Source organism: Variovorax dokdonensis (assembly GCF_030316895.1).
GTDB classification, from domain to species: Bacteria; Pseudomonadota; Gammaproteobacteria; order Burkholderiales; family Burkholderiaceae_C; genus Variovorax; species Variovorax dokdonensis.
This window is the reverse complement of record NZ_JASZYV010000001.1, coordinates 1363116-1419308: the sequence shown is the minus strand read 5'-3', so window position 1 is coordinate 1419308 and position 56193 is coordinate 1363116. Positions and strand designations below refer to the sequence as shown.

Annotated in this window: 53 protein-coding genes (2 of these 53 running past the window's edge); 5 read left to right on the top strand and 48 right to left on the bottom strand. The window is 66.7% G+C overall.

The features are described 5' to 3' along the window. The 19 genes from QTH91_RS06580 to QTH91_RS06490 all read right to left on the bottom strand — a co-directional run. Nucleotides 1-1554 carry the 5' portion of an ATP-dependent acyl-CoA ligase gene (locus tag QTH91_RS06580; RefSeq protein WP_286659201.1) on the bottom strand. Its footprint begins 63 nt before the window's first position, so the window shows 1554 of its 1617 coding nt (coding positions 1-1554); the start codon lies at nucleotides 1552-1554; the stop codon falls past the left edge of the window. Further along, nucleotides 1547-2278: an ABC transporter ATP-binding protein gene (locus QTH91_RS06575; RefSeq protein WP_286659200.1), complete on the bottom strand. Its 732-nt coding sequence runs from the start codon at nucleotides 2276-2278 to the stop codon at nucleotides 1547-1549. The genes QTH91_RS06580 and QTH91_RS06575 overlap by 8 nt, the downstream gene beginning before the upstream one ends. Continuing rightward, complete coding sequence (locus QTH91_RS06570; protein ID WP_390368217.1) at nucleotides 2275-4062, bottom strand: branched-chain amino acid ABC transporter ATP-binding protein/permease; 1788 nt, start codon at nucleotides 4060-4062, stop codon at nucleotides 2275-2277. Before QTH91_RS06570 ends, QTH91_RS06575 begins: the two co-directional genes overlap by 4 nt. Then, nucleotides 4059-5114, bottom strand: coding sequence for a branched-chain amino acid ABC transporter permease (locus tag QTH91_RS06565; protein ID WP_286659199.1), 1056 nt, complete (start codon nucleotides 5112-5114; stop codon nucleotides 4059-4061). Before QTH91_RS06565 ends, QTH91_RS06570 begins: the two co-directional genes overlap by 4 nt. A gap of 48 nt (nucleotides 5115-5162) precedes the next feature. Further along, nucleotides 5163-6320 (bottom strand): ABC transporter substrate-binding protein, encoded by a 1158-nt coding sequence (locus QTH91_RS06560; RefSeq protein WP_286659198.1) that lies wholly within the window; start codon nucleotides 6318-6320, stop codon nucleotides 5163-5165. Nucleotides 6321-6372: 52 nt separating this feature from the next. Then, nucleotides 6373-6858, bottom strand: a complete 486-nt coding sequence (locus tag QTH91_RS06555) for an aromatic-ring-hydroxylating dioxygenase subunit beta (RefSeq protein ID WP_286659197.1) — start codon at nucleotides 6856-6858, stop codon at nucleotides 6373-6375. Continuing rightward, nucleotides 6855-8177: an aromatic ring-hydroxylating dioxygenase subunit alpha gene (locus QTH91_RS06550; protein WP_286659196.1), complete on the bottom strand. Its 1323-nt coding sequence runs from the start codon at nucleotides 8175-8177 to the stop codon at nucleotides 6855-6857. The genes QTH91_RS06555 and QTH91_RS06550 overlap by 4 nt, the downstream gene beginning before the upstream one ends. A 46-nt stretch (nucleotides 8178-8223) precedes the next feature. Further along, complete coding sequence (locus QTH91_RS06545) at nucleotides 8224-9372, bottom strand: ABC transporter substrate-binding protein (protein WP_286659195.1); 1149 nt, start codon at nucleotides 9370-9372, stop codon at nucleotides 8224-8226. A gap of 11 nt (nucleotides 9373-9383) precedes the next feature. After that, a complete protein-coding gene (locus tag QTH91_RS06540) occupies nucleotides 9384-10544 on the bottom strand; it encodes an ABC transporter substrate-binding protein (RefSeq protein ID WP_286659194.1) in 1161 nt (386 codons plus the stop codon). A 124-nt stretch (nucleotides 10545-10668) separates the two neighbouring features. After that, nucleotides 10669-11409, bottom strand: coding sequence for an SDR family NAD(P)-dependent oxidoreductase (locus tag QTH91_RS06535; protein WP_286659193.1), 741 nt, complete (start codon nucleotides 11407-11409; stop codon nucleotides 10669-10671). A gap of 4 nt (nucleotides 11410-11413) precedes the next feature. Continuing rightward, complete coding sequence (locus QTH91_RS06530) at nucleotides 11414-12217, bottom strand: cyclase family protein (RefSeq protein WP_286659192.1); 804 nt, start codon at nucleotides 12215-12217, stop codon at nucleotides 11414-11416. 25 nt (nucleotides 12218-12242) lie between these two features. Next, on the bottom strand, nucleotides 12243-13496 hold the full coding sequence (locus QTH91_RS06525; protein WP_286659191.1) for an SDR family NAD(P)-dependent oxidoreductase: 1254 nt from the start codon (nucleotides 13494-13496) through the stop codon (nucleotides 12243-12245). Next, nucleotides 13493-14662 (bottom strand): thiolase family protein, encoded by a 1170-nt coding sequence (locus tag QTH91_RS06520; protein ID WP_286659190.1) that lies wholly within the window; start codon nucleotides 14660-14662, stop codon nucleotides 13493-13495. The genes QTH91_RS06525 and QTH91_RS06520 overlap by 4 nt, the downstream gene beginning before the upstream one ends. Next, entirely contained in the window at nucleotides 14659-16284 is a 1626-nt protein-coding gene (locus tag QTH91_RS06515) for an AMP-binding protein (protein ID WP_286659189.1), read from the bottom strand. Before QTH91_RS06515 ends, QTH91_RS06520 begins: the two co-directional genes overlap by 4 nt. A 7-nt stretch (nucleotides 16285-16291) precedes the next feature. Beyond that, nucleotides 16292-16774, bottom strand: a complete 483-nt coding sequence (locus QTH91_RS06510; protein ID WP_286659188.1) for an aromatic-ring-hydroxylating dioxygenase subunit beta — start codon at nucleotides 16772-16774, stop codon at nucleotides 16292-16294. Next, entirely contained in the window at nucleotides 16771-18096 is a 1326-nt protein-coding gene (locus tag QTH91_RS06505; RefSeq protein WP_286659187.1) for an aromatic ring-hydroxylating dioxygenase subunit alpha, read from the bottom strand. Before QTH91_RS06505 ends, QTH91_RS06510 begins: the two co-directional genes overlap by 4 nt. Before the next feature lie 21 nt (nucleotides 18097-18117). Continuing rightward, nucleotides 18118-19116 (bottom strand): PDR/VanB family oxidoreductase, encoded by a 999-nt coding sequence (locus QTH91_RS06500; RefSeq protein WP_390368225.1) that lies wholly within the window; start codon nucleotides 19114-19116, stop codon nucleotides 18118-18120. Between the two features lie 21 nt (nucleotides 19117-19137). Further along, complete coding sequence (locus tag QTH91_RS06495; RefSeq protein WP_286659186.1) at nucleotides 19138-20640, bottom strand: indolepyruvate oxidoreductase subunit beta family protein; 1503 nt, start codon at nucleotides 20638-20640, stop codon at nucleotides 19138-19140. A 16-nt stretch (nucleotides 20641-20656) separates the two neighbouring features. Continuing rightward, nucleotides 20657-22852, bottom strand: a complete 2196-nt coding sequence (locus tag QTH91_RS06490) for a thiamine pyrophosphate-dependent enzyme (protein ID WP_286659185.1) — start codon at nucleotides 22850-22852, stop codon at nucleotides 20657-20659. A 74-nt stretch (nucleotides 22853-22926) separates the two neighbouring features. Here QTH91_RS06490 and QTH91_RS06485 point away from each other — a divergent pair, with 74 nt between their 5' ends. Beyond that, entirely contained in the window at nucleotides 22927-23472 is a 546-nt protein-coding gene (locus QTH91_RS06485) for a MarR family winged helix-turn-helix transcriptional regulator (RefSeq protein WP_286659184.1), read from the top strand. Nucleotides 23473-23484: 12 nt separating this feature from the next. Here QTH91_RS06485 and QTH91_RS06480 read toward each other — a convergent pair whose 3' ends face one another. From QTH91_RS06480 to QTH91_RS06465, 4 genes are all read right to left on the bottom strand, one after another. Further along, on the bottom strand, nucleotides 23485-24294 hold the full coding sequence (locus QTH91_RS06480; RefSeq protein WP_286659183.1) for an alpha/beta fold hydrolase: 810 nt from the start codon (nucleotides 24292-24294) through the stop codon (nucleotides 23485-23487). A 2-nt stretch (nucleotides 24295-24296) separates the two neighbouring features. Then, a complete protein-coding gene (locus QTH91_RS06475; RefSeq protein WP_286659182.1) occupies nucleotides 24297-25307 on the bottom strand; it encodes a 3-hydroxybutyryl-CoA dehydrogenase in 1011 nt (336 codons plus the stop codon). Further along, nucleotides 25294-26370 carry an NAD/NADP-dependent octopine/nopaline dehydrogenase family protein gene (locus QTH91_RS06470; protein ID WP_286659181.1) on the bottom strand — a complete coding sequence of 359 codons (1077 nt, stop codon included), beginning with the start codon at nucleotides 26368-26370 and terminating at the stop codon, nucleotides 25294-25296. Before QTH91_RS06470 ends, QTH91_RS06475 begins: the two co-directional genes overlap by 14 nt. Before the next feature lie 141 nt (nucleotides 26371-26511). Further along, the gene (locus tag QTH91_RS06465) at nucleotides 26512-27705 is read right to left on the bottom strand and encodes a PLP-dependent transferase (protein WP_286659180.1); all 1194 of its coding nucleotides are present in this window, start codon (nucleotides 27703-27705) and stop codon (nucleotides 26512-26514) included. A 47-nt stretch (nucleotides 27706-27752) separates the two neighbouring features. Between QTH91_RS06465 and QTH91_RS06460 the strand changes: the two genes are divergently transcribed. Both QTH91_RS06460 and QTH91_RS06455 read left to right on the top strand, forming a co-directional pair. Next, the gene (locus QTH91_RS06460) at nucleotides 27753-28577 is read left to right on the top strand and encodes a helix-turn-helix domain-containing protein (RefSeq protein ID WP_286659179.1); all 825 of its coding nucleotides are present in this window, start codon (nucleotides 27753-27755) and stop codon (nucleotides 28575-28577) included. A gap of 97 nt (nucleotides 28578-28674) precedes the next feature. Continuing rightward, the gene (locus QTH91_RS06455; RefSeq protein WP_286659178.1) at nucleotides 28675-29112 is read left to right on the top strand and encodes a VOC family protein; all 438 of its coding nucleotides are present in this window, start codon (nucleotides 28675-28677) and stop codon (nucleotides 29110-29112) included. Between the two features lie 22 nt (nucleotides 29113-29134). Here the strand turns inward: QTH91_RS06455 and QTH91_RS06450 are convergent, their stop codons facing one another. The 20 genes from QTH91_RS06450 to QTH91_RS06355 all read right to left on the bottom strand — a co-directional run bounded on the left by QTH91_RS06450 (nucleotide 29135) and on the right by QTH91_RS06355 (nucleotide 49963). Beyond that, on the bottom strand, nucleotides 29135-29659 hold the full coding sequence (locus QTH91_RS06450; RefSeq protein ID WP_286659177.1) for a phosphoribosyltransferase: 525 nt from the start codon (nucleotides 29657-29659) through the stop codon (nucleotides 29135-29137). A 58-nt stretch (nucleotides 29660-29717) separates the two neighbouring features. Next, entirely contained in the window at nucleotides 29718-31049 is a 1332-nt protein-coding gene (locus tag QTH91_RS06445; protein WP_286659176.1) for an adenylosuccinate synthase, read from the bottom strand. A gap of 25 nt (nucleotides 31050-31074) precedes the next feature. After that, nucleotides 31075-32229, bottom strand: a complete 1155-nt coding sequence (locus QTH91_RS06440; protein WP_286659175.1) for an ATP phosphoribosyltransferase regulatory subunit — start codon at nucleotides 32227-32229, stop codon at nucleotides 31075-31077. A 78-nt stretch (nucleotides 32230-32307) separates the two neighbouring features. Then, on the bottom strand, nucleotides 32308-32496 hold the full coding sequence (locus QTH91_RS06435) for a DUF2065 domain-containing protein (RefSeq protein ID WP_286659174.1): 189 nt from the start codon (nucleotides 32494-32496) through the stop codon (nucleotides 32308-32310). 45 nt (nucleotides 32497-32541) lie between these two features. Further along, the gene (gene hflC, locus QTH91_RS06430) at nucleotides 32542-33453 is read right to left on the bottom strand and encodes a protease modulator HflC (RefSeq protein ID WP_286659173.1); all 912 of its coding nucleotides are present in this window, start codon (nucleotides 33451-33453) and stop codon (nucleotides 32542-32544) included. A 26-nt stretch (nucleotides 33454-33479) separates the two neighbouring features. Beyond that, a complete protein-coding gene (gene hflK, locus QTH91_RS06425) occupies nucleotides 33480-34811 on the bottom strand; it encodes an FtsH protease activity modulator HflK (RefSeq protein WP_286659172.1) in 1332 nt (443 codons plus the stop codon). Nucleotides 34812-34897: 86 nt separating this feature from the next. Further along, nucleotides 34898-36067, bottom strand: coding sequence for a GTPase HflX (gene hflX, locus QTH91_RS06420; protein ID WP_286659171.1), 1170 nt, complete (start codon nucleotides 36065-36067; stop codon nucleotides 34898-34900). A gap of 55 nt (nucleotides 36068-36122) precedes the next feature. Next, nucleotides 36123-36365, bottom strand: a complete 243-nt coding sequence (gene hfq, locus QTH91_RS06415) for an RNA chaperone Hfq (RefSeq protein WP_286659170.1) — start codon at nucleotides 36363-36365, stop codon at nucleotides 36123-36125. Between the two features lie 139 nt (nucleotides 36366-36504). Continuing rightward, complete coding sequence (der, locus tag QTH91_RS06410; RefSeq protein WP_286659169.1) at nucleotides 36505-37851, bottom strand: ribosome biogenesis GTPase Der; 1347 nt, start codon at nucleotides 37849-37851, stop codon at nucleotides 36505-36507. A 58-nt stretch (nucleotides 37852-37909) separates the two neighbouring features. Further along, complete coding sequence (bamB, locus tag QTH91_RS06405) at nucleotides 37910-39055, bottom strand: outer membrane protein assembly factor BamB (RefSeq protein WP_286659168.1); 1146 nt, start codon at nucleotides 39053-39055, stop codon at nucleotides 37910-37912. 59 nt (nucleotides 39056-39114) lie between these two features. Continuing rightward, entirely contained in the window at nucleotides 39115-39777 is a 663-nt protein-coding gene (locus QTH91_RS06400) for a YfgM family protein (RefSeq protein WP_286659167.1), read from the bottom strand. 6 nt (nucleotides 39778-39783) lie between these two features. Continuing rightward, nucleotides 39784-41064: a histidine--tRNA ligase gene (hisS, locus tag QTH91_RS06395; protein WP_286659635.1), complete on the bottom strand. Its 1281-nt coding sequence runs from the start codon at nucleotides 41062-41064 to the stop codon at nucleotides 39784-39786. A gap of 106 nt (nucleotides 41065-41170) precedes the next feature. Beyond that, entirely contained in the window at nucleotides 41171-42466 is a 1296-nt protein-coding gene (gene ispG, locus QTH91_RS06390; protein WP_286659166.1) for a flavodoxin-dependent (E)-4-hydroxy-3-methylbut-2-enyl-diphosphate synthase, read from the bottom strand. Continuing rightward, nucleotides 42463-43524 (bottom strand): helix-turn-helix domain-containing protein, encoded by a 1062-nt coding sequence (locus QTH91_RS06385; RefSeq protein ID WP_286659165.1) that lies wholly within the window; start codon nucleotides 43522-43524, stop codon nucleotides 42463-42465. Before QTH91_RS06385 ends, ispG begins: the two co-directional genes overlap by 4 nt. After that, the gene (pilW, locus tag QTH91_RS06380) at nucleotides 43517-44356 is read right to left on the bottom strand and encodes a type IV pilus biogenesis/stability protein PilW (RefSeq protein ID WP_286659164.1); all 840 of its coding nucleotides are present in this window, start codon (nucleotides 44354-44356) and stop codon (nucleotides 43517-43519) included. Before pilW ends, QTH91_RS06385 begins: the two co-directional genes overlap by 8 nt. After that, nucleotides 44353-45540, bottom strand: a complete 1188-nt coding sequence (gene rlmN / locus QTH91_RS06375) for a dual-specificity RNA methyltransferase RlmN (protein ID WP_286659163.1) — start codon at nucleotides 45538-45540, stop codon at nucleotides 44353-44355. Before rlmN ends, pilW begins: the two co-directional genes overlap by 4 nt. A 22-nt stretch (nucleotides 45541-45562) precedes the next feature. Further along, the gene (ndk, locus tag QTH91_RS06370) at nucleotides 45563-45988 is read right to left on the bottom strand and encodes a nucleoside-diphosphate kinase (protein ID WP_286659162.1); all 426 of its coding nucleotides are present in this window, start codon (nucleotides 45986-45988) and stop codon (nucleotides 45563-45565) included. A 192-nt stretch (nucleotides 45989-46180) separates the two neighbouring features. Continuing rightward, complete coding sequence (locus QTH91_RS06365; protein WP_286659161.1) at nucleotides 46181-48001, bottom strand: pseudouridine synthase; 1821 nt, start codon at nucleotides 47999-48001, stop codon at nucleotides 46181-46183. Then, nucleotides 47998-48825, bottom strand: coding sequence for an SMC-Scp complex subunit ScpB (scpB, locus tag QTH91_RS06360; RefSeq protein WP_286659160.1), 828 nt, complete (start codon nucleotides 48823-48825; stop codon nucleotides 47998-48000). Before scpB ends, QTH91_RS06365 begins: the two co-directional genes overlap by 4 nt. A 133-nt stretch (nucleotides 48826-48958) precedes the next feature. Further along, nucleotides 48959-49963, bottom strand: a complete 1005-nt coding sequence (locus QTH91_RS06355) for an RluA family pseudouridine synthase (protein ID WP_390368716.1) — start codon at nucleotides 49961-49963, stop codon at nucleotides 48959-48961. A 33-nt stretch (nucleotides 49964-49996) separates the two neighbouring features. On the opposite strand from QTH91_RS06355, the gene QTH91_RS06350 reads away from it, so the two are divergent. Further along, nucleotides 49997-50812: an outer membrane protein assembly factor BamD gene (locus QTH91_RS06350; RefSeq protein WP_286659159.1), complete on the top strand. Its 816-nt coding sequence runs from the start codon at nucleotides 49997-49999 to the stop codon at nucleotides 50810-50812. A gap of 16 nt (nucleotides 50813-50828) precedes the next feature. Here the strand turns inward: QTH91_RS06350 and yoaA are convergent, their stop codons facing one another. Continuing rightward, nucleotides 50829-52883: a DNA repair helicase YoaA gene (yoaA, locus tag QTH91_RS06345; protein ID WP_286659158.1), complete on the bottom strand. Its 2055-nt coding sequence runs from the start codon at nucleotides 52881-52883 to the stop codon at nucleotides 50829-50831. A 66-nt stretch (nucleotides 52884-52949) separates the two neighbouring features. Further along, on the bottom strand, nucleotides 52950-53153 hold the full coding sequence (locus QTH91_RS06340; protein WP_286659157.1) for a DUF465 domain-containing protein: 204 nt from the start codon (nucleotides 53151-53153) through the stop codon (nucleotides 52950-52952). A 140-nt stretch (nucleotides 53154-53293) separates the two neighbouring features. Between QTH91_RS06340 and QTH91_RS06335 the strand changes: the two genes are divergently transcribed. Next, complete coding sequence (locus tag QTH91_RS06335; RefSeq protein ID WP_286659156.1) at nucleotides 53294-54070, top strand: PP2C family protein-serine/threonine phosphatase; 777 nt, start codon at nucleotides 53294-53296, stop codon at nucleotides 54068-54070. Nucleotides 54071-54103: 33 nt separating this feature from the next. On the opposite strand, the gene QTH91_RS06330 is transcribed toward QTH91_RS06335, so the two are convergent. The 3 genes in view from QTH91_RS06330 to lpdA are tightly spaced (at most 7 nt apart) and all read right to left on the bottom strand, a layout consistent with a single transcriptional unit that may run on beyond the window. Continuing rightward, on the bottom strand, nucleotides 54104-54796 hold the full coding sequence (locus QTH91_RS06330; protein WP_286659155.1) for a hypothetical protein: 693 nt from the start codon (nucleotides 54794-54796) through the stop codon (nucleotides 54104-54106). Continuing rightward, entirely contained in the window at nucleotides 54793-55908 is a 1116-nt protein-coding gene (gene zapE / locus QTH91_RS06325) for a cell division protein ZapE (protein WP_286659154.1), read from the bottom strand. Before zapE ends, QTH91_RS06330 begins: the two co-directional genes overlap by 4 nt. Before the next feature lie 7 nt (nucleotides 55909-55915). Next, nucleotides 55916-56193, bottom strand: partial view of a dihydrolipoyl dehydrogenase gene (gene lpdA / locus QTH91_RS06320; protein WP_286659153.1) — the 3' portion only. It continues 1153 nt past the right edge of the window; 278 of the gene's 1431 nt are visible here — the last part of the coding sequence; its start codon lies beyond the right edge, outside the window; its stop codon occupies nucleotides 55916-55918.

The following is a 56193-nucleotide window of genomic DNA, read 5'->3' as shown; positions in this document are numbered from 1 at the left end:
CTTGAATTTCTGCACCTTGCCATTCTCGGTGCGCGGCAGGTCGTCGACGATGTCGATGAAGCGCGGAATGGCGAAATACGGCAGGCGCGATTCGCACCAGGCCGCCAGCTCGCTCGCCAGCGCCTGCGCATCCGCCGCCGCGCCGCCGGGCTGGACGATGACGGCCGCCATCACCTCGTCCTCGGCCAGTTCGGACTGCACCGGATAGACCGCCACCGTTGCCACGCGCGCGTGCGACAGCAGCACCTGTTCCACCTCGAACGAAGAGATGTTCTCGCCGCGACGGCGGATCGCATCTTTCATGCGGTCGATGAAGCGGAACGCACCGTCGGCCTCGCGCACCACCCGATCGCCGGTGTGGAACCACAGGTTGCGCCAGGCCTCCACCGTCTTGTCGGGCATGTTGAAGTAGCCCGCGGCGAAGGCAAAGGGTTCGCTGGCCCGAAGCAGCAGCTCGCCGGCCTGGCCGTCGGGCAGTTCGGCGTCGTGGGCGTCGGCTACGCGGGCCTCGAAGCCCGGCTGCAGCCAGCCCATCACGCCGCCGCGCGGCGCATCCGGGCGCGAGGCGATGACGAAGTTGGTCTCGGTCGATCCGTAGCCTTCGAGCAGCCGCACGCCGGTGCGCTCTTGAAACTCCGCGGCCGCGGCGGCCGGCACGCCCGGGCCGAGCCCCAGGCGGACGCGGTGGCCGCGTTCGCCCTCGCCCGCCGGCTGCGCGAGCAGGATCGGCACCATCGCGCCGAGCAGGTAGACCACCGTCGCGCCGGTCGCGCGCATGGCCGGCCAGAAGCCGGAGGCCGAGAACCGAGGCAGGAAAACCACCTCCGCCCCGCTCAGCGCCGCCTGCGCGAAAGTGTTGAGCGCATTGATGTGGAAAAGCGGCAAGGTGGTGGCCAACACGTCGTCCTGCCCGACACCCAGGATGCCCAGCGAATGCACGCCCCACCAGTAGTACTGCGCATGCGGGCACAGCACGCCCTTCGACGGTCCGGTGGTGCCCGAGGTGTAGAGGATCGCCAGCGTGTCGCCCGGACCCACGTCGGCCGCTTCGGCGGCCTCCTGCGGCGCGGCCGGCCACGGCAGGCAGGGCACGCCGGCGGCCGGCACTGCCTGCCCTTCGCCGACGAGCCAGATGGCCTTGAGCGCGCACCGCGTCAAGTCTGCCGTCTGCAGGCGCGCGGCGAAGTCGGCTTCGATCACCAGCAGCGACGCGCCGCTGTTGGCCAGGAAATACTCGATCTGCGGCCCCATCGCGGCGGTGTTGATCGGCACCGCCACGGCGCCGATCCATCCGCAGGCGAGGAAGGCCTCGAGGCATTCGATGCGGTTGCCGCACATCAGCGCGACGCGGTCGCCACGCCCGATGCCCGCCTGCTGCAAGGCCGCGGCGCGACGCGCGACGTTCTCCGGCACATCGCCATGCGTCCAGCGGGTCTGGCCGATGGTGAGCGCCGGCCGAGGCCCGAAAGTCTGCGCCTGGTGGCGCAGCATGGCCGGCAAGGTGCGCTGCGCCGCCGGCAGCGGGCCAGCGCCGGGCTCGGTGCGCTCAGTCATCGTGCGTTGCGCCGCCCAGGTACGTCGCGCGCACACGGGGGTCGTCGGCCAGCTGGGCGGAATCGCCGTGCAATGCGATCTCGCCGGTTTCGAGCACGTAGCCTTCGTCGGAGCTTTCGAGGGCGGCCCGTGCGTTCTGCTCCACCAGCAGGATCGAGACGCCGTCGTCGCGCAGCTTGCGCACGATGGTGAGGATGTCGCGCACGATCAGCGGCGCCAGGCCCAGGCTGGGCTCGTCGAGCATCAGCAGGCGCGGCTGCGCCATCAAGGCCCGTCCCACGGCCAGCATCTGCCGCTCGCCGCCCGACAGCGTGTTGGCGCGCTGGGCCTTGCGTTCGGCCAGGCGGGGAAAGCGGTCGTACACGAACTGCAGCTGCTTCTTGAGCCCCTCGGCGCGGAGGCGCTTGGCATAGGCGCCGAGCATGAGGTTGTCCAGCACCGAGAGTTCGCCGAAGAGCTCGCGCTTTTCGGGCACGAGGCAAAGGCCGCGCTCCACGCGCGATTCCACGTCCAGCCCGTGCAGGTCCTGCCCCTCGAAGCGCAGCACGCCCCGGGATGGCAGCAGGCCCATGGCCGCCGCGAGCAGCGTGGTCTTGCCCGCACCATTGGGGCCGATGACCGAGATGATCTGGCCCTTGCTCAGCGACAGGGACACGCCGCGCACCGCCTCCACCTGGCCGTAGCCCACGTGCAGGTCCGAAATCTCCAGCATTGCGCCGCTCATGCCACGCTCCCCAGGTAGGCCGCCTGCACGCGCTCGTCGGCACGCACCGCGGCAGGAACGCCCTCGACCAACTTGGAGCCGAAGTTCATCACCACCAGCCTGTCCACCAGTTTCATCACGAAGTCCATGTCGTGCTCGACGATGAGGATGGTCACGCCCTCGTCGCGCAGCTTGCGCAGCAGATCGCCCAGCTCTTCCTTTTCCTTGCGGCGAAGACCGGCGGCCGGTTCGTCGAGCACCAGCAGCACCGGGTCGGCCGCCAGCGCACGCGCGATCTCCAGGATGCGCTGCGTGCCCAGCGGCAGGCTGCCGGCGAGTTCGTGCGCCCGGTCGCCCAGACCGATGCGCGCCAGCTGGCGCTGCGCCTCGTGCAGGATCTGTTGCTCCTCGGCGCGGTCAAGCCGCAGGCCCGCTCGCACCACACCGGCGCGGGTGCGCGAATGCGCGCCCAGCGCGACGTTATCCAGCAGGCTCATGTGGGGCCGCAGCTTGACGTGCTGGAAGGTGCGCGCCAGGCCCAGGCGGGCCACGTCGCGCTGCGCCATGCCCGAGATGTCGCGATCGAGGAATCGAACGCGCCCGGACGTCATCGGCATGGTGCAGGTCAGCAGGTTGAACATGGTCGACTTGCCAGCGCCATTGGGCCCGATCAGGCCGACGATCTCGCCGGCATTGACGCCGAAGCTCACCTCGTTGACCGCCACCAGCCCACCGAAGCGCTTGACCGCAGCCTCCACCGCCAGGATGGGCGTGCCGCGTGCCGGCAACTGGCGGTGCGCCAGCGGCGGCGCGTCGCCCTTCATGCGCTCGTCCGACTGGGGCGCCTTGAAGCGACCCTGCGTCAGCTTGCGCAAGAAGCCCATCAGTCCGCCGCGCGCAAAGTGCAGCAGCGCGATGAACAGCGCCGCGAAGGCGATGGCTTCGAGCTGGCCGGCGCGCTGCGTGAGCAGCGGCAGCACATCCTGCAACGCGTTCTTCATCACCAGCACGATGGCCGCGCCGACCAGCGCCCCGGCCAGGTTGCCCAGGCCGCCGGCGACGGCCATCAGCAGGTATTCGATGCTGGCCCGCACGTCGAACGGCGCGGGGCTGACGAAGCGGTTGGTGTGCGCGTAGAGCCAGCCTGCAAGACCAGCGAACAGCGCGGCCAGAACGAACAGCGAGAGGCGCACCCGGTAGGCGTCGGCACCGACGCTGGCGAGCAACACCGCGCCGCCGCGCAGCCCGCGGATGGCACGTCCGGGGCGCGAAGCCATCAGGTTGTAGCTGAACAGGAAGGCCAGGCCGACCACGAACCAGATCAGGTAGTACATGGCCCGCGCATCCACCAGCGACCAGGGGCCGACATGGATGGGCGGAATGTTCGACAGGCCGGTGTGCCGGCCCAGCGCATCGACGTTGCCGAAGAGCATCGCGATCGACAGCCCCCAGGCAATGGTCGACAGCGGCAGGAAGTGCCCGCCCAGGCGCAGCGTGAGCATGCCGATGGCCAGTGCGGACAGGCCGGTGAGCAGCAGCGCGAACGCCAGTCCCAGCCACGGCGACAGCCCTTGCGTGGTGGTCAGCCAGGCCGTGGCGTACGCGGCAATGCCGACGAAGGCGGCCTGCCCGAACGACGTGGCGCCACCCACGCCGGTGAGCATCACCAGACCCAGCGCCACCAGGGCGCCGATGCCGATGTCGTTCATCAGCGAGACGGCGAAGGAGCCCAGCAGCATGGGCGCCAATGCGATGGCAACGATGACCAGCGCCACCAGCAGACGGAATCGATGGGCGCGCATCATTGGTCCAGCTCCTCTTCGTCTTCATCCGAATGCGTGCTCATGAACGAACGCAGCAGCAGGACCGGAATCAGCAGGGAGAAGACGATGGCGTCTTTCATGGCGCCGCTCCAGAACGATGCGAAGCTTTCCACCAGGCCGACGGCAATGGCGCCCAGCGCCGTCAGCGGATAGCTCACCAGGCCGCCGATGATGGCGGCGACGAAGGCCTTCAAGCCGATGATGAAGCCCGAGTCGTAGTACATCGTGGTGACCGGTGCGATCAGCACGCCGATCAGCCCGGCCAGCAGCGAGGCGCAGGCATAGGCCAGGATGGCCGTGCGCGTCGGGCGGATGCCCACCAGTCGCGCGCCGACGCGGTTGACCGCCGTGGCGCGCAGCGCCTTTCCGGCCACCGTGCGTTCGAAGACCAGGAAAAACAGGGCCGACAGGACGATGGCCGAAGCGACCATCAGCACCACCTGGCCGCTGACCGAAAAGCCATCGCCCAGCGGCAGCGTGCCGCTGGCCAGCGCGCTGGTGCGCGAGCCCTCCGGCCCGAAGAACAGCAGCCCCAAGCCCGACAGCAGGAAGTGCAGCGCCAGCGAGACGATCAGCAGCACCAGCACCGAGGCATCGGCGATGGGCTGGAACACCACGCGCGCCAGCAGCGGCGATACGGGCACCACCAGCAGCACGCTGGCCGCCACCTGCACGGCCTGCGGCGCCGCGAACTGGGCCGTGGCCCAGGCGATCGCGCAAGGCACTGCCGGCAGCAGCAGCCACAGCCCGATGGCCTTGGGAATGCGCGACGTTTCGCCGCGCCGGATCAGGGAGCCGACTTCGACCAGCGTTGCAAGCACCGCCAGCGTCAGGACGAGGCCGATGGTGGCCGGCGTGCGTCCGGTCTCGAAAGCCGCCAGCGACAAGGCTGCGAAGGCCGCCACGTCGCCGAAGGGCACGAACACCACCCGGGTCACCGAGAAGATGAGCACCAGCCCGAGGCCGGCGAGCAAGTAAACGGCCCCATTCGCCAGGCCATCGATGCCCAGGATGAGTGCCACGTCCCATGTCATTGAAGGATTCTCCCTACGTCCTGATTGTTGGAAGGCTCGATGCCGCGCTCAGGGCGCGAGCACCCACTTGCCGTTGTCGAGCTTGACGATGACGCGGGCGCGCTCGTCCACGCCCGACAGGTTGCCCGGCTTGAAGTTGTAGACGCCGTGCGTGCCCACGACTTCCTTGGTCGAGAAGATCGCGTCGCGCAGCGAGGCGCGGAATTCCGGCGTGCCCGGCTCGCCCTTGGCGCGGGCGGCCGCATCGGCGAACACCATCCAGCCGTCGAACGAATAGGCGGAGAAGGCGTCGACCGTGGGAGCGCCATTGACCTTCTGGAACACCGAGCGGAAGTCAAGGCTCAGCTTCTTGGTCGGGCTGCCGTCGGGCAGTTGCTCGGCGACGATGATCGGGCCGGTGGGCATCAGCGCCCCCTGGGCGGCGCTGCCCGCCACACGCACGAAGTCGGGGTTGATCAGGCCGTGCTGGCCATAGATGCCGCCCTTGAAGCCGCGCTCCTGCAAGGCCAGGAAAGGCAAGGCACCAGGCGTGCCGGCACCGCCGGTCATCACGGCGTCGGGCTTGAGCGCGATGATCTTCAGCACCTGGCCCGTCACCGATGCGTCGGCACGCGCATAGCGCTCGTTGCTCACGACCTTGATGCCTTGCTTGTCGGCGGCCTTGTTCAGCGCATTCCAGACCAGGTCGCCCCAGGCGTCGGAAAAGCCGATGTAGCCCACCGTCTTCACGCCGTTGCGCTTCATGCGGTCGACCACCGCATCCACCATGAGCTGCGTGGGCTGCGCGACCGTCACCACCCAGGGGTTGTCGGCCGGGTCGATGGAGATGGGCGTCAGGCCGATCATCGGCGTCTTGGTTTCCTTGGCCACCTGCGCCATGGCGATGGCCGCCGGTACGCCGGACGTGCCCATGATCACGTCGACCTTGTCTTCCTCGATCAGCTTGCGCGCATTGCGGCCGGCCGTCGTGGGATCGCTGCCGTCGTCGAGGACGACCAGTTGCACCTTGCGGCCGTTGATCTCGCCCTTGTAGCTCTGCGCCGCGGCCATGCCCTTCGAATACGGCACGCCGAGCGAGGAGTTCGGACCCGACAGCGACACGCTGAGCCCGACCTTGAGGTCGGCCGCCAAGGCACCAGTGGCGAGCGCAGCGGTGGCCGCGGCAGCGAGCGCGCAGCGGGTCAGGGTCTTCATCAAGCGCTTCATGCGGGAACTCCTCGAAGTGATGGTGGGGACGGAAAACAAAGGGAAGCAGTGATCAGATGAACAGCTGCACGGCGGGCAAGGCGCGCTCGGCGCCCAACAGGTCGACCCGCTTGAGCTGGATGCGCGTGCCTTGCGGCGTGCGCACCAGGACGTGGTGGTAGCTGCCGGCCAGCATCAACTGCTGCTCGCCGCGCGCCTCGATGTAGAGAAAGGGCGTGCGCAAGGTAGCGCTGCCGGCATCGACGTCCAACTGCTCGACGCGGGAGTTCTGCAGCACATGCTGGCAACGGCTGGCCGGATGCTGCGAATGCGCGCGGGGGTCCTTGAGACGATCGACGCGCAGTTGCAGCAGCAGCCGGTCCTCGAAGGCGATGGAGTTGTGCGACTGCGCGTCGTGCTGGGCCCGGCCCAGCAGCGGCACCCAGTAGCGGCCGTCCTCGGCGAACAGCGCCAGCCATTCGTCGAAGCGTCCGTCGTCGAGCAACGAAGCCTCGCGCGCAACGAAGTCGCACAGCCCCATTTCATTGAACTCGTTCATGCCGGTTCCCCCATGCGCAAGGTCATGAACTCGGCCCAGGCCCGGAACTGGTTGCGCATCAGCAGTTCGTTGGTGCCATTGGTGTCTTGTGCGGCGGCGTCATCGAACTCGCCGCTGCGATGCCCGCGATGCAGGCTCACCCATTCATTGCCGGGCGCGTGCAGGCCTTGCTGGATGCTCTCGAACAGGTGTACGTCGTCATGCGCCACCACCGACATCGGCGAGAACACCAGCCGGTTGTAGCTCATGGAACGTTCGAAAAGCAGTTCCGGCGCGCCCTCGGCACGGAAGGCCCAGGCCTCCACCAGCGTTCGGTCGGCGGCCAGCGGGCGGATCACGCGGATGGCCTGCGGCGAGCCCTTGACCGCCAGGCTGGGAAACAGCACCGCGTTCTGCGGCGAGCGCTGCAGCACCTCGGTGGCGCGCTGGTCGCCGTGCGCGGCACGCATGGCGGCCTCGTACTCGGGCACCTGCGCGTAGTTCGAATGGATGGAAAAGCGCGTGCCCAGCACGCTGTGACCATGCGGCAGCACGCGAGCGCCCATCTGGTCGAAGAAGTCGTAGCCGGCGCCGAAAGGCAGGATCTGCTCCATCGCCATCGGCTTGGGCTCGTCGGGCGAATGGCCGGCCCACAGCGCCTGCGCCGCCTTGGTGGCCGACTCGTGCGTCGACAGCGGATGCACCGTGTCGTTGATGTTCTCCAGGTACATCTTCCAGTTGCAATGCACCACGTTGCGCAGCACGCCGCCCGCGAAGGTCAGGCGGCCCTGCGGAGAACGGTCGACCATGTTGTCGATGGCGCCCAGCACTTCGCCGAAGTAATCGTCGAAACCAGGCCCTTCATCGGACAGGCGCACGAACACGAAGTCACGGTAGACCGCCACATTCGCCAGCGCCGACATGCCCTGTCCCGATTCGCATTGCGTCAGCCGCGTGCCTTCGTAGCCCGCCTTGATCGGAATCGCCAACGGACTGCCGTCGAGCCGATAGGTCCAGGCGTGATAGGGGCAACGGAAGAACTTGCCCGTGTTGCCGCAGGCATCGCTCACCAGCCGCGTGCCCTTGTGCGCGCAGCGGTTGGCCAGCACACGGATGCCGCCATCGGCCTGGCGCACCATGACGAGCGGCCTGCCGGCGATGTCCTGCGCCACGTAGTCGCCAGCATGGGGCACCTGGCTCGCATGACCCAGGAACTGCCACGTGCGCGCGAAGAAATGCTCCTGCTCCAGGGCGAACAGTTCCTCGCTCAGGTAGAGGTCGCGATGGACGCGGTCTTCCTCGACCAGGGCGCGGATGCGTTCAGGTTGGTCGCGGTACATGTGTCTTTGCGGGTGCGTGGGGAAATGCCGTGCGAGGTGCCGAGGATCAGGGCGCCAGCTTCCACTGGCCCTTTTCCATGCGCACGATCACCACCGCGCGCTCGTCGGAGCCGTAGCGGTCGCCCGCCTTGAAGTTGTAGACGCCGTGAGTGCCCACCAGCTCCTTCGTGCCGACGATGGCGTCGCGCAGCGAGGCGCGGAACTCCGGCGTGCCGGGCTCGCCCTTGGCGCGCTTGACCGCATCCATCAGCACCAGGTAGGCGTCGTAGGTGTAGGCCGAGAAGGCGTCCACCGCCGGAGCGCCGTTGGCCTTCTGATAGGCGTCGCGGAATGCCAGCGAGACCTTCTTGATCGGATTGCTGTCGGGCAGTTGCTCGGCCACCAGAACGGGGCCGCTGGGCACTTCCAGCCCGTCGATGGCGCTGCCGCCCACGCGCACGAAGTCGGCATTGATCAGGCCGTGCGTGCCGTAGATGCGGCCCTTGTAGCCACGCTCGGCCAGGCCCAGGTAAGGCAGCGCGCCGGGCGTGCCGGAGTTGCCGGCAAACACCGCGTCGGGCCGCTTGGCGACAATCTTCAGCACCTGTCCAGCCACCGACGAATCGCTGCGCGCATAACGCTCGTTGGCCACCACCTCGATGCCGGCCGGCTTGGCCGCCTTGACGAGCGAGTCGTACGCCAGGTCGCCCAGCGCGTCGGAGAAGCCGATGAAGGCCACCGTCTTCACGCCGCTCTTCTTCATGCGATCGACCACCGCGCTGACCATCAGGCCGAAGGGCTGCGAGACCGTCACGGTCCATGCGCCCTCCTCGCCCGGGATGACCACCGGCGTGGGCGAGATGAGCGGCGTGTTGGTCTCGCGCGCAACCGCCGCGATGGCCATGGCGCCCGGCACGCCGGAGGTGCCGATCAGCACGTCGACCTTGTCGTCCACCGCCAGCTTGCGCGCGTTGCGGCCGGCGGTGGTGGGATCGGACGCATCGTCCAGCACGATTACCTGCACCTTGTGGCCGGCGATGGTCGGATGCTGCTCGACGGCGGCGCGGATGCCCTTCTCGTACGGAATGCCCAGCGCCGCGATCGGACCCGAGAGCGAGCTGATGACGCCCACCTTCAGATCGGCGGCAAAGGCCTGGGCGGCGCCCAGGGCGACGGCGGCAAGCGCCAGGCTTCGAATCAACGTGTTGTTCTTCATGGAGACTTCCTTCACTTGGCCAGCATCCACTTGCCCTTCTCAAGGCGCACGACCACGCGCGAGCGTTCGTCGGAACCGTAGCGATCGTCGGGCTTGAAGTTGTAGACGCTGTGCGTGCCGACTAGCTCCTTGGTGCTGACGATGGCATCGCGCAGGGCCACGCGGTATTCAGGCGTTCCGGGCTCGCCCTTGGCGCGCGAGGCTGCGTCGAGCATGACCAGCCATCCGTCGAACGAGTAGGCCGAGAAGGCATCGGTGGGGGCGCTGCCGTTGGCCTTCTGGTAGGCGGCGCGGAAGTCCATCGCCACCTTGCGCATCGGGTTCGACTCGGGCAATTGCTCGGCCACCACCACCGGGCCGGTGGGCGCCAGCAGGCCTTCGACCGATGCACCACCCACGCGCACGAAGTCGGGGTTGATCAGCGCATGCATGCCGTAGATCTGGCCCTTGTAGCCGCGCTCGGCCAGCGCCAGGTAAGGCAGCGCGCCCGGCGTGCCGGAGGTGCCGGTGATCACCGCGTCAGGACGCAGCGCCACGATCTTCAGCACCTGGCCCGCCACAGAACTGTCGGCACGCGCATAGCGCTCGTTGCTCACCACCTTGATGCCGTGCTTCTCGGCCGACTTGTTCAGCGCGTCGTAGACCAGGTCGCCCCAGGCATCGGAAAAACCGATGTAGCCCACCGTCTTCACGCCCGACTGCTTCATGCGCTCGACCACCGCGCTGACCATCAGGGGCGCAGGCTGCGGCAGCGTCACCATCCATGCGCCGGCCTCGCCGGGCAGGTTGGCGTTTGCGATGGAGATGAGCGGCGTCTTCGTCTCGCGGGCCACGGCCGCGATGGCCAGCGCACCCGGCGAGCCTGCCGTGCCGATGATCACGTCGACCTTGTCTTCCTCGATCAGCTTGCGCGCATTGCGGGCGGCGGTGCTCGGGTCGGACGCATCGTCCAGCGCGATCATCGTGACCTTGTGGCCAGCCACTTCCGACTTGTAGGCCTGCGCTGCCTTGATGCCCTTCTCGTAAGGAATGCCCAGCGACGACACCGGGCCCGACAGCGACGTGATGAAGCCCACCTTGATGTCAGCGGCCCACGCCTGGGCGATGGCCAGTGCGCTCAGGCCAAGGGCCAGTCCGGTACGCACGCAAAAGCTACGGGAAGAGACGTTCATGGTTGTTGCTCCTGGGTTGGCGCCGCGACGGCCCTCCACCGCGACTGGTCGAAACATGAATTGTGAAATGTTTATGACTAAAGAATATCAACGCATTGCGGCGCTGGCGAGAAAGGGGAACTACCTACAGCACGAGGGCGCCGACACTGGTGCCGCCGCACACGTACAACACTTGCCCCGTCACATAGCTGTTGGCCGGATCGACGAAGAAGTTGACGGCGCGCGCCACGTCGGCGGATTCACCAATGCGGCGCACGGGAATGGATGCTTGCAAGGCCCGTTCCCGCTCGCTGCCTGCGGCGATCACGTCGTAGAACATGTCGGTGCGGATGGGGCCAGGCGCCACCACGTTGACGGTGATGCCTTCGGGCGCGAGTTCGAGCGACCAGGTGCGCGCCATGCCGATCATTCCCGCCTTGGTGGCCGAATAGCTGGTGCGCGTGACGGCGCCCACTGCCGCGCGCGAAGACATCAGCACGATGCGCCCGAAACGCTGCGCGCGCATCGTCGGCAGCACGGCCTGCGTGAGCGCGATGGCCGAGCCCAGGTGCAGGTCGACCAATGCATCGAGGTCTTCGAGTTTCACTTCCGGCAACAGCGCGCCTCGAATGACCCCGGCGTTGTGCACCAGCGTGTTGACGGCGTAGCGCTGCGCGACCTCCTGCGCCGCCTGCACCGTGGCTGCGCGGTCCATCAGGTCCACATCGATGCTGTGCATGCGCGGATGGTCGATGTCGGCCGAGCGCCGCGACATCGAGATCACCTCGCAGCCCTGCTCGAGCAAGTGCTCGCAGATCACCTTGCCGATGCCTGCGCTGCCGCCGGTCACCAGGGCCACGCGTTGGATGTTGTTCGCTTCGTTCATCGCTTCAGGACTCCACCATGGCCAGCACGCGCAAGGGACTGCCGCTGCCCTTCTCGATCTTCAGCGGCGGGCAGATGAGCACCGCGCCCGTGGGTGGCAGCAGGTCGAGGTTGGTCAGGCACTGCAGGCCGTAGCGACCCGTGCCGTGCATCAGGTAGTGGCACGGATAGGGAGGACGCAGGTGATAGCCCTGCCCCGCATCGGTGCCGATCGCCTCCGAACCGAAGCCCAGCACGTCGCGCTGTTCCACCAGGAAGCGGACCGCCTCGCTCGACGGGCCTGGCGTGTGCTGGCCGGTCTCGTCGAAGTTCTGATAGGCCGCCGGGTCCTGCCGCTTGGACCAGTCGGTTCGCATCAGCACCCACTGGCCGGGCTGGATGCGCCCGTGTGCCGCTTCATGCCGTTCGATGTCTTCCACCGTCATCAGGTAGTCGGCGTTCGCCTTGACCTGCTCGGAGCAATCGATCACGTGCGCCGAGGCCACGAAGTTCTGCACCTCGATGGTGTCCACCGAGTTGTTGGGCAGGTCGCGGCCCGAGATCCAGTGGATCGGCGCATCGAAGTGCGTGCCGGTGTGCTCGCCGCACGAAAAGTTGTTCCAGTACCAGCCGGGGCCGCGGTCGTCGTACTTCGAGACCTCCTCGATGCGGAACGGCCAGCACTGCCCCATCTCGGGCGGCAGCGCGATCTGCGGGAACTCGGGCGTGAGCGTCTGCGTGAGGTCGACCACGCGGATCCGGCCGCTGGCGAGGGCGCCCACCAGCGCGCCGAGTACGCCGGCGGACGTTGTCGTGGTGCTTGTCGTCATGTGCTTGATTCCTTGCAAGATGTGTTCAGCCGCCGTTGGTGGCGAGTTCGCGCTCGAGCACCTTGGGGTTGTCGCGCCAGCGCTCCAGCCACTCCTGCGCCACGTCGCCGGGATAGACGTCTTCCACGCCGTCGCGCAGCGCCTTGACGATGGCACTGGCCAGCGCCTGCGGCGTGAGCTTGGGCGGCGGCATGTGCTGGTTCCATTCATCGTCGATCGGCCCCGGATAGACGTTGACGACGCGGATGCCGGCCGGCCGCATCTCGGCACGCAGGCACTGCGCCAGCGAATGCGCCGCGGCCTTGCTCGCGCTGAAGGTGCCGTGCGGCGGGAAGTTCGACAGCGCATAGATCGACAGCAGGTTGACCCAGGCCGTCGCGCCGGTCGCACCATCGGCCGAGCGCCCCTTGAGCGCCGGGCCGAACTCCTGCGCCAGGCGCAGCAGGCCGAAGTAATTGATGTCCATCTCGGCGCGCGCCACATCGGTACCGCGGCGGGCACCGATGCCGAAGGTGCGGTGCACTTCGGCGGTGTTGACGACGATGTCGACCTTGCCGCCGATGGCGCCGGCCAGCTGGCTCACCGACCGCTCATTGGTCAGGTCCAGCGGTACCAGCGACACCTGCGGCAGCGCCGTGATGTCCTCCAGCCCGCCGAAGTTCTTCCACGGCTCGGCATGGCCGACCCAGACGATGTCAGCACCGGCGGCCACCAGGGCGCGCACCACGGCCTGGCCCACGGGCGTCTTGCCGTCCGTCACCAGCACCTTGCGGAACTTGGGGTCGCTGGTCATCTCGCGCAGCATCTTGTCGTCAGCCATGTGTGCACTCCCGTCTTTCGGAAAACCAATCAGAACCGCCTGGCCGGCGCGGTCGAGCCGGGCACCGACACGCACGCGCGCCGGGGCATCGCCCACTTCGCCATGCATGTGGACCATGAGCGTGGGGCCGGCGTCCAGATGCACCAGGCCCAGGCGCCAGGGCAGGCGCTCGCGGAAAAACAGATCGTTGCTGTGGTGCAGCGTGCTCACCGCCAGCAGTTCGCCCTCGCCCGTCTGCTCGCGCCAATGCAGGCGGGGCGACAGGCACTTGTGGCAAGCCTCGCGCGGCGGGTACTGCACGGCACCGCAGTCCTCGCACTGCTGCAGTTCGAAGCGGCCTTCGGATGCTGCGGCGGTGATGCCCAGGGCCACGCGGCTGCGCTGCCAGGGCGGCAGGTTCATCTGCCGGGTACGCAGTACCGGGTTCTTGCGCTTGGGGCGCATCAGGGGCATGGTCATGTGGGCCTCCCGAGAATGACAGCGCCAGTGCACAGGCACCGGTCGTAGGTGACCATGCCGAAGCCGGCCACCAGGCCAAGGTTCGCGTCCTTCACGGCGCGTGCGCCGGCCTGGTCGGTCAACTGGCGGATGGTCTCGGTCATGCCCAGGAATCCGCCGGCCGCACCGGCCTGCCCGCTCGAAAGCTGGCCACCGCTGGTGTTGTTGGGAAAGTCGCCGTCGAAGGTGGTGCGATGCGCACGCACGAACTCGGGTCCTTCGCCCTTCTCGCAAAAGCCCAGGTCCTCGAACTGCATCATCACGATCACCGGGTAGTCGTCGTAGGTCTGGATGAGGTCCAGGTCGGTGGGCGCGATGCCGGCCTGCGCGTACAGGTCGGCGCGGTCTACTCGCCAGCCGCCGCGCACCATGATTGGGTCTTCGGCAAAGGCGTTGTGGCGTTCGATGGCGCCGCGGATCACCACATGCGCCAGGCCCAGGTCGCGGGCGCGCTCTTCGCTCATCACCAGGAAAGCCTCGGCGCCAGCACACGGCATCACGCAGTCGAACAGATGGATCGGGTCGGCGATGGGGCGCGCGCCCATGTATTCGTCGAGGGTGAGCGGCTTCTTGAACAGCGCATTCGCATTGGCCAGCGCGTTGGTGCGCTGGTCCACGGCGATGCGGCCGAAGTCTTCACGCCGGGCGCCAAAGGTGCGCATGTAGTTCGCCGTGATGAAGGCGAAGATGGAATTGGGCCCGCCCGAGCCGTACGGATAGGTGGCGTCGCGCGCGAAGTTGGAAAAGCTGCCCAGCGTCTGGCGGAAGGAATCGACATGGTTGGTGTCGGCCGCCACGCAGGCGACGACGTCGGCATCGCCCGACTGCACGGCGCGCGCCGCCCGCCGCAGGCACATCACGCCCGATGCACCGCCGGTGGGCACGTGGTCGAGCCAGCGCGGCGACAGGCCCAGATGCTGGGTCACGCCCACCGCCGTGTCCGGCACGAGCGAGAAGCTCGACAGGCACAGCCCGTCGATCTCTTCCTTGGCCACGCCGCTGGCCTTGACCAGCGCCTCCAGCGCCTGCCCGATGAACCAGTGCGCGCTGCGGGTGGAATAGCGGACATAGGGCACGGTGATCGGCACCGCGACGGCCACGCCTTCGTAGTTCTGGCGCCTGCTCATGGCTGTCTCTTCTTCATGGCGCGGGTGTCCACGCAACCGGGTTGGCCAGGCAGTTCGCGCGCCATGTCGCGAAGCTGTCCGCGCTGGATCTTCTGCGAGGGCGTGAGCGGCAAGGCATCGACGAAGGCCACGTAGCCGGGGGCCTTGTAGTAGGCCAGCTGGTCGAGCGCGAGGCGCACGATGTCGGCGGCCAGCGCGGGTTTGTCGCCCGCCTCCACGCCGTCCTTGAGCACGACGCAGCACAGCACCTCGTCGCCGCGCACCGCATCCGGCGTGGCGGCCACGGCCGACGCCTGCACCGCCGGATGCTGGTTGAGCACGCTTTCCACCTCCACCGCCGAGATGTTCTCGCCGCTGCGGCGGATGACGTTCTTCTTGCGGTCGACGAAGTAGAAGTTGCCTTCGCCATCGCGCCGCACCAAGTCACCGGTGTGGAACCAGCCTCCGGCCCACGCCTCGGCAGTGGCTTCCTCGTCCTTGAGATAGCCGCCGAAGAAATAGCGGCGCGGATCGTCCCCGGCCGAGCGGACCAGAAGTTCGCCGGGCGTGTCGGCGGGCACGTCGTGTGCTTCCTCGTCGACCAGGCGGACTTCGAGAAAGTCCGGCTGGCGTCCGAAGCAGGCGGTGCCGACGCCGCGCGGCTCGCGGTTGGCCATCACGCAGGCGCCGGCGCCGGTCTCGGTCATGGCCCAGGCCTCGACCAGCGCGAAGCCGAAGCGTTCCTCGAAAGGCGCATGGTTCTTGCGGTCCACCCCAGCGCCGAAGCCCCAGCGGATGGCATGGTCGCGATCCGCCGGCGCAGGCGGCGCACCCAGCAACATGGCCGGGATCACCCCCAGGTAGTGGACGATGGTGGCGCCGCTTTCCCGGGCGCTGGCCAGCCAGCTCTTGGGGTGGAAGCGATCGAGCTGCACCAGGCAGCCGCCCGCCGTCAGCACCACCATCGTCGAGAAGGCCATCGCGTTCATGTGATTGAGCGGCAGCGGCGTCATCACCCGTTCGGTGTCGGGGCGCACGCTGCAGACGCCGTCGAGCTGCGCATACCACTGGCCGGCGCGCAGGAAGTAGGCATTGGTCAGCATGCAGCCCTTGGGCCGCCCGGTGGTGCCCGAGGTGTAGAGCAGCGCGCATTCGCTGCCCTCGCCCACCGGCTCATTGGCGCGCGGCGCGGGTCGGCGCGCGGGCGGCACGGCGGCATCGTCCGCGCCCATCGTGTCGAAGGGCACGCCGGCCTGCTGCGCGGCGGCATGCAGGTCGGCAGCGCGCTCGGGCAGCGTCACGGCCAGGCCGATTTCGCTGTGGCCGATGAGGTAGACGAGTTCTGCCGAACGCATCTCCGCGTTGATGGGCACCACGCTCACGCCCAAGGCATTGAGCGCAAACCAGTGCAGGAGGAAGGCCGGGCGGTTTTCCAGCAGCAGGCCGATGCGGTGGCCGTGGCCCCAGCCCGCGGCGGCGTAGGCCTGGCGCAGGCGCGCGACATCGGCTGCCGCATCGCCCCAGGTGAGCGAACCGCAGTCGATGCCGTAGGTCCGGGCCGTGACCGACTCGGTGTAGAGAAAATCGGCCTTCGGCGTGCGGGCGGCGGTGGCGCCGAAGACGTCGTGAACGGTGGCGTGCATGACTCTTTCAGATGAACAGTTGCACGGCCGGCAGCGCCGCGTCGCAGTTGAGCAGGTTGACCCGCTTGAGCGTCATGCGCAACCCGCCATCGGCTTCGACCAGATGATGGAAGAAGGTACCGACATAGAACTGCAGTTCATCGCCCTGCGATTCGGTGTAGTGGAATTCGGTGCGCACCAGGTAGCGGCCTGCCTGCGTGTCGAACTCCTCCACGCTGGGCATTTGCAGCAGATGGTGGCAGCGGCTGGGCGGCTGCTGCGAGAAGGCGCGCGGGCTCTTCAGCCGCTCGATGCGCAGCTCGCGCAGCAGCTTGTCCTCGTAGAGGTGCGAGGTGTGCTGGATGGCGTCGGGCTGGTCGGGCACGAGCGGCACCCAATAGAAGGCGTCGTCGGTGAAGAGCGCGTTCCACTCTTCGTAGCGCTTCTCGTCGAGCATGCGGCATTCGCGCACGACGAAGTCGATCAGGTCCTGCCGGGTCACGGTGCTCATTGCTCGCCTCCCATGCTGGCCGTCATGTGGCGTTCCCAGGCGCGGTACTGGTTGCGCATGGAGATCTCGCTGGTGCCGACGGTGGTGACGTCCTTCTGACCCATTTCTGCCGCATCGAAGTTGCGATGCAGGCTGACCCAATCGTTGCCGCTCGCATGCAGGCCGGCCTGAATGCCGCGATAGGCCTGCAGATCGTCATGCCCCACCACCGAAAAGGGCGAGTTGATCAGGCGGTTGTACATCGTGGTGCGATGCAGCAGTTCCGGCGGCGCGCCCTTCAGGCGGAAGGTCCAGCTTTCCACCAGCGTCTTGTCGACCGCGATGGGGCGCAGCACGCGGATCGACTGGATCGCGCCCTTGATGGTCAGGTTGGGGTAGTAGACCGTGTTGTGGCGCGCTAGCCCGAGGATCTGCGCGGCCCGTTCGTCGCCGTACGCGGCCTTCATCGCCGCGTCGTACTCGGGGATGGTCGAGTACTTGCTGTGGATCGAGAAGTGCACGCCCGAGAAGCTGTGGCCGTTGTCGAACACCCGCACGCCCATGTCCTCGAAGAACTTGTAGTCGGACATGAAGGGCACGAACTGCTCGATGGCCATGGGCTTGGGCGCATCCGCCGGCTTGTCGGCCCACATGGTCTTGGCCGTGCCGGCCGACGATTCGTGCGCCACCATGGGGTGCATGGTGTCGTTGAGGTTCTCGACGAACATCTTCCAGTTGCACTGGTGCATGAAGCGCAGGCATCCGCCGGCAATCTCGAGTTCGCCTTCGGGCGAGCGATCGGCCATGTTGTCGATGGAGCTGAGCGAATCGCCGAAGTACTCCTCGAAGTCCGGGCCCACGTCGTTGATCTTCACGAAGATGAAGCCGCGGTACAGCCGCACGTTCTTGAGCGTGACCAGACCCTTGGCAGACTCGCATTCGTGAAGCTGCGTGCCCTCGTAGCCGTTCTTGAGCGGGATCGACAGCAGCGAGCCGTCGGTCTTGAACGTCCAGGCGTGATACGGGCAGCGGAAGAACTTGCCGGTGTTGCCGCAAGGTGCGCTCACCAGGCGCGAGCCCTTGTGGGCGCAGCGGTTCATCATCACGCGCACCGAGTTGTCGGTGTGGCGCACGACGATCAGGGGGCGCCCCGCGATGTCGGCCTGGATGTAGTCGCCGGGCTTGGGAAGCTGGCTGTCGTGGCCGACAAAGTTCCAGGTGTTGGCGAAGAAGTGCTCCTGCTCCAGCTCGAACAGTTCCTGGCTGATGTACAGGTCGCGGTGCACCCGGTCGGGCTGCACCAGGGCGCGGATGGCCTCGGGGTTGTTGCGGTAGGTGGTCACGGTTGCCTCCTTGATGGATCGTCAGATGTCCAGCACCAGGCGCTTGCCCTTGCAGCGCGAGATGCAGATCTGCATGACATTGCCCTCGGCCTTCTCGCGCGCCGTGAGCACGTAGTCGCGGTGATCGATGTCGCCCTCGATCACCGGCGTGGCGCACACGCCGCATTCGCCGCGCTTGCAATCGAACATCGGATCGCAGCCGTTGTCGATCAGGCAATCGAGGATGGTCTGGTCTGCCGGCACGGTCAACGTCTTGCCGGACTGGGCCAACACGAGCTCGATGGGCTGGTCGCCCTCTTCCACTTCGGGCGTGGTGAACAGTTCGAAGTGAATGCGCTCGTGCGTGTTCCAGCCACGCGATTGGGCGGCGGCCAGCACCGCGTCGAGCATGACCTTGGGACCGCAGACGTACAGGCGTTCGTCGGCGGCGCATCGGTCGAGCAGTGCGCCGATGTCCAGCGGCCGCCCCGCCTCGTCGTCCGCATGCACGTCGAGCCGTTCGCCCAGCAGTTCGCCCAGCTCGGGCAGGAAGGCCATCAGCGAGCGGCTGCGGCCGGCGTAGTGCATGCGCACCGGCGCACCTTGTGCGCAGCGCTGCGCGGCCATGCTCAGCATGGGCGTGATGCCGATGCCGCCTGCCACCAGCACGGCACAGTCACCGCCGTCGTGCAGGGGAAAGTCGTTCTTCGGCGCCTGCACGACGAGCTCCTGGCCGGCCTGCAGGACTTCGTGCATGAAGCGCGAGCCGCCTCGGCCTTCGTCCTCGCGACGCACCGCGATGCGGTATTCGGTGGGCGCGTCGGTCACGCCGCTTTGGGCGACCGGATTGATGAGCGAGTAGTGGCGCCAGTCGCGGCTGCCATCGGGCAGCGTCACTTGCACCTGGATGTGCGCGCCGGCACTGAAGCCGGGCAGCGCACCGCCGTCCTGCCGGGCAAGGCGGAACTGGCGCACCAGCGGGTTGAGGCTTTGCGCCTCGGTCACGCGCAGCGTGAGCATGGCGGGTTGTTCGTGGAACATGCTTGCTTCGTCTCCCGTTCTTCAGGCCAGCGCGTATTGCGCCAGCTTGGCGCGCAACTGGTTGCCGTGCTCGTCGGCCAGCGCCGCGTCGCGCAGTTCGCGCAAGGTGGCCGGCGCGAGCGCCGCGCCAGCGCGCAAGGCGGCCTGCATCAGCAGCTCGTAGTTGGCAACGCCGCGCTCGTGCGTGTCGCTGTAGCCCTTGACCAGGCGCTGGCACTGCGCGATCTCCAGCGCCAGGGCGGGGTTGTGGGCAGCGGCCTGCGCGATGTGCGCCAGCCATTGCTCGATGCGTGCGTTCTCCTGCGCGAAGCGCGTGGTGCTGCGCCGCCAGCGGCGCGTGCCGGCCACGCAGCGCAGCATCAGGTAGCCGCTCAGGCTGCTGGTGGTCACCACGCGGCCCTTGCGCGTCATGCGCTCGACCAGGCGACGCGGCATGCCCGAGTTCATCAGCCAGCGGCCCAGTCCACCCGGCAGCGTCTCGCAGATCTCCTGCAGGCGCGGATGCATGTATTCGTTGATGGCGACGAGCTGCGCATCCTGAGCGCCAGCCTCGCTGCGCACGCGTTCGAAGCGGGTATCGCGCGTCTTGAGGTCGGCCACCCGCGCGGTGTCCTCGTAGGTCATCCAAAGCGCCAGATGGCGCGCCGTGGCCGTCAGCAGCCGATGGCCGTCATCCACCTGCAGGCGCGCCACGGCTGCGACGCGGTCGAGGTAGGTCACGGCATAGGCCAGGTCCTGGTAGTCGATGAGGCGACGCACGCCTTCGAGCAGCAAGGCCTGCGCCGGTGCGGGGAACTCACGCTGAACGCGCTCGACAAGTGCTCGCACCTGCGGATCGGTCGGCTTGGGGGTCGGCACCGCGGCCGGCGCCGCATCGGCAGTCTCGCTTGCGGCTTCGTCGCGCTGCGCCCGTTCGAAGGCATCGGCAAAGGCACGCAAGCTGGGCTTGACACCCACGCCGCCGCGTTCGATCGTCGCCTCGAACTGCGCGCGGCCGAAAGGCAGCACGCCCGAGCCCGCCAGCGCGCCGAACAGCACCGCGCTGATGACGCTGCCGCTGTCCTGCGCCGCCTGCGCCATGTCGAAGCGGATGAAGCGCTTGGCGGCACGCCGCGCATGCGCGAGCAGTTGATCGCTGTCAACACGCCCATCGCCCATGGCCGACTTCTCGGCGATCGAGAAGACGCGGTGGGTGGACGCCAGCAAGGTGGTGCGATCCGGCGTAACCAGGCCGCGCTGCACGGCCCGGCCGGCTTCCATCAGCTCGGAGCACAGCACCACGTCCACGTCGCCGGGCAGCGGCATCAGTGCCAATATGGGCTGGCCGCCGTCGGCCTCGGCGCGCGCGCGCGGAAACAACTCGACGTAGTAGATGGTGGCGCCGGTGCGCTGCGCCACGCCAGGCACGGAAGTGGTCTGCGCGACATGGCCGTTGTGCTCGCCGAGGTCGACGATCCAGTCGGCCAGCACACCGCCGCCCTCGCCGCCCATGGCGAGGATCGCGATCTTGATGGGTTGGGTCATATGGCTCGCCGTCCTGTCAAAAGGCGTACTTGGCGCGTCGCCGTGCCTGGCCGCGCTGCATCCAGCCGATGAGGCGGGAACGCAGTCCATCGCGCCAGCGCTCGAAGGCCGTGGGGTTGCTGATCACCTGCGCCTTGTAGAACGACGGGCACAGCACCGCGGCGTGCGAAACCTCGCCGCAGTTGCCGCAACCGACGCAACTGTCGAGCACGGTCGCGACCGGGTCGGTACGCAGCGGGTCGGGGTTGGGCTTGATCGACAGCGACGGGCAGCCCGACAGGCGGATGCAGGAATGGTCGCCGGTGCAGGTGTCGGAATCGACGCCGAACTTCTCGCGCACCACGCGCTCGCCATTGGCCAGCGCCTTGCGCACCAGCGGCTTTTCCCGGCGCTGGCGGTTGAGCATGCATTCGGACTGCGCCACCAGCACCTTCGGTCCCTTTTGCGTGGTGGTGAGCGCTTCGCGCAAGGTGTCGCGCATGCCCGCCACGTCGTAGGTGCGGCGCAGCGTCTTGACCCACTTCACCCCCACGCCGCGCACCGCCTGCTCGATCTCGTGGCCGGTGCTGCGCGTAGCGTTGTGCGCGTTGGAAGAAAGAATGTCCTGCCCGCCGGTGGCCGAGGTGTAGTTGTTGTCGACCACCACCGTCAGGTTGTCGCTGCGGTTGAAGACCGCATTGGCGATGCCGCTCGTCAGGCCGTTGTGCCAGAAGCCGCCGTCGCCCATCACCGAAATCGCCCGCCTGCCAGACGGCACGTTGAGCGCCGCGGCACCGGCTGCACCCAGGCCATAGCCCATGGTGGTGTTGCCCAGGTGGAACGGCGGCAGGATGGAAAACAGGTGGCAGCCGATGTCGGCGCTGATGTGGTGCGGCCCCAGTTCGCGCTCGACCAGTTTCATCGCGCTGAAGATGGGACGCTCCGGGCAGCCGGTGCAAAAGCCCGGTGGACGCGCATGGACGACGGCTTCGATCGGCTCGGCCGGCTCGGGCATCTCGGGCATCGCGGCGGGGACGGGATCGGCAGGAACAGCCTTGAGCGGGATCACCTTGCGGACCGGCTCCGGCTTGGGCTGCGGCTGTAGCAGGCCGTACTTCTCGAAGAAGGCGCGCGCGCCCGCCAGCAGCACCGCCGCCGTGTATTCGCCGGCCACCGGCAGCAGGTCCTTGCCATGCAAGGCGGTGTCGATGCCCGCCTGGCGCAGGATCGTCGCGATGTTCTGCTCGATGAAGTTGGGCTGCCCTTCCTCGACCATCAGCACCGCGCGCTTGCCGCGGCAAAAACGCAGCACTTCGCTGTCGATCACCGGATAGGCCACGTTCATCACGTACAGCGGCACCTGGCTGTTGCCGTACACGTCCGCCAAGCCGAGGCGCTCGAGCACGCGCAGCGCCGTGTTGTAGCTGCCGCCCTGGACGATCACGCCCACGTCGCCGGCACCGTCGGAGAAGAATTCGTTGAGGCCGCGCTCTTCGATGAACTTCACGGCTGCCGGCCAGCGATCGCGCACCTTCTCCTGCTCGTGCACGAAGCTCGCGGGCGGCAGGACGATGCGGCCGACGTCGCGCTGCGGATGCTCCAGCGCATCCTTGAGCGTGAACGAGGGCGGACGGTTGTCCGATGCGATGAATCGCCCGTGCACGTGGCACGCGCGGATTCGCAACTGCAGCATCACCGGCGTATGGCTGGCCTCCGAAAGCTCGAAGCCGGCCTTTACCGATTCGACGATCGAAGGCAGGTTGGGGCGAGGGTCCAGCAGCCACATCTGCGACTTCATCGCAAAGGCGTGGCTGCGCTCTTGCATGATGGACGAGCCCTCGCCGTAGTCCTCGCCGACGATGACCAGGGCCCCGCCCGTCACGCCGCCCGACGCCAGGTTGGCCAGGGCATCCGACGCCACGTTGGTACCGACCGTCGCCTTGAAGGTGACGGCGCCGCGCAGCGGATAGTTGACCGATGCAGCCAGCGTGGCCGCGGCCGTCGCTTCGCTCGCGCTGTTCTCGAAGCGAATGCCCTGCTCGGCCAGGATGTCTTGCGCATCGGCCAGCACATCCATCAGGTGCGAGATGGGCGAGCCCTGGTAGCCGGCCACATACGCGACCCCGGATTCCAGCAACGCCTTGGTGACCGCCAGAATGCCTTCACCGCTGAAAACCTCGCCTTCGCCCAGCTTCAGCTTCTTGACTTCCTCGACAAAGGACCGCTCAGCCATGGTGCTCCTTGAAAACCCTGGGACCGCAAGCCCCAAAGGCCGTATATTCTTTAGTCCTGAATCTATCCACAATCATGAATAACCCTAGAGATGCAAGCAGCGTGCCGGCTTCGAAGGCACCCAGGACGAGGCGGGCTGGTGCGGCGCAGGAGTTGCGTTTCGTCGAGGACTACCTGCCCGCCCTGCTGGCCCAAGCCAGCCACCTGATCTCCTCGGAATTCCATAAGGTGGCGCGGGAACAGGGCTTTTCGGTGTCCGAATGGCGCGTGATGGCCTCGCTGGCCGGCGGCACCGCCATCAGCATCGGCCGCCTGGCGCAGATCGCGGTGATGAAGCAGCCCACCGTCACACGACTGCTGGATCGGATGAGCACCAAGGGGCATGTGGAGCGCCTGCCCCACGAGAGTGATCGGCGCATCACGCTGGTGCGCATCACCGACGAAGGCGAGCGCACGGTGGGTCATCTGATGGAACTCGCCCGCGAGCACGAGCACCGGGTGCTGGAGCCCTTCGGCCTCCCATCGGCCGAAGCGCTGAAGGACACGCTGCGACGAATGATCGAGTTGCACGAACGCGCGCCTGATGCGGCGGACGACAACGAGCCGGACGACCTCGTCTAGTTCAGGTCCGGTTCAGCGCTGCGCCGCAATGAAGCGGCCCACGGCCTCGGCAAAGGGCCCGGGCAACTGATCGGGCAGCGGCACCATCGCGCCTTCGATGTCCAGGATGCTGGCCTGCGGCAGATGCGCCGCCAGCTCATGCGCATGGGCCGCCGCGAACGGATCCTGCGGCGCGCGAATGAGCAGCACGGGCAGCTTCACGCGCCCGATTTTCTCTTCCATGCGGTAGCTCGCCACCGCGCGATGCCCGCCTTCCACATCGCCGGCGGCCTTCAGGGCGTCAAGCACAAAAGCCTCGAGCAGTTCGGGCCTTTCTGGCGGATAGAACCCTTGCCGGTTTTGCCACATCTGCTGCAGGTGGGCGCCATCGCCGTGGCGCTCGACGCCGTCGATCGGTGGACGCTGGGCGCGCGCGGCCCGGAAGGCTTCGTCGGTGTACGGCGTGGACGACAGCACGAGAGAAGCCACGCGCGAAGGAAAGGCTGCCGCCATCTCCAGCGCGATGACGCCGCCCGTGTGATGGCCCACGACATGCGCCCGCTCGACACCAAGGGCGTCGAGCAGTTCGACCGCAACGCCGGCCCATCGCTCGATGCTCGGCGGCCATGGCGGCGGCGCCGAATCGCCGAAGCCCACGGTGTCCATCGCAATGGCATGAAAGCGCTCGCCCAGGCGCGGCAGCACATCGCGGTATTCGGCCCAGCTTCGAGGGCTCTGGTGCAGCAGCAGCACCGGCGGCGCGTCCGGCGCACCGGCGCTGGCGTAGTGCACCTGCCCGACCGACAGATCGGCAAAGCCGCGCCGGATGCTTGTCGGTGCCATGTTCAGCCGACCGTGGTGGACACCGGCGCGCGCCAGAGGCCGGCATGCCGCAGCATGCCCAGCGTGCGCAGCAGCACATCGGCTCGATAGGCGCCCACATCGCGGCCGGCGTAGTCGTAGAAGCCGCTGCCACTCTTCAGGCCCAGGCGCCCTTGCGCCATCATGCGATCGAGAATCGGCGGCGCCTGGTAGCGCGCGGCATCGACGCTGGCCGACATCTCCCGGCTGGCATGGTGCAGGATGTCGGCGCCGCCGAAGTCGATGAACTCCACCACGCCCAGCGCCGCAAAGCGCAGCCCGAGGCCGTAGCGCGTGGCCTTGTCGATTTCCTCGGCCGTGGCCGCGCCCTCCTCGATCATGCGGGCCGCCTCGTTCATCACCAGCGCCTGCAGGCGCGGCACGATGTAGCCGGGTGTCGGGCCGCACACCACGGGCAGCTTGCCGATCTCTTCCATCAGCGCCTTGGCACGCGCCAGGACGGCCGGATCGGTGCGCGGATGGTGGCTCAGCTCGACCACCGGAATCACATAGGCCGGATTGAGCCAGTGGATATTGAGGAAACGCTCCGGCCGATGCACGAACTCGGCAATCTGCGTCACCAGGATGCTGCTGGTGGTGCTGGTGAGGATGGCGTCTTCGGGGCAATGCGCATTGATCACCTCGAAGGCTTCGCGCTTGGCCTCCAGCGTCTCCGGCACGCCTTCGAACAGCAGTTCGACGGCTGAAAGCGCCTTGGCCGCCGCGTCGGCGCGCACCAGCTCCACGCGCGCCGAGATCGTCGGCACCAGATCCGCATCGAACATGCCCAAGGCGGCGAGCCCGGCGAGGCTGGCCTCGATCTCGCCCCTGGCTTCGGCCTGCAGGCGTTGCCAGGCGTCGTCGCTGCGCTCACGCAGGTCGACGAGCGACACGCGATGGCCGGCGTACGCGAAGGCAATGGCAATGCCGCGCCCCATCCTGCCGGCGCCGACTGCCGCCACGCGCGGCGAAGGCATGGAATCAGGCGCCGTCATGCAGGCGCTCTTTCAGTGCGTTCGGCGGCAGTTCGGCCAGGCCCAGCGCCTCCAGCGTGCGCGGCCCGCGGCGCAGGTCGCGCCCGAGGAAGCCGCCGACGATCGCCAGCAGCCCGTGTGCGATGGGCGCGTCCACGCCGGCGTAGCGCGCGGCCGATGCCAGGAAGGCCAGGCCGAGTTCGGTGTCCTCGGTGATGTAGCGATGGCCGTGCAGGTCGATGTTCTCGCGCCAGTCGCCCGACTTGACCAGCTTCTTGTGCGCGTCGCCATACATCCACTGGTCATTGTTGTAGTGGTCGGCCAGCGGATAGTGCGGCCCGCCGTGGCCCAGCGCCTCGCGCACGGCGATGCGCTCGGCATCGAGCCGGTCGGTGACGGCGCGCACGGCCGGCTGGGTGCCTTCGTTGTGGATGTCCCAGCGTTCGAAATGCTGCAGCGGCGCAGCGTTCATGACCATGAGCGGCGGGTGAATCACCGGCCCGGCATTCATCAAGGCGCCCGACAGCGCGTCTCCGCAGCCGTGCACGGCCGGATACGCCGCGCGGATTCGATCGATGGCCTCTTTTTCCTTGCGAGCCGGATAGACGCCGGTCGGCAGGCGGATCGCGCGGATGGTGACGTTCACCTCGCGATCGCCATGCTTGCGCGCCAGGTAGGGCAAGGTGCCGGTTTCGGCCCAGGCCACGTCGGCCTTGCTGCCCGCTGCGCGTGCAATCTGCGCCATCACGAAGCTGCCGAAGGTGCCCGGCGGAAGGAAGACCACTTGCCCGTCCACCAGGTGCGGCGCCATGGCACGCGCGATATCGGCCTGGGCGATGGCCGGCGAAGGGATGACGATCAGTTCCGCGCCCGCCAAGGCCGCGCCGATGTCGGGGGTGGCCAGGGCAATGCGCACGTCGCGCTCGCCTTCGGCGTCCTTCAGGCGGATGGTCGAACCCGCCTCCTGCACGGCGGCAAGCGCAGCTGCGTCCCGGCGCCAGAGGCGGACCTCGTGACCAGCTTCAGAGAGATCGGCGGCGGCGGCGTAGCAGCCGTGGCCTCCGCCCAGGATGGCGATTTTCATGAAGGAACACCCGTTGGTTGCAGTGACAACACATTACTTTTCAAATATTCATGTGTCAATCAGTTGAGTTCCGGGGCGTCCCACGATTCCGAACGCGTGCGGCCAGGGACCGCGGCCCAATCGCCGGCCAGGCCGGCTGGGTCAGAGTGCGTCGAGCGCCTGCAAGAGGTCTGCGCGGAGGTCTTCCACCGCCTCCAGGCCGACGGAGAAACGCACCAGCGTTCCCTGGTACGGCCACGCGGCGACGCTCGCGTCGCGCATCAGGCCGATGTCGTAGGGCACGACCAGGCTGATCGGGCCGCCCCAGGAATAGCCCAGGCGAAAGAGTTTCAGCGCATCGCAGAAGGCATCGACCTGCTCGGTGCCGTAGCGCTCGTCGAACACGACCGAGAACAGGCCGGCGGCCAGGTCGGTGGCGCCGCACAGCGCACGCCAGTTTTCGTGACCGGGCGAGTCGGGCAGCACCGGATGCAGCACCTGGGCGATTTCTTCGCGCTGCGACAGCCAGCGCGCCAGATCGCGCGCGCTCTGGTCGTGCGCGGCGTAGCGCAGCGCCATGCTGGGCAGCGAGCGCAGCACGGCCTGCACGTCGTCCACGCCCACGCCCAGGCCCAGGCGCATGTGCGTGAGCTTGATCTTCAGGTGCAGGGCCGGGTCCTGCGTGACGACGCTGCCCATCAGCACGTCTCCCCCGCCGCTCGGGTACTTGGTGAGCGCGTGCACCGAAACGTCCACGCCCCAGCCCTCGCCCTCCAGGTCGAAGGGGCGGAAGGCCAGTCCTGCCCCCCATGTGTTGTCGAGCGCGCACGTCACGCCGCGTTCGCGGCACAGGCTTGCGAGGGCCGACACGTCGGGAAACTCCATCGTCACAGAGCCGGCCGCCTCGATCCACACGAGCCGGGTGCGGGGCGACAACTTGGCTGCGAGGTCCGACGGGTCCAGGGCGTTGTAGAGCCGATGCGTGATGCCGTAGTTGGCCAGTTCTCCGGCCGCCAGGGCCTTGTTGGGGCCGTAGACGTTGTCCGGCAACAGCACCTCGTCGCCGGTCTTGAGCAGCGCCAGCGACACCAGCGAGATCGCGGCGAGTCCGCTCGGTGCCAGCAGGCAGTCGCTGCCGCCTTCCAGCGCGGCCAGCCGCTCTTCCAGCACGAAGGTGGTGGGCGTGCCGTGCAGGCCGTAGGTGTAGCCGGCCTTTGTCTTCCAGTCGCGCGCCCGCATGGCTGCCACGTCCTTGAAGAAGACGGTCGACGCCTTGTAGACGCCGCCCTGTGGAGCCTCGAAGCTGGAAGGCGGTGTGTAGGGATGGTGAATCAGGTCGGTGATGGGCTTGCTCATGGTGCGATGCTATCGTGCGGCCACACGCGCCCCTCTTCTCACAAACCATGCCGCAATTGACGCGTTCGCCCGTCTCGCCCCGGCTGCGCCTTTTCGTGCAGACGATGTGGGCGAGCGCCCCCGACGCCGGGGTGGCCACACCGAGATCGATGCGCGAGCATGTCCTGCCCACCGGTGCCACGCACCTCGTGTTTCGCTTGTCCGGGCCGCCGCTGCGCATCTTCGACGGCATGGAAGACCGGCTCGGCCACGCGATCGGCCAGGCGCTGGTCGGCGGTGCACGTGCAAGCCACTACCTGCGCGACGTGAGCACGCCGTCGGCGTCGGTGGGCGCCCTGCTGCGCCCCGGCGCCGCCCTGCTGTTGCTGGGCGCGCCGGAACATGAACTGGCGGGGCGGCACACGCTGCTCGACGATCTGTGGCGTGCGCAGGCCGCGTTCGCGCATGAGCGTCTGCTGGCCGCTGCGTCACTCTCTGACCAGCTCGACGTGTTTGAGCAGTTGCTGCTCGATCGCCTCGGCGAATCGACGCACAGCCTGGACCCGGCGGTCGCGCAGGCGATGCTGCCCTTGCGCCATGGCACTCTGCCTGTCCGCGCGCTGGCTGAACGCGCCGGCTGCAGCCACAGGCACTTCATCGACCTGTTCAGGCGGGCCACCGGACTTGCCCCAAAAACCTATGCGCGAGTGCAACGCCTCGATCGTGTGCTGGCACTGGCGGTCGATCCACGGCAGACCTGGAGCCAGATCGCGCTGGCCGCCGGCTACTCGGATCAGGCACACCTCTCGCGCGAGTTCGGGGCGTTGACCGGCCTCTCACCGCAGGCTTGGCGGATTGCCGCGCCGAGCGCACCGCGTCACGTCCCGCGCTGATTTGCGCAAACCGGGCCGGCGGTCAATTTCCTACAAGACGTCGAGGGCGCGGGCGCTCAGAATGAACCGCTCGAAAGCAAGACTGCAAGGATCGCCCATGCCCAGAGAAATGTTCCCCTACCTGTGCGTCCATGATGCCCAGGCGGCCATCGACTTCTACGTCCGCGTGTTCGACATGAAAGAGAAGTTTCGGCTCACAGAGCCCGGCGGACGGGTCGGGCATGTGGAGCTCGACTTCGATGGTGCGACGCTGATGTTGTGCGAGGAATTCCCCGAGTACGGGATTCGCAGCCCCAAGTCGATCGGGGCCACTGGCGTCACCCTCCACCTTCATGTGGACAACGCCGATGCGGTCGTGGAGCGTGCCTTGCAGGCCGGCGCCACGCTGCACATGCCGCTGGCCGATCACTTCTACGGCGAGCGTTCAGGCAGCTTCTTCGATCCATTCGGCCACCGATGGAACGTCGGCCACACCATCGAAGAAGTCAGCCCCGAGGAGATGCAGGAGCGCTACGAGCGCAATCCCGACGCCTGAGGGACAGGGCCCGAGACGGCCCTCAGACCGACCACTTCTCGATGAGCTTCTCGGGGCGCGTGGTGTCGTAGGCCTCGAAGGGCTGATGGATCCACGGGTTGGTGGCCAGGTAGTCCACCGAGTAATCGGGCGTGAAGGTCGACAGCGCCTTGGTCCAGATCACGGCACTGCGCAGTTCCGTGATGGGCGAGTAGTTGTTGCGCAGCATGTCCATCACCGCGTGAAGCGTGTGGCCGGAATCGGCCAGGTCATCCACGAGCAGCACCTTGCCGGCGATCTCGCCCTTGGGCGTCGTGATGTAGCGGGCGATGTCCAGGTGCCCCTGCTTGGTACCGGCATCGGCACGGTAGGAGCTGGTGGACATGATCGCCAGCGGCTTGTCGAAGATGCGCGAGAGCACATCGCCGGGCCGCATGCCGCCGCGCGCCAGGCACAAGATGGTGTCGAACTGCCAGTCCGACTGGTGGATCTTGATCGCCAGCTTCTCGATCAGGTTGTGGTACTCGTCGTAGCTGACGTAAAGGTGCTTGCCGTCTTCGGTCAACATGGCGGATGGGCTTTCGTGGTGGGTCGTCGGGACTGGGTTCGTGAATCGGACCGGGCGTTCAATCGGCCAGGTACGGGTGGCGCATCATGATGGTGTGGTCGCGATCCGGGCTGGTCGAGACGACGTGCACCGGCACGCCGGTCACCTGTTCGATCCGCTGCAGGTAAAGACGGGCATTGACTGGCAGCTTGTCGAACTGGGTCACGCCCACCGTGCTCTCGCTCCAGCCTTCGATCGTTTCGTACACGGGGATGCAGCGCTCGATCTCGTCCGCGCCCATCGGCAGGATGTCGATGTGTTCACCGTCGAGCATGTAGCCGGTGCACAACTGCAGTTCCTTCAAACCATCCAAAACGTCCAGCTTGGTGATGCAAAGGCCGGACAGTCCGTTGACCTGCGCCGAGCGCTTGAGCAGCGCTGCGTCGAACCAACCGCAACGGCGGCTGCGACCGGTGGTGACGCCCTTCTCGGCGCCCACGGTCGAGAGGTGATAGCCCACCGTGCCGGGCGTGGCCCAGTCCAGTTCGGTCGGGAACGGCCCGCCGCCCACGCGGGTGCAGTAGGCCTTGGTGATGCCCAGCACGTAGTGGAGCATGCCGGGGCCCACGCCCGAGCCGGCGGCGGCGTTGCCGGCCACGCAGTTGCTGGAAGTCACATACGGGTAGGTGCCGTGGTCGACATCGAGCAGCGTGCCTTGTGCGCCTTCGAACAGCAGGTTCTCGCCGTGGCGATGGGCTTCATTGAGCTCGCGCGACACGTCCGCCATCATCGGCTTGAGAAGTTCGGCGTGGCGCATCGCCTCGTTGTAGACCTCGTCGAAATCGATCGGCTTGGCGCCCAGTACTTCCACCAGCACGTGGTTGTGCAGCTCGAGCAGGACCTTGAGCTTGGCGGCAAAGCGCTCGGGATGCTTGAGGTCCTGGACGCGCAGCGCGCGGCGGGCGATCTTGTCTTCGTAGGCCGGGCCGATGCCGCGACCAGTGGTACCGATCTTCTCGATGCCGCCCTTCTCGCGATAGGCCTCGCGCGCGATGTCCAGCGCGGCATGGAAGGGCAGGATCAACGGGCAGGCTTCGCTGATGCGCAGGCGCGAGCGGACCTCGACGCCGGCCTTCTCCAGGCCTTCGATCTCCTCGAAGAGCTTGGCCGCCGACAGCACCACACCGTTGCCGATGTAGCACTTGACGCCCGGGCGCATGATGCCGCTGGGAATGAGGTGCAGCGCCGTCTTGACGCCGTTGATCACCAGCGTGTGCCCCGCGTTGTGGCCACCCTGGAAACGGACCACGCCCTGGGCGCTTTCCGTCAGCCAGTCGACCAGCTTGCCTTTGCCTTCGTCGCCCCACTGGGTACCGACGACGACCACATTACGTCCAGTGGTTGCGCTCATGTTCACGTTCCGGATTGCTCGAGATTCAAAGGGGTTTCACTTGCCATTGGCCGCCGTGCTCGACGAGCTCGCGGTCGCAATGGAATTCATCGACTTCGCTGTCATGGCCTGGCAGTACGCACACGACGGTCTCGCCCTTGCCGCGCAGGTCGGCAATGGCGGCACGAAGCCCGTCGCCGTCGCGCCACGGAGCGCGGATGGCTGCACGCAGCGGCCGAGGTGCAAGCACCCCGACGAATTCGCGCACGTCCAGGCTGAAGCCGACGGCGGGCCGGTTGCGGCCGAAGACGGCGCCCACCTCGTCGTAACGGCCGCCACGCACCAGCGCGTCGGCGGCGCCCGGCACGTAGATGCCGAAGCGCATGCCGCTGTAGTAGGCCCAGCCACGCAGGTCCGCCAGGTCGAAGCTGACGCTGGCGGCGCCATCGACCATCCGGCCCATGCGGCGCAACTCGTCCAGCGCGGGCGCGACCCCCGGCACATGGCCGATGCGCCGGGCCGCCTCGTCGAGGACTTCGGCGTCGCCGTACAGCTCGATCAAGGCGCGAAGGCCATCACGCGAGGCGGCAGGAAAGTCCTGCGTCAGCTCGCGCAGCCTGCTCGCATCCTTGGCAGCGAGCGCTGCGTGGATGCGGGCGATGGCGGCAGCATCATCGGTTGCGCCGGCAAGCAGTGCACGCACGATGCGCGCATCGGCCAGGTCGACGATCGCGCCACCTTGCAGACCGGCGGCACCCAGGCAATCGAGCGCCAGGTGCAGGCTCTCGATGTCGGCCTCGATGCCGGCATGGCCATAGATCTCGGCGCCGAACTGCAGCGGCTCGCGAGTGGCATGCGGTCGATCGGGGCGGGTGTGCAGCACCGGGCCGCAATAGCACAGGCGCACCACGCCGCGGCGGTTGAGCAGGTGAGCGTCGATGCGCGCAACTTGCGGCGTCGTGTCGGCGCGCAGGCCGAGCGAGCGACCCGACAGCTGATCGACCAGCTTGAAAGTCTGCAGGCCCAGTGCTTCGCCCGTGCCGGACAGCAAGGATTCAAGATGCTCGAGCAACGGCGGCATCACCAGCTCGTAGCCATAGCCACGGGCGGTGTCGAGCAGTTGGCGTCGGAGTTCCTCGATGTGGCGCGCCTCGGAGGGCAGCACATCGGCGATGTGATCCGGAAGGACCCAGGCAGACATGTGAAGACGAAGGAACGTGTGTGTCCCTGCGGTTAAAACAGGGATTCTACAGGGCCGATCGAGGGCCCCGATCTGCCGTCAGTTGGCGAGAAGCCAGAGCAGCACCAGACCCAGGGCGATGCTGCACAGGCCGAAGAAGCGCAATTGCCCGTCACGCAATTGCATCAGCTGCGTAAAACCACGGCGCCAGCCACCCGGTGACAGGAAGGGCCAGAGCCCTTCGATGACCAGAACCAGCGCCAATGCGCTCCAGAGCGTGTCGCCCACGACGCGGCAGCAACCGGATGTTGGTTCGCCAGGACGCGAGGCCGATCAGCGCCGTGGTGCCGCGGCGGCACCCGTCACCGAGCTTGGGCCCTGCATCGCGCCGAAGAAGTCCGAGCTCTTCGGGTCGAGCACCATCACGTCGCCCTTCTTGCCGAAGGACTGGCGATAGGCCTCGAGGCTTCGATAGAACTGCGCGAATTGCGCATCGCGCCCGAAGGCCTCGGCGAAGATCGAGTTGGCCTGGGCGTCACCCTGCCCCTTGATGTTCTGGGCGTCGCGATACGCGTTGGAGACGATCACCTCGCGCTGGCGGTCGGCGTCGGCGCGGATCTTTTCACCTTCGGCGAAGCCGGTGGAACGCAACTCGTTCGCCACGCGCTTGCGCTCGGCTTCCATGCGGCGGTAGACCGATTCGGTGATGGCCTCGACATAGTCCACCCGCGTGATGCGAACGTCGACCACGTCGATGCCCCAAGGCTTGGCGCCCTTGACCACTTCGAGCACCTCACGCTTCACGTCGGCCATCAGCTCTTCGCGCCGAACCGAAATGAGGTCACGCACGGTGCGCTTGTTGACGTTTTCCTGGAACGCGTTGCGGACCACCCGGTTGAGCTGGCTCGCGCCAGCGTTCTCGTCCAGACCGACGTTGCGGATGTAGGCCGACGGGTCGGTGATGCGCCAGCGCACATACCAGTCGATCACGACGCGCTGTTTCTCGGCCGTGAGCATGGGCTCGGTATCGAGGCTGGCCAGCGTCAGCAGACGCTTGTCGATGTACGACACGTTCTGGAAAGGAGGCGGAAGCTTGAAATTGAGCCCCGGCTCGGTGATGACGTCCTTGATCTGCCCCAACGCGTAGACCACGCCGAACTGGCGCTGGTCGACGACGAAGAGTGTCGAGCTCAAAACCATGAGCGCGATCAGGAAGGAGGTGGCGATGAATCCGATTCTGTTCATGTTCTGCGGCGCCTGTCGTTCCTGGCTCAGCGGGAGTCGCGATCGCGCGAACGGCCGTCGCGGATGCGCGTTTCATTGGAGGCGGGGTAGCCCGGAGGCGGCGGCGGCGTGCTAGCCGCCGGTGCCGTCGTGGTCTCGGTCGAAGTCGCGCCGGGCGCGGCGCCCGAGGCTTGCATCAGCTTGTCCAGAGGCAAGTACAGCAGGTTGGAGCCCTGCCTGGAATCGACCAGCACCTTGCTGGTGTTGGCGTAGATCTGCTGCATGGCATCGATGTACATGCGGTCACGCGTCACCTGCGGGGCCTTCTGGTATTCGGCAAGCACCTGCTGGAAGCGCTGCGCATCACCCTGCGCCGTAGCGACCACGCGCGCCTTGTAGGCCTGGGCCTCCTCGATGAGGCGCGAGGCCGTACCGTTCGCGCGAGGCACGACGTCGTTGGCATAGGCCTGCGCCTCGTTCTTTGCCCGCTCGCGCTCCTGGCCAGCCTTGAGCACGTCGTCGAATGCGGCCTGAACCTGCTCAGGCGGGCGCACGCCGCCTTGCTGCAGGTTGATGCCCACCACCTCGACACCGACGCTGTAGCGGTCGAGGATGCTCTGCATGAGATTGCGAACGCGGGGTGCGATCTGGTCGCGCTCCTCGGCCAGAGCGGCATCCATCTTCATCTTGCCCACCACCTCGCGCACGGCGGTTTCCGCCACCTGCACGACCGTCTCGGCCGGCGCCTTGGATTCGTAGAGGTAGGCACGCGCGTCGCTCAGGCGGTATTGCACGGCGAACTTGATCTCGACGATGTTCTCGTCCTCGGTGAGCATCGCGGATTCGCGCAGCCCGGTCGAATGAACGATGGTGTCGCGTCCCACGTCTGCGGAACGGATCTGCGTGACCACCACGATCTCATGGCGCTGAATCGGGTAAGGCAGGCGCCAGTTGAAGCCCGCACCCACGGTCGACTTGTAGCGGCCGAACTGGGTGATGACGGCTTGGGAGCCTTCCTGAACGATGAAGAAGCCGGTGCTCAGCCAGATGAGCAGCGCCACGACCACCACCAGGCCAAGGCCGAAGCCCGCGTTTTTCATGTCCGGCTTGAAGTTGCCGCCGTTGCCGTTGCCTCCCGACGACGGCGGTTGGCCGCCGCCCCGCCCGCCGAACAGGCCACCGAGCTTGCGGTTGAAATCGCGCCACAGCTCATCCAGGTCCGGCGGGCCCTGGTTCGGGCCCTGGCCGCGCGGCCGTTCGGGCGGCGCCGGCGGCCGGCCCGGAGGCTCCGCATCGGGACGGTTCGCATTCGGGCGATCACCCTCCGAAGAGGAACCCTCATCGCCCCGGCCCCAACGACCATCGTTCAAATTGAACATGCCGCGAAACCGTCCCAACAGTGGCTTTGCAATCATTAGTTTCTTTTCTTCTCGTCTAACAGTGAATGGCGCGCCAATTGTGCCAATCAATGCGCCGCATCCTGCAATGGCGCAGCATCGGCAAGGGGCTTCGAGGACATCGCGGCCATTGCCCGCTGGGCAAGCTCTTCCCGCAGTTCGGCCAGTCCCTCGCCCGTTCGGGCACTGAGGAAGACACGGGTCAACAGCCGTCCGTCCACTTCCATGTGATCCTTCAGGCGAACAGGTCGACGCTCGGGCTCGATGGCATCCAGCTTGTTGAAGATCATCAGCTGGGGTACATCGGCCGCTCCGATTTCCTCGAGCACGGCGCGCACCTCGTCCATTTGCTCCGGATGGTGAGGATTGGACGCATCCACCACGTGCAGTAGCAGGTCGGCGTCGACCGCCTCCTGCAAGGTGGCCTTGAACGCATCGACCAGTCCGTGCGGCAGATCCCGGATGAAACCCACGGTGTCGGAAATGGAAACGCTCCGTCCGGCGTCGCCCAGGTAGAGGTGGCGCGTCGTGGTGTCCAGCGTGGCAAAGAGCTGATCGGCGGCATAGGCCCGGGCCTTGACCAGCGCGTTGAACAGCGAAGACTTGCCGGCGTTGGTATAGCCGACCAACGAGATATTGAAAGTGTCGCGGCGCTCGCGCTGGCGGCGCTGCGTGCCGCGTTGGCGCTGCACCTTGGCCAGCCGTTCGCGCGTCCGCCGGATGGCGTCACCGATCATCCGGCGATCCAGCTCGATCTGGGTTTCGCCGGGGCCGCCACGGGTACCGATGCCGCCGCGCTGACGCTCCAGGTGCGACCAGCGGCGAACCAGCCGGGTGCTCAGGTATTGGAGACGCGCCAGTTCGACCTGAAGCTTGCCTTCGTGGCTGCGGGCCCGCTGGGCGAAGATCTCCAGAATGAGAAAGGTGCGGTCGTAGACGGCCGCACCGATGGCGCGTTCCAGGTTGCGCTGCTGGGCGGGGCTCAAGGCCTGATCGAAGATGACCTCGCTGGCGCGATGCATCTCGGCCAGTTCGCGGATTTCATCGGCCTTGCCGCTGCCCACGAAGAGTGCGGCGTCCGGCGCCTTGCGTTTGCAGGTCAGGCGAGCCACCGGATCGAGGCCCGCGGTTTGCGCGAGCAGCCCAAGTTCTTCGAGTTCACCGTCAAAATGCGGCAAGCCGAAGTCCACACCCACCAGGATGGCGGCGCCAGCGACGCGGGGAATCTGTTCAGCCAATCGGGATGTGGCTTTCGTGAAGGGGGCGCGGCGTCAGCCTGCCACGCCCGGCCGATCAGGCAGCGGCGTCCTGTTCAGCGGCAGAGAAATTGACTGCGCGGCCCGGGACGATCGTCGAGATGGCGTGCTTGTAGACCATCTGAGTCACGGTGTTGCGCAGGAGGACGACGTACTGGTCGAACGACTCGATCTGACCTTGCAGCTTGATGCCGTTGACCAGGTAGATCGACACCGGAACATGTTCGCGGCGCAGCGTATTGAGGAACGGGTCTTGAAGAAGCTGCCCTTTGTTGCTCACGATATTCTCCGTGTTCAAGAAGTTGTTGTTGGACTCTGAACCTTATCACAGGGTTTCTGCAGTGCAGCAGATCGGTTCAATGGCCCTCGAAAAATAAAGGCACTGCCGGGTGTGCCCGGAGGCTGCGCCGACCGGGGCGTCAGCCCTCCTTGTCGGCAAACGGATTGTGCGAAGTCTTGAATTCGATGCGCAGCGGCGTGCCGACCAGGTCGAACTCCTTGCGGAACCGGCCTTCGAGAAAGCGTCGATACGCATCGGTCACGTGTTCCAGCGAATTGCCGTGGATCACGATCACCGGCGGGTTCATGCCACCTTGGTGCGCATAGCGAAGCTTGGGGCGGAACATGCCCGTCTTCTTGGGGGTCTGGAACTGCACCGCCTCTTGCAAGAGGCGTGTGAGCACCGGCGTGGACATCTTGCGCGTTGCGGCCTTGTGAGCCTGGGCAATGGCCTGCCAGACCGGCCCCAGGCCTTGTCGCTTGGCCGCCGAGATGAAATTGAGCGAGGCGAACTTCAAGAATGGCAGGCGACTCTCGATCTGCCGATTCACTTGCTCGCGCTGGTAGGCGTCCACCGCGTCCCACTTGTTGACCGCGATCACCACTGCGCGGCCGCTTTCCAGGATGTAGCCGGCAATGTGGGCGTCCTGATCGGTCACGCCCTGCGTCGCGTCCAGTAGCAGCAAGACGACGTTGGCCGATTCGATGGCCTGCAGCGTCTTGACCACCGAGAACTTCTCGATAGCCTCGAACACCCTGCCCTTGCGCCGCAGTCCCGCCGTGTCGATGAGCTCGAAGCGTTGGCCGTTGCGCTCGAAGGGCACCGTGATCGCATCGCGCGTGGTGCCGGGCATGTCGAAGGCGACCAGGCGCTCCTCACCCAGCCAAGTGTTGATCAATGTGGACTTGCCCACGTTCGGTCGCCCGGCCACGGCCAGACGGATGGGCTTGGCCTCGGCGTCATCGCCGAAATCGTCTTCCTCGACGTCAGGCAGGTTGAGCGACTCCAGCGCCAGATCGACGATGTCCCGCACGCCCTGACCGTGAGCGGCCGAAACGGCATGCACCTCGCCAAAACCCAGCTCGTAGAAATCGACCAGTCGGGCGCTGCTTTGCATGCCTTCGGCCTTGTTGGCCACCAGGATGCAGGGCTTGCCCAGACGGCGAAGTTCATTGGCGATGTCATGGTCCTGCGCGGACAGCCCATCGCGCGCATCGACCACGAAGATGACCACATCCGCCTCGGCTACCGCCTGGCGGGTCTGCTTGGCCATCTCGCTATAAATGCCGCTGCCCGCATCGGGCTCGAAGCCACCCGTGTCGATGACGATGTATTCGCGGTTTCCGGCCCGGCCATTGCCATAGTGCCGATCGCGCGTCAGCCCGGCGAAGTCGGCCACGATGGCGTCGCGCGTCTTGGTGAGCCGGTTGAACAGGGTCGATTTGCCCACGTTGGGCCGCCCTACCAGAGCGATAACCGGCTTCATGCGCCTTCCTTTTATTGCAGCGTTCGCTGTTCTTGTTGAATGGGCGCCCGGCCGGCCCTTACTTGGGCCGATATCCGAAAACGCCGCCCTTGGCGGTCACGACCACGAGGGTGCCAGCCACCAGCACCGGATCGGCCGCGATGGCGGAACCGTCGGGAGACACGCGCGCCAGCAGTTTGCCGTCATCGCGGCTCAACAGCAGCAGATTGCCGCTGCCTTCGCCAAGAATGAGGGCTCGGCCGGCCGCCAGAGGCGCGGTGAGTTGCCGGTACTTGAGCGCGTCGGTGCTCCAGATCTGCTCGCCGTCGCGGCGACGCCAGGCCGTCACGACGCCATTCTGCTCGGCACCATAGAGCGTGTTCTCGTCACCCGTGACGCCCTCTGAACCCGAGGACGGCTTGGTCCAGACCAGTGTGCCCCGATTGCCGTCCACGCAGCCGACGGCGGCGACGTAGGCGCGAGCACAGATGGTCCCGCCGGCCACGCTGATGGTGCCCGTCAGATCGACCAGGCGCTCGACGTCATTGGTGCCACGCGGGGACGCGATGGGCGCCTCCCAGACCGACGCGCCATTGGCCGGGTTCATCGCCACCAGTCGTGCGCCGATGCCGGTGACCAGCGCATCGTTCACCGCCTGCAGCACGCCGGGTCGCTTGAGCACCAGAGCCTCGGCAGGTCGCGTCTGCGTCCACAGGCGCCGCCCGCTCTGGCCATCCCAGGCGGATGTGGCCCGATCGGCGCCTTGCACGAAGATGCGGCGCCCCGCCACCAAAGGCGGCGTGAACGTCTCGGCGCTCAGCTTCTTCTTCCAGAGGATCTCGCCGCCCTGAATGGCCACGAGTTCGTTCTCGCGCGTGACCACGGCCGCCAGCGTGCCGTCGCTGCCGACGCCTGCATTCAGGCTCACGCCCACGTCGACCCGCCACAGTTCCTTGCCGGTACGCGCGTCGATGGCCAGCACGGTGCCCTTTTCGCCACCGGCCACCACGACCACGTCGTCAGACACGTCGGAGACGAGCGGGAACTTGACCTCCGGCAGCTTGAACGACCAGGCCTGGCTCAGTCCGATGAGATCGGGGTTGGCGGGAAGCTCGGCAGGCTTGGGCTTGGAGTCGCCCGAACAAGCCACCAGGACGAGCGCGGACAGGACGATGGCGGCACCCCGGCGCAGGCGTGCACCGGGCAGGAATCGCTTGGTCTTCATGGTTCGTTGGGTCCCTGCGGAAACAGCAATTGATTCTGGTCCAAGTGAGTGGGCGCCGGTCAGGGCTTCGCCTTGAGCGTGGATGCGTCTACGCCGACGGCGTTGAGCTTGATCTCGACCATGCGGCGATAGGCGTCTTGAGCGTCCATGCCTTGCCACGCCTGTTCGTAGGCGGAGCGGGCTTCGCTTCGCTTGCCCTGGGCCAGGAAGATGTCGCCCTTGCGGTCGGCAACCAGCGCCTCGAATTCCTTGGGCACCGGTTTGTCGAGCAACTTGAGCGCTTCGTCGTAAGACTTGGCCTGCATCAACTCGGCGGACAGGCGAAGGCGTGCGACGGCCTGGTAGCCGGGGTCAGACGCCTGCTCCGAGACCCATGCCAGCGCCGCCTGCGATGCCTGTGCATTGCCCTTGTCGCGCAACGCCTTGGCGGCCAGCAGCCCCGCCTGGGGCGCGTAGGCCGTGCCGGCGAACTTGTCCTTCATATCGGCAAGCGCCCGTTCGACGCGAGCCGTGTCGCCACTCTCCGAGGCCCGCAGCATCTCGTCATAGAGCGCTGCCGCTCCTGCTGCCTTGCTGCGCTGGTGGTATTGCCAACCCTGCCAGCCGATGACACCCAGCGCAACCACCACGAGCACGCCCGTGATGAGATTGCCCCAGGTGGCCCAGAAGTGCTTGAGCCGGTCGAGTTGTTCCTGTTCTTCGAGATCGAGATGGGTAGCCATGCGCTGTCAGTCGTTGGGAGCGGAAGATTGTAGGTGGGTCGCCAGGGCGTCCGGATCGGCCAGCGCCAGCGCCCGCTGCTCGCCCTTGCCATCGCGCAGTGACTTGAGCGTCACTTCGCCACGTGCCAGTTCGTCACCGCCGAACACCAGGGCAAAGCCGGCGCCGCTGGCGTCGGCCTTCTTGAACTGCGACTTGAAGCTGCCCAGGCCGTCCGCGGTGGCCGCGTGCATCTGCACGCGAACGCCCCGCTCTCGCAGCTGCGTCAACGTGCGCAGCGCCACAGGCATGGCCGATGCATCGGGCACGACGGCGTAGGCATGGGGCGGCGCCACCGGCACCTCGGCGCCCTGCTCGTCGAGCAGCGCCAGCACGCGCTCGATGCCCAGCGCCCAGCCCACGGCGGGTGCCGCCTTGCCGCCGATCTGGATGATCAGGTCGTCGTAGCGGCCACCGGCGCACACAGTGCCTTGCGAACCCAGGCGGTCGGTGACGAACTCGAAGACCGAGAGGTTGTAGTAGTCCAGCCCGCGCACCAGGCGCGGGTTGATGGTGTAGTCCACGTCGTTGGCCTTCAGGATGGCCTGCAGGCCCTCGAAGTGGGCAAGCGACTCGGCCCCCAGGAAGTCGAGCAGGCGCGGAGCGCCCTCGACCAGCTCTTGCATGGCGGGATTCTTGGTGTCCAGGATGCGCAGCGGATTGCTGTGCAAGCGCCGACGGGCGTCTTCGTCCAACTTGTCGGCGTGCCGCTCCAGGTAGGCGATCAGCTGCTCGCGATGCGCCGCACGCTCGGCAGGCTGCCCCAGGCTGTTGAGCTCCAGACGCACATCCGTCAGGCCGATGGCCTTCCACAGGGCTCGCGCCAGCAGGATGAGTTCGGCATCGACATCCGGCCCGGCAAAGCCCAGCGCCTCGGCCCCGATCTGGTGGAACTGCCGGTAGCGGCCGCGCTGCGGCTTCTCGCGCCGGAACATGGGCCCCATGTAGTAAAGGCGCTTGCCGCCGTCGTACAGCAGGTTGTGCTCGACCACCGCGCGGACCACGCCAGCAGTGTTCTCCGGCCGCATGGTCAGGTGTTCCGCCTGGCCATGCTTGTCGGAGCGGTCCTCGAAGGAATACATCTCCTTCTCGACGATGTCGGTGACCTCGCCGATACCGCGCACGAACAACTGCGTGTGCTCGAGGATGGGCGTGCGCACGTTGCGGTATGCAAAGCGTGCCATCTGCTCGCGCACGATGGCTTCGAGCCACTCCCAGCGGGCCGACTCGGGCGGCAGGATGTCGTTCATGCCCTTCACCGCCGCCAGCTTTTCGAATTTGGCGACCTTGGCCTTGCCGGATGGAAAAACGGGCGCCTGCGCGCCCGATGATGGCTCTTGTGACATGTTCAATGGTTCAGACCGGATCAAGTACTGGCGCTGGCTTCCCGAAACGCTGCTCGACGTAGCGCTCGACCAGCGCATGGAATTCATTGGCGATGTTGTCGCCACGCAGGGTGAGCGCCTTCTCGCCATCGATGAAAACGGGGGCGGCGGGGGCCTCGCCGGTGCCGGGCAGGCTGATGCCGATGTCGGCATGCTTGCTCTCGCCGGGACCGTTGACGATGCAGCCCATGACCGCCACCTTCATGCCCTCGACGCCCGGGTACTTGTTGCGCCACACAGGCATCTGCATGCGCAGATAGTCGTCGATCTGCTTGGCGAGTTCCTGGAACGTGGTGCTGGTGGTCCGTCCGCACCCCGGGCAGGCGGTGACGCTGGGCACGAACACGCGCAGCCCCAAGGCCTGAAGGATTTCGCTGGCAATCACGACTTCCTGCGTGCGCGATTCGCCAGGCTGCGGCGTGAGCGAGACGCGGATCGTGTCGCCAATGCCCTCTTGCAAAAGGATGCCCAGTGCAACCGAGGACGCCACGGTGCCCTTGGTGCCCATGCCGGCTTCGGTCAGACCCAGATGCAAGGGGTAGTCGCAGCGGCGCGCGAGTTCGCGGTAGACGGAAATGAGGTCTTGCACACCACTGACCTTGCACGACAGGATGATTTGCTCACCCCGCATGCCCATCGACTCGGCCAAGCGGGCCGACTCGATCGCGGATGTGATGAGCGCCTCGTACATGACGTGCTTGGCGTCCCACGGCTCCGCGCGGCGGCTGTTGGCGTCCATCAGGCTGGCCAGCAGGTCCTGATCGAGGCTGCCCCAGTTCACACCGATGCGCACCACCTTGTCCCATCGCATGGCCGCCTCGATCATCTGACCGAACTGCCGATCGCGCTTGTCGCCCTTGCCCACGTTGCCGGGGTTGATCCGATATTTGGACAGCGCCTGGGCGCAGTCCGGGAACTCGGTCAGCAAGCGATGGCCGTTGTAGTGGAAGTCGCCCACCAGCGGCACGTCCACGCCCATGCGGTCGAGTTGCTCGCGGATATACGGCACCTGCTGAGCAGCCTCGGGCGTGTTGACGGTGATGCGCACCATCTCGGAGCCAGCCTGCGCCAGTTCCTTGACCTGGATCGCGGTGCCGATGGCATCTTGCGTATCGGTGTTGGTCATCGACTGCACCCGCACCGGAGCGTCGCCGCCGACGGTGACCACCCGCGGCCCCCACACCACACGCGCCTGCCGCGAGCGGCGCGGCTTGGGCGCGGCAGCTTCGATCGGCAGACAGGAGAAATCGGTGAGGTTGTCCGTCATGGCTTGACCTCGAAGCGGGCAACACCACCCGAACGCGTCAGCTCCTTCAGATCGAAGGGCTTGCCGCGCACGCTGACATCGACGCCGGCCGCATTGCCAACGACCACGGCGAGCGGCGGCTCGCCCGGCACGGACACGGTCTCCCCGCCCTTGACCAAGCGCCGCAGCAACTGTTTGCCACCACCGTCGGTGACGGAAATCCAGGCGTCCGAGCGTGCAGAGAAGCTGAGGATCGACGTGGGACTGGGCACCGCAGGTGCGGTGGCGCCCGAACCCGCCGAGGGTGGCACCGAGTTGGACATGCCCGAGCCACCGGCCGCATTGGCAGAGGGCGCCGCGGCGCCACCGGAGGCAGCAGGCAACGACGGACTACTGGCAAGGGCGCCGGGCACCACGGCCGGCGCGGGCGTCGCTGGCGAGACCGCCGCATTCCCAGCAGCAGGCAACACCGGCGCCAGAACGGGGGCCGTCGCGCTTGTGGTCGCCGCCGCTGGCGACGTACTCGTGTCGGCGCTCGCAGCCGCGTCCACCGCAGTCGCCTCAGTGTTGGCCTGCTCCCGGCCGCCGGACAACATCCGGTCAACGGCGGCGGAGAACTGCTCCAGCTTTGCCGGCGGCAGCCAGACCAGCAGCGCGGCACCGATGAGAAGCAGTGCCACGATGACGACCAGGATGCGCGATCCAGCGCCTCCCCCGCCATTGCGGGCGGGTGCCGGCCGGAACGTCGCATTCGTGCGTCGCTGTGCTTCCGCCAGGCCGGGCTGTCGTGCACCGGGCAGTTTCTCGAGCACCGGCTTGGGATCGATGCGCAAGGCCCGGCAGATGCTCGCGGCCAGGGCACGTGCAAACACGGGGTCGGGCAAGGCCTCGAAGTCATCGGTCTCCAGGGCCTCGACTTTCTGCACGGGCACCTTCAGGGCAGCAGCCACCACGGCGACATCGATGCCATGCGCCTCGCGCGCCGCGCGCAGCATCTCGCCGGCACTTTGCATGCTTGCATCGCTGGTCACCAGCGGCACCGCGGCCGAGGCACCAAACTCACTGGCCCGCTCAATCATTGAAATTCCCACGCTCGTAGGCCAGCGCCTCGCGCGATTGCGGGAAGCGCTGCGTCAGCTGCGCGCCGAGTTGGCCGGCAGCCTCGCGGTTGTTCAGCTGGCGCTCCACCTTGACGCCCAGCCACAGGGTTTCTGCCGTCGCTGCCTGGCTGTTGTTCACGCGTCGGATGTAGAACTGGGCGCGCGCCCAATCCTGCCTCTGACTCAGCAGCAATGCCAGGTTGTAGGCAACGATGGGGTTGTTGGGGTCGATCTCATAGGCCCGCGTCAGCGCGCGTTCGGCCTCGGCAGAACGGCCCGCCTGCATGTCGCACACGCCCATGGTCATGAGCGTCTTGGCCTGATCCGCATATCCGGGCGTTTCCAGCGCACGCTGGAATTGGCCAATGCCATCGCCATAGCGCTTCTGCTGGCACAGCAGCCAACCGTAGTTGTGCATGGCGTTGCCGTCGCGCGGATTGATCGAGATGGCCCGCCGAAAGCTGTCTTCGGCAAGACCAGGGTCGTCGAGACGCATGTAGACCAGCCCGCGCAGGTTGTAGGCGTCGCCATAACCCGGATCGATGGCCAACGCCTGCTTCACCTCGTCCAGAGCCACGTTGGTCTGCCCGTTCTGGAAATACCCCAAGGCCAGCTCGAGCCGAAGCCTGGCCCGCTTGCGCGCCTGGCCCTCGTCCGATGCCGTCTGTGGCACCTGCTCGGCGCCGAAGCTGACATCCGAAGTCTGGCGCGTGCTGGTCGTACTGACGCATCCGGCCAGCATGAAGGCCGCCAACGCGGCAAACAACAGGCACCGCGATCCAGCACGGGCATTCGGAAGGGCAAAGCTCATCGGGTCTGGGCTCCTGGCTTCTCGGGTTTCTTGGCGTTGGTTTGGCCAACGGGATGAATGGCAATGTGCCTGTGCCCCGCTGCCTCTCGGCGCTGTGCCATCCGCTCGGCGGCACGCGTACGATCCTTGACGTCTCCGGCCAGTTGGCCACAGGCGGCATCGATGTCGTCGCCGCGCGTCTTGCGCACGGTCGTGATGATTCCGGCCTCGCTGAGCAGCTTGGCGAAAGCCTGCACCCGCGCAGCGGGCGAACGCAGCAGGCCGGAGGCCGGAAACGGATTGAACGGGATCAGGTTGAACTTGCAAGACACGCCTCGGCCGGCGTGACGCTTGACCAGTTCGATCAATTGGCTCGCGTGCTCGGGCTGGTCGTTGACCCCATCGAGCATGCAGTACTCGAAGGTGATGAAGTCGCGCGGCGCGTAGGCCAGGTAGCGATTGCACGCATCGAGCAACTCGGCGATCGGATACTTGCGATTGAGCGGCACGAGGTCATCGCGCAGCGGATCGTTGGGCGCATGCAGCGACACCGCCAGCGCCACCGGGCAATCCTCGCCCAGGCGGTCCATCATGGGCACGACGCCCGAAGTCGACACCGTCACACGGCGGCGCGACAGGCCGTAGGCGTTGTCGTCGAGCATGGTGCGCAGTGCCGGCACCAGCGCCGCATAGTTTTGAAGCGGCTCGCCCATGCCCATCATCACGACGTTGGAGATGACGCGTTCCTCTCGCCCCAGGTGGCGGCGCAGGAAATGCTCCGCAAACCACAGCTGGGCAACGATCTCTCCCGTGGTGAGGTTGCGCGAGAAACCCTGGTGGCCCGTGGAACAGAAACGGCAGCCCACGGCACAACCCGCCTGCGACGACACGCACAGCGTTCCGCGGTCGTCTTCGGGAATGAACACGGCTTCGACGGCGTTGCCGTCACCCACGTCGAACAGCCACTTGATCGTGCCGTCCTTCGATTCGTGCTGGGTCAGGATCGGCAGACCAGCCACATGCGCATTGCCACTGAGCTTCTCGCGCAGCGACTTGGCCAGGTCGGTCATGCGGGCGAAATCGCTTTCGCCACGCTGGTGTATCCACCTGAAAAGCTGGGTGGCGCGGAAGCGCTTTTCACCCAGCCGTTCGCAAAACGCGGCCAGCCCCTCCAGATCGAAGTCGAGCAGGTTGGCCGTCGTCATTGCTGAAGGCAACGCCGCGCGATCAGCGCGCGTAGACGTTCTGGCCGGGGAAGAAGAAAGCGATCTCGACGGCGGCCGTCTCGGGCGCGTCCGAACCGTGGACCGCGTTGGCGTCGATGCTTTCGGCGAAGTCGGCGCGGATGGTGCCGGCGGCGGCCTTCTTCGGGTCGGTGGCGCCCATCAGGTCGCGGTTCTTGGCGATGGCGTTGTCGCCTTCGAGCACTTGCACGAAAACAGGTCCGGAGATCATGAAGTCGACCAGGTCCTTGAAGAAGGGGCGCTCCTTGTGCACGGCGTAGAACTGCTCGGCTTCGCCGCGCGACAGGTGCACCAACTTCGCAGCGGCAACCTTCAGGCCAGCGGCCTCAAAGCGGGAGACGATCTTGCCGATGACGTTCTTGGCGACGGCGTCGGGCTTGATGATGGAAAGGGTGCGTTCGATGGCCATTTGAGTTGCTTCCTGAGCTTGGACTTTGATATGCAAGGAAATATTTGCCAAGTTGGTACGCTCGCCACGAGCGAATACCACGACTTGACAAAGCTTTTAATTCTAACCCGGCGCCCCTTTCCAGGATGGACGCGGGGGCCGAATTGAAGTTCCCGATCTGGCTTCGACCAGTCGGGGCGCAGTGCGCGGGCGTCAGCGACCGCCGCGACGACGGTTGGAGCCGCCCCGGCGATTTCCGCCTCCGCCGCCGCCACCACCACCGCCCCCGTAGCCACCACCGCCACCGCCACCGCCACCGCCACGCCCGTCGCGCCGCTGGCGCTGCAGGCTGTCGGCGCCGATGTAGCCCAGCGACGTCTTCATCGGGTCCGGCTGGGCCGCCGCGCCGCCACCGGCGCCTCGGTTGTTTCCTCGGCGCTGCCCGCCTTGGGCGCCGCCGGAAAGGTCCATGCCCGGCCCACGATTGCGGCCACCACGACCGCCGCGACGCCCATCGCCTTGCGGACCCGCCGTCTGCGGCCCGCCGTCAGGCCTTGGGCCATTGCCACCGCGACGACGGTTGCGCTTGTTGTTGCGGCCGTCGCCGTCACGCTGCTGCGGGGCACGCGCTTGGCCCTGGACGCCTGCGGCGCGCAGGAGCTGTTGGATGTCGCGGTCGTCCAACTCCATCCACGCACCACGCTTGAGGCCTCGGGGCAGCAGCATGGCGCCGTAGCGGATGCGGATGAGCCGGCTCACCGCATGCCCGACCGCCTCGCACATGCGACGCACCTCGCGGTTGCGGCCCTCCGAAATCGTCACCCGGTACCAGCAATTGGCGCCCTCGCCGCCGCCGTCTTCGATGCTTCCGAAGCGCGCCATACCGTCGTCCAGTCGTACACCGTCGAGCAGCTTTTGCTTTTCCTCGTTGCTCAGGGCGCCCAGGACACGGACGGCGTATTCACGCTCCAGGCCGAAGCGCGGGTGCATGAGCTGGTTGGCCAGTTCACCCGAGCTGGTGAAAAGGAGCAGGCCTTCAGTGTTCAGGTCCAGACGCCCCACGGATTGCCACTTGCCTTGCTGAAGGCGCGGCAGCTTGCGGAACACGGTCGGGCGATTTTGCGGATCGTCATGCGTGACGACTTCGCCTGCGGGCTTGTGATAGGCGATCACCCGCGCTGGCGGCGGAGCAATGCGAAAGCGGATCGGCTTGCCGTTGACCCGGATCTGGTCGCCGTACTGGATGCGCTGACCCACGTGGGCTGGCTCGTTGTTGACCGAAATCCGACCTTGAAGGATGAGTTGCTCCATCTCCAGGCGCGAGCCCAGGCCAGCCTGGGCCAGCACCTTGTGCAGCTTGGGCGAGTCGGCTTCGGGCAGCAGGACGCGCTTGAGCGGCGCGACGCCAGGGTCGACTTCGTCGGCATCGAACCGGCCGGAGACCACATCGCCGAAGCTGATCGGCTCGGGCGGCGGCGTGTTGCGAGCTTCGCGAAGCGCGGCACGGCGAGCGCGGTCGAGATCGTCTTCCTCGTCGTCCAGAAGGTCTTCGTCCTCTTCCTCATCATCCCGGTCACCGTCCCGGTCGTCGTAATCGCTTTGACGACCCTGAGTCTCTTCTTGTGGCGCCGATTGCACAGCCTCGGCGCCTTGAACGTCGTTTGCGACCGTCGAGTCCGCCGAGACTGGCGCAGCCTGCGCGCCTTCGGATTCGCCGTCGACCGCTCCGGAGTCCTTGCTCGCCGCCTTGGCGACGCGCGGCTTGGTAGGGCTACGACGGCGTTGACGCGGTGACCGATCGACCTCCGCCTCGGCCGTCGGCGATTCGTCCCGACCCTCGCCACTCGACGGCGCGACCTGCGCAGCTTCACCCTCCGCCGGCGGCGCGGCCTCTGCCGCCTTTGCACGGCGCGGCCGACGCGGGGTCTTTGCCGGCGCCGAGCCGGCCACCGCCGGGGATTCGCCTTCCGGTGACACGGCCGGCTTGTCGGCGGCGTCGTTCGGAACGGGGGTATCGGGTGTTTCAGGGTTCATGACAGGGTTCCGGAAGGCGCAGCGCGGGAAGAATCGTCGTCCGCGACTTCATCGCGCGGCTCGGAAGAGTGATCAATGTCTGGCGGAGGAACGGCTTGGCCGGCGTCGCCTTCAGCTGCTTCGACGGGCGAAGCGTGGTTCAAGGATGGCGGCGCGTCCGCCGAAGCATCGGCAATGGGCGCCTCGGCGTCAGGCGAGGGCTCCGTCGGCGGCGATTCGGCCGGCACCTCGCCCGGCATATCGGCCGGCACCTCATCGATCGGCAAGGCGCCCTGCTCCTGGCTGAGCGCGTCCACCAGCGCAGCAGGACCGGCCGGCGATTCAATCAGCGGCAACTGGTCGAGCGACTCCAGGCCCAGGTCATCCAGGAACTGGCGAGTCGTGGCGTAAAGGCCCGGCCGACCCACCGTTTCGCGATGTCCGATCACCTCGACCCAGCCCCGGTCCTCCAGTTGCTTGAGGATCTGGGAGTTGATCGTCACGCCGCGGATGTCCTCCATGTCGCCTCGGGTGACCGGCTGACGGTAGGCAATGATGGCCAGCGTCTCGAGCGCGGCGCGGGTGTAGCGCGGCGGCTTTTCGGGATGCAGCCGATCGAGGTGGTCGCGCATCTCGGGCCGGCTCTGGAAGCGCCAGCCGCTGGCCACGCTTATCAATTCGAGGCCACGTTGCGTCCATTCGTCCTGCAGTTCATGCAGCAGCGTCTTGATCGTGTCGGCACCCAGCTCGTCGTCGAACAGCACGCGCAACTCGCGCACTGGCAGCGGCTGGCTTGAACAGATCAAGGCGGTTTCAAGAATGCGCTTGGCATCCGCCGTATTCATGTTTCGCGAATCTCGGGATTACTCGGGCGCCGGATCGCGGCGCGGCCTTGGGGGAGAAACTCAGCTTGGTGCTGCCACCGGTGCCAGTGCAGCGGGCCGGCACGCCTGGGCGCCGACACGGCCCAGCAGGCCGTTACGAGGCATTGTAGTGCAGGCTCCAGGCCTCGATGCCGGCCCGCATGTCCGCAGGCAAGCGCGAATGAAACTCCAGTAGCAGCCCCGTCACCGGATGCTCGAAGGCCAGACGAAACGCATGCAATGCCTGGCGTTGCAGTTCCGTCGTGGACTTGCCTCCATAGAGCGTGTCGCCCACAAGAGGATGGCCGATCGAGGCCATGTGCACGCGGATTTGGTGCGTGCGACCCGTCTCGAGCGTGCAGCGCACCAGACAGCCGGACGCGGCGCTGTCCAGGCACTCGAAGAACGTTCTCGCTGGTTTGCCCGAGTTCCGGTCCAGATCAACCACCGCCATTCGCAAGCGGTTGCGCGGATCGCGCCCGATGGCAGCGTCGACATGGCGGGCGCCACCCTGCCACGATCGATGCGCCAGGGCAAGGTACTGGCGCGTGACTTCGCGCGCTGCGATGCGGTTGACCAGCGCGTCCATGGCAGCTCGCGTACGCGCAACGACCATCAAGCCGCTGGTGTCGCGGTCCAGGCGATGAACAATGCCGGCGCGGGGCAACAGCGCCGCCTTGGCATCGAGCGCGAGCAGCCCGTTGAGCAAAGTGCCACTCCAGTGGCCGGGCGCCGGGTGCACCACCAGGCCGACAGGCTTGTCGATCACGCGCAGGTGCTCGTCTTCGTAGACCACCTCCAGGAGCATCGGCTCGGGCTTGAAGGCCTGACTCTGGGGCGTCGGGCGCAGTTCGATCTGCCCTTGCTGGGCTGCCCGCACGCCGGCAGAGGGCTTGACGACGGCTCGGGCGTCCAACTGCACCGCGCCCGCCTCGATGAGCTGGCGCAGGTAGTTGCGCGAGAACTCCGGGATCAGTTCCGCCAAGGCCTTGTCCAGGCGCTCGCCATGCAGCGCGGCAGGGATCTGGAAGGTGCGGATTTCGCTCGACTGCGCCGGATCGGCATCGGGCCAGACATCCCCGTCGTCGGCCTCGGTTGCAAGGGGGTCGGCCGATATAATCGAAGGCTCGTCTTTCACGGAGGCATGGCTTTCATGTTGCGCTGCAAATTATCGGTGGTCCCGCGATGGGCCGCACTCTCCGCGATGGCGGCCGGTTCCATTCTCATGGCCGGTTGTGCGACCGATGAGGACAAGACGGCCAACTGGAGTCCCAACAAGATCTACAGCGAGGCCAAGGACGAATCCAACTCCGGCGCCTACGACAAGGCCGTGCCGCTGTACGAGAAGCTCGAGGGCCGCGCGGCCGGCACGGCGCTGGCTCAGCAAGCCCAGATCGAGAAAGCCTACGCCCAGTACAAGTCGGGTGAAAAGGCAGCCGCCATCGCCACGCTGGATCGCTTCATGAAGCTGCATCCCGCGAGCCCCGCCTACGACTATGCGCTTTACATGCGCGGCGTGGTCAACTTCAACGACGACCTGGGCATGTTCTCGAGCTTCACCCGGCAGGATCTTTCCGAACGCGACCAGAAGGCCGCCAAGGAATCCTTCGAGTCGTTCAAGGAACTGGTCACACGTTTCCCCGAGTCGCGCTACACGCCCGACGCCCGGGCGCGCATGAATTACATCGTGAACTCGCTCGCGCAATACGAAGTTCACGTAGCCCGCTACTACTACTCGCGCGGCGCCTATCTGGCAGCCATCAATCGCGCGCAGATCGCCATCGCGGACTACCGCGAAGTGCCCGCCGTCGAAGAAGCGCTCTACATCATGGTGCGCTCATACGACGCCCTGGGACTGACCGACCTTCGCGACGACGCGCAGCGCGTGCTGACCACCAACTATCCGAACAGCACCTACCTGGCCAAGGGTTTCAAGGCGAAAGACGATCCTTGGTGGAAGCTCTGGTAGCCGCTCTCAAAGCTTTCTAGACAAAGCTGTCGTCTTGCGCATTGAGCGCGACCAACTCGTCCAAGGCGACATCCAGACTCTCTTCGTTCTCCAGGCGCCGCATGGCAGGCACTGCGCCGAGCAGGCGTTTTCCGTAGCCCATGCTGATCAGGCGGGTGTCGCAGATCACCAGCACGCCCCGATCGGTCTCGCGCCTGATCAACCGGCCAGCGCCCTGCTTGAGGGCGATGGCCGCTTCGGGCACGAAATAGTCGTTGAAAGGGCTGCGACCCTGGGCCTCCAACCGTCGGCCACGCGCCTCGACCAGTGGATCGTTGGGTGGCGGGAACGGCAGCTTGTCGATCACTACCAACTGAAGCGCGTCGCCCGGCGCGTCGAAGCCTTCCCAGAAGGACGCAGTGGCCACCAGCACGCAGCCACCCCGTCCATGCTGCGCGCCTTCTCGAAAGCGATCCATCAGCACACGCTTGGGGAGTTCGCCTTGCACCAGTACTTCGATGGGCGACAGCATGTCCGCGGCGCCGAAGCGGCGAGACAGATCCTCGCCAATGCTTCGTAGCGCGCGCGTGGTCGTGGTCAGGACCAGCGTCCGGCCGCCCAGGCGCTGTGCACCGCGTGCGGCGATGCGGGCGACCTGCGCACCGTGTGACGGGTCTTGGGGTCGCGGGAAATCGCGCGGCACGTACAGCGCCGCCTGCCTTGCATAGTCGAAGGGGCTCGAGACCCTGAGCACACGGGCCTCCTGCAAACCACAGGGCTCGGTGAACCAGCGCAGCCTGGCGTCGTCCCCGAGCGTCGCGCTGGTAAAGATCCAACTGCGGCGCTCAGGCTCCGCTTGGGCCGCCCCCTCGCCTTCGCCATCCTGCTCGCCGCTTCCGATCTGCAGCACGCGGGTTCGAATCGCGTCGGCAATGTCCAGCGGCGATTCGACCAGTCTCAGTTGCTGACCGACATCCACCCAACGCACCGACTCTGGCGCGCAAGGCAACGCGAAGCGCGCGCTGCGGCGAGCGAGTTCCATCGCACGTTCGTACAGGCGCGTGAAGTCGGGGGAGAGTTCACTGACGGTGTCGAGGCCATCTGCCGCGGCTTCGATCGATTGCTGAAGCTGCTCCAGCGCGAACTGCCATTGGTGGGGGTCCAATCCCTCGGGCACTGCTTCGTTCCAGCGCAGCTTGGTGCCGGGCCATTGCTTTCCGGCGACCAGGCGCAATTCCCTGGCCGCGTGCTCCACGCCGGCGGCCAGCTGCGTCCAGTCCACCAAGCCGCGCGCGTGCTGCAAGCCGGCGGCAAGCACGTCGCGAGCGAAGTCCAGCGCCTGCGCGCTGCCCAGTTGCACGCCCAGAAACTGGATGCCCGTCTCGTTGAGCTGATGCGCCTCGTCGAACACGGCGACCCGAACGGTCGGCAGCAATTCGGCCATCCCGGATTCCCGAACAGCCAGGTCTGCGAAGAAGAGGTGGTGATTCACCACGACCACGTCCGCCGCCAAGGCCTCGCGGCGCGCCTGATTGACGTGGCAAGCGCGGAACTTGGGGCACTGAGCGCCCAGGCAGTTCTCGCGCGAGGAAGTGACCAGGGGAATGACGGGCGAGCGCTCGTCGAGGCCTGGCAGTTCCGCCAGATCACCCGTGCGCGTTGCCTGCGCCCATTGCTCGATCTTGGCCAAGGCGCGCGCGGCGCCGCGGTCGTCATGGCCGTCGCGGCGCGCCAGCTCCAGTCGATGAAGGCACAGATAGCTGCCACGCCCCTTGAGCAGAGCCATGCGAATGGGCAAGGCCAGCGCCTCGACCAGGCGCGGCAGGTCGCGGCCGAACAATTGATCCTGCAGCGCCTTGGTGGCGGTGGAGATCATCACCCGCTCGCCACTGAGCAGCGCCGGCACCAGATACGAGAACGTCTTTCCGACTCCGGTACCCGCTTCCACCACCAGTTGCCCGCCTGTCTCGATGGCTTCTGCAACGGCCAGCGCCATATTCGTCTGGCCTTCTCGCACGTGGAATTGCTCCGCCGCCAACGACAGTGCGCCGTCAGGCAGAAAGGCCTCGTGCACGCGTTCTTGAAGGGACATCAGTCCAGGCTCATTGAAACGATCGCCGCGCGAGGCCGCCCACGGCTCGCTGGCGAGGGGCACGACTCAAGCGGGCTCCTGAGGATCGATCTCGCGTTCGAGCCGTTCGATCTGGTCGCGCAACGCAAGGCGGCGCTTCTTGAGGCGCCGCAGCAGCAGTTCGTCGATCGGGATGGTTTCGGCAAGGCGGTCGATGGTGGCGTCCAAGTCCGCATGTTCCATACGACATTCGATCAACTGGCGGGCCAAGGAGTGAAGATTGGAGTCCAAAGTTGCGTCGCGTACACACTGGGTGATGCGCAACCTCCGTTCGCTCGGATAATAGTCCAAGACTCACCGGACCTTGCGCGACCACTCGTGCTCCTGGCTCACCGGTGCTGCACCACCACACTCCGGCACGCCAAGCACCGATGACACGAGGCTTCCGACTCGCCGCAGCCAGCGGGCTGCACCAGGGCGACCGCCCCTATCAGCAGGACCAGGTCATGACGCTGGCGCACCCGCATGCCAAGGGCTGCGTGATGGGCCTGGTGGCGGATGGCATGGGCGGACGCAGCGGCGGGCGCAAGGCGGCCGACCAGGTCATGATGACCGCGCGCCAGCTGTTCGCCAAGTTCTCCCCGACCGTCGATCTGGCTTCCGATCTCCTCGGGCGGCTGGTCAACGATTCACACACGGTCATCAAGCTCACCGCGGTCTCGTCCGAGCAGGAGCCACACAGCACGGTTGCCGCGTTCGTGTTGAACCCCAATGGTTCCTGCACTTGGGTTCATGTCGGTGACTCGCGCATCTACCATTTCCGGCACGGCCGCATGGTCAGCCGGACCAAGGACCACTCGTACGTCCAGGCGCTGGTGGACCGTGGTGAGATCGTCGAAAGCGAAATGGACATCCATCCGCAAGCGAACATCCTGCTCGGCTGCCTAGGGATGACCACGAGCGAACCGCCAATCGAGACGCAGCACATCGACAAGCTCGAACCCGGCGACGCGCTGCTGGCCTGCAGCGACGGCCTCTGGCACTACTTCCTGCCCGAGGAGATGGGCGCCGTGATTGCGGAGCGTACGCCTCGCGAGGCGGTTGAATTGCTGGTCGACGAGGCACGCATCCGCGCGCGCGGCACGGGCGACAACATCTCGCTGGCCGTGCTCAAGCTCGAGCCCTTACCCAAGGAAGACAAGCGTTGATGCCTGTCCGTTGAGCGGACGATCCCTGACGGTTCAAGGCGGAGGTGGGGGCAGCGGCGCGGCACGCGGCTTGGTGCGCTTGGCGTTGCGCTCGTCCAGCTCGGCTCGGGCCTTGCGGGCAGCTTCCACCTTCGCATCGTATTGCGCACGCTCGGTCGCGTCCTGCTCGCGTCTTTCCTCGCGCCGCTGATTCTCGGCCACGTTAGCTCGCTGCTTTTCTTCCCACTCGCGTCGGTTCTGCGCCGCCGTCGCTTCACGTTGCCCACGAGCAGCAGCCTGCTCGGCGGCGCGCCGGTCCAGGTCCTGCTGGGACTGCAGGGCCTTCCTGCGCGCTTCTTCGGCATCGACACCTGTCGCCTTGGCATTGAGCGCTTGCAGGCGCGCAATGGCAGCATCGCCCTTGCGTTGCCGCTCCGCATCGTTGATGGCGGCTTCTTGCCGCCCCAGTTCCTCGACCTGCACGCGGCGCTGACGGCGGCTGTCGTTGAGGCAGTCGTTGACTGCGAAGCGGCTGTAGCAGGCGGCCCGCTCCTTTTCGTAGCGCGCCTCGATCTCCTCGCGCTCCTTGGCGATACGCTGGCGGTCGGACTCGGCCTGGGCGTCGAGGCGGGCATCCGGGTCGGCGGCGGAGGCAGCCGGAATCGTCACCACCTTTCGACCGACGTCCTGGGCCCACACCTGACAAGTCAGGAGAACGAGCACAAGCGCGGAGATGGGACGGATCATGTGATGCGGGTGTCGACCGCGCGGCGCTCCAGGGCGAGGAACTCGGCGGACTGCATTTCGTGCAAACGCGAAATCGTACGCGGAAATTCGTGCGCTAGCGGTCCTTCCGTGTACAGCCCTTCAGGCGGCACCGCGGCCGACATGATGAGTTTGACGCGACGGTCATACAGCACGTCCACCAGCAACGTAAAGCGACGTGCTTCTGAAGCCATGCGCACCGGCATGTGCGGCACGTCAGAAAGCAGAACAGTGTGGAACTGGCTTGCGATCTCGAGGTAGTCGTTCTGCGACCGGGGGCCGCCGCACAGGGCCTTGAAGTCGAACCACACGACGCCGCCGGCTCGCCGCCGCGCACGGATCTCGCGCGATTCGATGTGCAACATCGGACTTTCGTCCGCGCTTTCCGCCAGGCGCTCGAAAGCCTGCGCCATCTCGGCATCTGCCTCTTGCCCATTGGGCGTGAGGTACAGGCGCACCGCCTCGAGCGTACGGCGGCGATAGTCCGTCCCGTTGTCGACATTGACCACATCCAGGTTCTGGTTGAGCAACTGGATGGCCGGAAAGATGCGGTCCCGGTGCAGGCCGTCGGGATAGAGATCGTCGGGCCTGAAGTTCGATGTCGTGACGAAGCCCACGCCGTTGTCGAACAAGGCCACGAGCAAGCGGTGCAGGATCATTGCATCGGTGATGTCCGCCACATGGAACTCATCGAAGCAGATCAGCCGGTAGCGCTTGGCAATGCGCCGGCCCAGTTCGTCGAGTGGATTCACCGTGCCTTGCAAGTCGGCGAGTTCGCGATGCACTTCGCGCATGAACTCGTGGAAGTGCAGGCGCGTCTTGCGCTTGACCGGTACCGCTTCGTAGAAGCAGTCCATCAGAAAGCTCTTGCCGCGCCCCACCCCGCCGAACATGTAGACGCCGCGCGGAATCTCCGGCCGGTTGACCAGCTTCTTGAGGGCGTTGGAGCGGCGTGACTTATAGGCCACCCACTCTTGGCAGCAACGCTCCAACGCATCGATGGCGCGCAACTGAGCGGGGTCGCTTTCGAAACCCCGCTTCTTCAGCTCCGCCTCATAGACGGAGCGGACCGAATGGTCGCCGCTGACTGCCACGCGCCGATCAGAAGTTCAGCGTACGCTTGTCGACAGCCAGGGCAGCTTCCTTGGTCGCTTCGCTGAGGGACGGATGAGCATGGCAGATGCGCGCGATGTCTTCGGCGCTGGCCTTGAATTCCATCGCCACCACGGCTTCGGAGATCAGCTCGCTGGCCATCGGCCCGACGATGTGAACGCCCAGGATCTCGTCAGTCGCGGCATCGGCCAGGAACTTGACCATGCCCGTCGTGTCGCCCAAGGCACGCGCCCGGCCATTGGCCAGGAACGGGAAGGTGCCGGCCT

Bases quoted from the DNA above. Each gene is read 5' to 3' on its own strand.
- QTH91_RS06520 (WP_286659190.1), bottom strand. From the start codon at position 14,662: ATGAGCAGGCGCCAGAACTACGAAGGCGTGGCCGTCGCGGTGCCGATC.
- QTH91_RS06330 (WP_286659155.1), bottom strand. From the start codon at position 54,796: ATGATCCGTCCCATCTCCGCGCTTGTGCTCGTTCTCCTGACTTGTCAG.
- ndk (WP_286659162.1), bottom strand. From the start codon at position 45,988: ATGGCCATCGAACGCACCCTTTCCATCATCAAGCCCGACGCCGTCGCC.
- QTH91_RS06530 (WP_286659192.1), bottom strand. From the start codon at position 12,217: ATGACGACAAGCACCACGACAACGTCCGCCGGCGTACTCGGCGCGCTG.
- QTH91_RS06400 (WP_286659167.1), bottom strand. From the start codon at position 39,777: ATGGCTACCCATCTCGATCTCGAAGAACAGGAACAACTCGACCGGCTC.
- QTH91_RS06385 (WP_286659165.1), bottom strand. From the start codon at position 43,524: ATGATTGAGCGGGCCAGTGAGTTTGGTGCCTCGGCCGCGGTGCCGCTG.
- hisS (WP_286659635.1), bottom strand. From the start codon at position 41,064: ATGAACGACATCCTGCCGCCCGAGTCGGCCCGCTGGGAGTGGCTCGAA.
- bamB (WP_286659168.1), bottom strand. From the start codon at position 39,055: ATGAAGACCAAGCGATTCCTGCCCGGTGCACGCCTGCGCCGGGGTGCC.
- QTH91_RS06440 (WP_286659175.1), bottom strand. From the start codon at position 32,229: ATGTCTGCCTGGGTCCTTCCGGATCACATCGCCGATGTGCTGCCCTCC.
- scpB (WP_286659160.1), bottom strand. From the start codon at position 48,825: ATGAATACGGCGGATGCCAAGCGCATTCTTGAAACCGCCTTGATCTGT.
- QTH91_RS06335 (WP_286659156.1), top strand. From the start codon at position 53,294: ATGACACGAGGCTTCCGACTCGCCGCAGCCAGCGGGCTGCACCAGGGC.
- hflC (WP_286659173.1), bottom strand. From the start codon at position 33,453: ATGAACAGAATCGGATTCATCGCCACCTCCTTCCTGATCGCGCTCATG.
- QTH91_RS06495 (WP_286659186.1), bottom strand. From the start codon at position 20,640: ATGACCCAACCCATCAAGATCGCGATCCTCGCCATGGGCGGCGAGGGC.
- der (WP_286659169.1), bottom strand. From the start codon at position 37,851: ATGAAGCCGGTTATCGCTCTGGTAGGGCGGCCCAACGTGGGCAAATCG.
- QTH91_RS06500 (WP_390368225.1), bottom strand. From the start codon at position 19,116: ATGTTCCACGAACAACCCGCCATGCTCACGCTGCGCGTGACCGAGGCG.
- QTH91_RS06515 (WP_286659189.1), bottom strand. From the start codon at position 16,284: ATGCACGCCACCGTTCACGACGTCTTCGGCGCCACCGCCGCCCGCACG.
- yoaA (WP_286659158.1), bottom strand. From the start codon at position 52,883: ATGTCCCTTCAAGAACGCGTGCACGAGGCCTTTCTGCCTGACGGCGCA.
- QTH91_RS06575 (WP_286659200.1), bottom strand. From the start codon at position 2,278: ATGAGCGGCGCAATGCTGGAGATTTCGGACCTGCACGTGGGCTACGGC.
- QTH91_RS06510 (WP_286659188.1), bottom strand. From the start codon at position 16,774: ATGAGCACCGTGACCCGGCAGGACCTGATCGACTTCGTCGTGCGCGAA.
- QTH91_RS06485 (WP_286659184.1), top strand. From the start codon at position 22,927: ATGAATAACCCTAGAGATGCAAGCAGCGTGCCGGCTTCGAAGGCACCC.
- QTH91_RS06350 (WP_286659159.1), top strand. From the start codon at position 49,997: ATGTTGCGCTGCAAATTATCGGTGGTCCCGCGATGGGCCGCACTCTCC.
- ispG (WP_286659166.1), bottom strand. From the start codon at position 42,466: ATGACGGACAACCTCACCGATTTCTCCTGTCTGCCGATCGAAGCTGCC.
- QTH91_RS06365 (WP_286659161.1), bottom strand. From the start codon at position 48,001: ATGAACCCTGAAACACCCGATACCCCCGTTCCGAACGACGCCGCCGAC.
- hflK (WP_286659172.1), bottom strand. From the start codon at position 34,811: ATGTTCAATTTGAACGATGGTCGTTGGGGCCGGGGCGATGAGGGTTCC.
- QTH91_RS06550 (WP_286659196.1), bottom strand. From the start codon at position 8,177: ATGTACCGCGACCAACCTGAACGCATCCGCGCCCTGGTCGAGGAAGAC.
- QTH91_RS06465 (WP_286659180.1), bottom strand. From the start codon at position 27,705: ATGAGCAAGCCCATCACCGACCTGATTCACCATCCCTACACACCGCCT.
- QTH91_RS06490 (WP_286659185.1), bottom strand. From the start codon at position 22,852: ATGGCTGAGCGGTCCTTTGTCGAGGAAGTCAAGAAGCTGAAGCTGGGC.
- QTH91_RS06460 (WP_286659179.1), top strand. From the start codon at position 27,753: ATGCCGCAATTGACGCGTTCGCCCGTCTCGCCCCGGCTGCGCCTTTTC.
- QTH91_RS06450 (WP_286659177.1), bottom strand. From the start codon at position 29,659: ATGTTGACCGAAGACGGCAAGCACCTTTACGTCAGCTACGACGAGTAC.
- QTH91_RS06560 (WP_286659198.1), bottom strand. From the start codon at position 6,320: ATGAAGCGCTTGATGAAGACCCTGACCCGCTGCGCGCTCGCTGCCGCG.
- rlmN (WP_286659163.1), bottom strand. From the start codon at position 45,540: ATGACGACGGCCAACCTGCTCGACTTCGATCTGGAGGGGCTGGCCGCG.
- QTH91_RS06540 (WP_286659194.1), bottom strand. From the start codon at position 10,544: ATGAACGTCTCTTCCCGTAGCTTTTGCGTGCGTACCGGACTGGCCCTT.
- QTH91_RS06525 (WP_286659191.1), bottom strand. From the start codon at position 13,496: ATGACCATGCCCCTGATGCGCCCCAAGCGCAAGAACCCGGTACTGCGT.
- QTH91_RS06455 (WP_286659178.1), top strand. From the start codon at position 28,675: ATGCCCAGAGAAATGTTCCCCTACCTGTGCGTCCATGATGCCCAGGCG.
- QTH91_RS06470 (WP_286659181.1), bottom strand. From the start codon at position 26,370: ATGAAAATCGCCATCCTGGGCGGAGGCCACGGCTGCTACGCCGCCGCC.
- QTH91_RS06475 (WP_286659182.1), bottom strand. From the start codon at position 25,307: ATGACGGCGCCTGATTCCATGCCTTCGCCGCGCGTGGCGGCAGTCGGC.
- QTH91_RS06555 (WP_286659197.1), bottom strand. From the start codon at position 6,858: ATGAACGAGTTCAATGAAATGGGGCTGTGCGACTTCGTTGCGCGCGAG.
- QTH91_RS06565 (WP_286659199.1), bottom strand. From the start codon at position 5,114: ATGACATGGGACGTGGCACTCATCCTGGGCATCGATGGCCTGGCGAAT.
- QTH91_RS06480 (WP_286659183.1), bottom strand. From the start codon at position 24,294: ATGGCACCGACAAGCATCCGGCGCGGCTTTGCCGATCTGTCGGTCGGG.
- QTH91_RS06570 (WP_390368217.1), bottom strand. From the start codon at position 4,062: ATGATGCGCGCCCATCGATTCCGTCTGCTGGTGGCGCTGGTCATCGTT.
- QTH91_RS06445 (WP_286659176.1), bottom strand. From the start codon at position 31,049: ATGAGCGCAACCACTGGACGTAATGTGGTCGTCGTCGGTACCCAGTGG.
- pilW (WP_286659164.1), bottom strand. From the start codon at position 44,356: ATGAGCTTTGCCCTTCCGAATGCCCGTGCTGGATCGCGGTGCCTGTTG.
- QTH91_RS06545 (WP_286659195.1), bottom strand. From the start codon at position 9,372: ATGAAGAACAACACGTTGATTCGAAGCCTGGCGCTTGCCGCCGTCGCC.
- QTH91_RS06535 (WP_286659193.1), bottom strand. From the start codon at position 11,409: ATGAACGAAGCGAACAACATCCAACGCGTGGCCCTGGTGACCGGCGGC.